The sequence below is a fragment of the Streptomyces sp. CNT360 genome (assembly GCF_000424785.1).
The window spans coordinates 57,672-114,627 of record NZ_AUKO01000026.1 but is presented as its reverse complement, the minus strand read 5'-3'; the positions used below and the strand labels follow the sequence as shown (position 1 = coordinate 114,627).

Annotated in this window: 47 protein-coding genes (1 of these 47 running past the window's edge); 21 read left to right on the top strand and 26 right to left on the bottom strand. The window is 73.2% G+C overall.

Going from position 1 to position 56,956, the window contains the following annotated elements; genetic code table 11:
* Positions 1-225: 225 nt before the first annotated feature.
* Positions 226-1,425 (bottom strand): acyl-CoA dehydrogenase family protein, encoded by a 1,200-nt coding sequence (locus tag H297_RS0120195; RefSeq protein ID WP_027738540.1) that lies wholly within the window; start codon positions 1,423-1,425, stop codon positions 226-228.
* 126 nt (positions 1,426-1,551) lie between these two features.
* On the opposite strand from H297_RS0120195, the gene H297_RS0120190 reads away from it, so the two are divergent.
* Positions 1,552-2,643 carry an acyl-CoA dehydrogenase family protein gene (locus H297_RS0120190; protein ID WP_027738539.1) on the top strand — a complete coding sequence of 364 codons (1,092 nt, stop codon included), beginning with the start codon at positions 1,552-1,554 and terminating at the stop codon, positions 2,641-2,643.
* Positions 2,644-2,828: 185 nt separating this feature from the next.
* Positions 2,829-3,995, top strand: coding sequence for a putative sulfate exporter family transporter (locus H297_RS37450; RefSeq protein ID WP_078514360.1), 1,167 nt, complete (start codon positions 2,829-2,831; stop codon positions 3,993-3,995).
* A gap of 21 nt (positions 3,996-4,016) precedes the next feature.
* On the opposite strand, the gene H297_RS0120180 is transcribed toward H297_RS37450, so the two are convergent.
* Positions 4,017-4,925, bottom strand: coding sequence for a LysR family transcriptional regulator (locus H297_RS0120180; RefSeq protein WP_027738538.1), 909 nt, complete (start codon positions 4,923-4,925; stop codon positions 4,017-4,019).
* A gap of 160 nt (positions 4,926-5,085) precedes the next feature.
* Positions 5,086-5,277, bottom strand: a complete 192-nt coding sequence (locus H297_RS0120175) for a hypothetical protein (protein ID WP_027738537.1) — start codon at positions 5,275-5,277, stop codon at positions 5,086-5,088.
* 206 nt (positions 5,278-5,483) lie between these two features.
* Here H297_RS0120175 and H297_RS0120170 point away from each other — a divergent pair, with 206 nt between their 5' ends.
* The 3 genes from H297_RS0120170 to H297_RS0120160 all read left to right on the top strand — a co-directional run bounded on the left by H297_RS0120170 (position 5,484) and on the right by H297_RS0120160 (position 9,364).
* Positions 5,484-6,245 carry a DeoR/GlpR family DNA-binding transcription regulator gene (locus H297_RS0120170; protein ID WP_027738536.1) on the top strand — a complete coding sequence of 254 codons (762 nt, stop codon included), beginning with the start codon at positions 5,484-5,486 and terminating at the stop codon, positions 6,243-6,245.
* Positions 6,242-7,189, top strand: a complete 948-nt coding sequence (pfkB, locus tag H297_RS0120165; RefSeq protein ID WP_027738535.1) for a 1-phosphofructokinase — start codon at positions 6,242-6,244, stop codon at positions 7,187-7,189. The genes H297_RS0120170 and pfkB overlap by 4 nt, the downstream gene beginning before the upstream one ends.
* A gap of 141 nt (positions 7,190-7,330) precedes the next feature.
* Complete coding sequence (locus tag H297_RS0120160) at positions 7,331-9,364, top strand: fructose-specific PTS transporter subunit EIIC (protein WP_027738534.1); 2,034 nt, start codon at positions 7,331-7,333, stop codon at positions 9,362-9,364.
* Positions 9,365-9,389: 25 nt separating this feature from the next.
* On the opposite strand, the gene H297_RS0120155 is transcribed toward H297_RS0120160, so the two are convergent.
* Complete coding sequence (locus tag H297_RS0120155) at positions 9,390-9,977, bottom strand: DinB family protein (RefSeq protein WP_027738533.1); 588 nt, start codon at positions 9,975-9,977, stop codon at positions 9,390-9,392.
* A 184-nt stretch (positions 9,978-10,161) separates the two neighbouring features.
* Between H297_RS0120155 and H297_RS0120150 the strand changes: the two genes are divergently transcribed.
* On the top strand, positions 10,162-10,695 hold the full coding sequence (locus tag H297_RS0120150; protein WP_027738532.1) for a ferritin-like domain-containing protein: 534 nt from the start codon (positions 10,162-10,164) through the stop codon (positions 10,693-10,695).
* Positions 10,696-11,391: 696 nt separating this feature from the next.
* Entirely contained in the window at positions 11,392-12,498 is a 1,107-nt protein-coding gene (locus H297_RS37445) for an SPFH domain-containing protein (RefSeq protein ID WP_078514358.1), read from the top strand.
* Between the two features lie 228 nt (positions 12,499-12,726).
* On the opposite strand, the gene H297_RS0120140 is transcribed toward H297_RS37445, so the two are convergent.
* Positions 12,727-13,551, bottom strand: coding sequence for an NAD-dependent epimerase/dehydratase family protein (locus H297_RS0120140; protein WP_027738531.1), 825 nt, complete (start codon positions 13,549-13,551; stop codon positions 12,727-12,729).
* Between the two features lie 41 nt (positions 13,552-13,592).
* Positions 13,593-14,411 (bottom strand): IclR family transcriptional regulator, encoded by an 819-nt coding sequence (locus H297_RS0120135; RefSeq protein WP_027738530.1) that lies wholly within the window; start codon positions 14,409-14,411, stop codon positions 13,593-13,595.
* A gap of 239 nt (positions 14,412-14,650) precedes the next feature.
* Between H297_RS0120135 and H297_RS0120130 the strand changes: the two genes are divergently transcribed.
* Genes H297_RS0120130 through H297_RS0120115 form a run of 4 tightly spaced genes read left to right on the top strand, consistent with a single transcriptional unit; the run spans position 14,651 to position 19,695 of the window.
* The gene (locus H297_RS0120130) at positions 14,651-16,165 is read left to right on the top strand and encodes a sodium:solute symporter family protein (RefSeq protein ID WP_027738529.1); all 1,515 of its coding nucleotides are present in this window, start codon (positions 14,651-14,653) and stop codon (positions 16,163-16,165) included.
* Positions 16,162-17,199, top strand: a complete 1,038-nt coding sequence (locus tag H297_RS0120125; protein ID WP_486589590.1) for a 5-dehydro-4-deoxyglucarate dehydratase — start codon at positions 16,162-16,164, stop codon at positions 17,197-17,199. Before H297_RS0120130 ends, H297_RS0120125 begins: the two co-directional genes overlap by 4 nt.
* Before the next feature lie 5 nt (positions 17,200-17,204).
* Positions 17,205-18,479 (top strand): enolase C-terminal domain-like protein, encoded by a 1,275-nt coding sequence (locus H297_RS0120120; protein WP_027738527.1) that lies wholly within the window; start codon positions 17,205-17,207, stop codon positions 18,477-18,479.
* 4 nt (positions 18,480-18,483) lie between these two features.
* Positions 18,484-19,695 (top strand): hypothetical protein, encoded by a 1,212-nt coding sequence (locus tag H297_RS0120115; RefSeq protein WP_486589589.1) that lies wholly within the window; start codon positions 18,484-18,486, stop codon positions 19,693-19,695.
* 259 nt (positions 19,696-19,954) lie between these two features.
* Here the strand turns inward: H297_RS0120115 and H297_RS0120110 are convergent, their stop codons facing one another.
* Positions 19,955-21,025 (bottom strand): aldo/keto reductase, encoded by a 1,071-nt coding sequence (locus H297_RS0120110; RefSeq protein WP_027738525.1) that lies wholly within the window; start codon positions 21,023-21,025, stop codon positions 19,955-19,957.
* Between the two features lie 133 nt (positions 21,026-21,158).
* On the opposite strand from H297_RS0120110, the gene H297_RS37440 reads away from it, so the two are divergent.
* Both H297_RS37440 and H297_RS0120100 read left to right on the top strand, forming a co-directional pair.
* Positions 21,159-22,064 carry an MmyB family transcriptional regulator gene (locus H297_RS37440; protein ID WP_078514356.1) on the top strand — a complete coding sequence of 302 codons (906 nt, stop codon included), beginning with the start codon at positions 21,159-21,161 and terminating at the stop codon, positions 22,062-22,064.
* 210 nt (positions 22,065-22,274) lie between these two features.
* Entirely contained in the window at positions 22,275-22,682 is a 408-nt protein-coding gene (locus tag H297_RS0120100; RefSeq protein ID WP_037794835.1) for a pyridoxamine 5'-phosphate oxidase family protein, read from the top strand.
* A gap of 14 nt (positions 22,683-22,696) precedes the next feature.
* On the opposite strand, the gene H297_RS40385 is transcribed toward H297_RS0120100, so the two are convergent.
* Entirely contained in the window at positions 22,697-23,359 is a 663-nt protein-coding gene (locus H297_RS40385) for a TetR family transcriptional regulator (protein ID WP_051352020.1), read from the bottom strand.
* 155 nt (positions 23,360-23,514) lie between these two features.
* Between H297_RS40385 and H297_RS0120090 the strand changes: the two genes are divergently transcribed.
* Positions 23,515-24,432 carry a cyclase family protein gene (locus H297_RS0120090; RefSeq protein ID WP_027738523.1) on the top strand — a complete coding sequence of 306 codons (918 nt, stop codon included), beginning with the start codon at positions 23,515-23,517 and terminating at the stop codon, positions 24,430-24,432.
* 80 nt (positions 24,433-24,512) lie between these two features.
* Here the strand turns inward: H297_RS0120090 and H297_RS0120085 are convergent, their stop codons facing one another.
* On the bottom strand, positions 24,513-25,139 hold the full coding sequence (locus H297_RS0120085; protein WP_027738522.1) for a DUF1345 domain-containing protein: 627 nt from the start codon (positions 25,137-25,139) through the stop codon (positions 24,513-24,515).
* Between the two features lie 220 nt (positions 25,140-25,359).
* Here H297_RS0120085 and H297_RS0120080 point away from each other — a divergent pair, with 220 nt between their 5' ends.
* Both H297_RS0120080 and H297_RS0120075 read left to right on the top strand, forming a co-directional pair.
* Positions 25,360-26,379, top strand: coding sequence for a cation diffusion facilitator family transporter (locus H297_RS0120080; protein ID WP_078514353.1), 1,020 nt, complete (start codon positions 25,360-25,362; stop codon positions 26,377-26,379).
* A gap of 74 nt (positions 26,380-26,453) precedes the next feature.
* Positions 26,454-27,383, top strand: coding sequence for an aminoglycoside phosphotransferase family protein (locus H297_RS0120075; protein WP_027738520.1), 930 nt, complete (start codon positions 26,454-26,456; stop codon positions 27,381-27,383).
* 28 nt (positions 27,384-27,411) lie between these two features.
* On the opposite strand, the gene H297_RS37430 is transcribed toward H297_RS0120075, so the two are convergent.
* From H297_RS37430 to H297_RS0120035, 7 genes are all read right to left on the bottom strand, one after another.
* Positions 27,412-28,728 carry an FAD-dependent monooxygenase gene (locus H297_RS37430; protein WP_078514351.1) on the bottom strand — a complete coding sequence of 439 codons (1,317 nt, stop codon included), beginning with the start codon at positions 28,726-28,728 and terminating at the stop codon, positions 27,412-27,414.
* Between the two features lie 145 nt (positions 28,729-28,873).
* Positions 28,874-29,680 carry a thioesterase family protein gene (locus tag H297_RS0120060; RefSeq protein ID WP_037794829.1) on the bottom strand — a complete coding sequence of 269 codons (807 nt, stop codon included), beginning with the start codon at positions 29,678-29,680 and terminating at the stop codon, positions 28,874-28,876.
* 197 nt (positions 29,681-29,877) lie between these two features.
* Complete coding sequence (locus tag H297_RS0120055) at positions 29,878-30,486, bottom strand: MBL fold metallo-hydrolase (RefSeq protein WP_027738518.1); 609 nt, start codon at positions 30,484-30,486, stop codon at positions 29,878-29,880.
* Positions 30,487-30,574: 88 nt separating this feature from the next.
* On the bottom strand, positions 30,575-31,909 hold the full coding sequence (locus H297_RS37425; RefSeq protein WP_064744850.1) for a PP2C family protein-serine/threonine phosphatase: 1,335 nt from the start codon (positions 31,907-31,909) through the stop codon (positions 30,575-30,577).
* A 379-nt stretch (positions 31,910-32,288) separates the two neighbouring features.
* Positions 32,289-33,035 (bottom strand): LysR substrate-binding domain-containing protein, encoded by a 747-nt coding sequence (locus tag H297_RS0120045; protein WP_027738517.1) that lies wholly within the window; start codon positions 33,033-33,035, stop codon positions 32,289-32,291.
* Positions 33,036-33,155: 120 nt separating this feature from the next.
* Complete coding sequence (locus tag H297_RS37420) at positions 33,156-33,596, bottom strand: DUF5997 family protein (RefSeq protein ID WP_037794827.1); 441 nt, start codon at positions 33,594-33,596, stop codon at positions 33,156-33,158.
* A gap of 56 nt (positions 33,597-33,652) precedes the next feature.
* Positions 33,653-36,187, bottom strand: coding sequence for an FtsX-like permease family protein (locus H297_RS0120035; RefSeq protein ID WP_027738516.1), 2,535 nt, complete (start codon positions 36,185-36,187; stop codon positions 33,653-33,655).
* Between the two features lie 192 nt (positions 36,188-36,379).
* On the opposite strand from H297_RS0120035, the gene H297_RS37415 reads away from it, so the two are divergent.
* Complete coding sequence (locus H297_RS37415) at positions 36,380-37,669, top strand: histidine kinase (RefSeq protein WP_051352019.1); 1,290 nt, start codon at positions 36,380-36,382, stop codon at positions 37,667-37,669.
* A complete protein-coding gene (locus H297_RS0120025; protein ID WP_027738515.1) occupies positions 37,666-38,379 on the top strand; it encodes a response regulator transcription factor in 714 nt (237 codons plus the stop codon). The genes H297_RS37415 and H297_RS0120025 overlap by 4 nt, the downstream gene beginning before the upstream one ends.
* Positions 38,380-38,418: 39 nt before the next feature.
* On the opposite strand, the gene H297_RS0120020 is transcribed toward H297_RS0120025, so the two are convergent.
* The 7 genes from H297_RS0120020 to H297_RS0119990 are packed head-to-tail and all read right to left on the bottom strand — an operon-like array spanning position 38,419 to position 50,384.
* Complete coding sequence (locus H297_RS0120020) at positions 38,419-39,462, bottom strand: HAD-IIIC family phosphatase (RefSeq protein WP_037794825.1); 1,044 nt, start codon at positions 39,460-39,462, stop codon at positions 38,419-38,421.
* Positions 39,452-40,711 (bottom strand): acyl-CoA dehydrogenase family protein, encoded by a 1,260-nt coding sequence (locus tag H297_RS37410; RefSeq protein ID WP_078514349.1) that lies wholly within the window; start codon positions 40,709-40,711, stop codon positions 39,452-39,454. The genes H297_RS0120020 and H297_RS37410 overlap by 11 nt, the downstream gene beginning before the upstream one ends.
* Complete coding sequence (locus H297_RS0120010) at positions 40,708-41,037, bottom strand: acyl carrier protein (protein ID WP_486589588.1); 330 nt, start codon at positions 41,035-41,037, stop codon at positions 40,708-40,710. Before H297_RS0120010 ends, H297_RS37410 begins: the two co-directional genes overlap by 4 nt.
* 43 nt (positions 41,038-41,080) lie before the next feature.
* Positions 41,081-41,959 (bottom strand): 3-hydroxyacyl-CoA dehydrogenase NAD-binding domain-containing protein, encoded by an 879-nt coding sequence (locus H297_RS0120005; RefSeq protein WP_027738512.1) that lies wholly within the window; start codon positions 41,957-41,959, stop codon positions 41,081-41,083.
* Positions 41,956-48,357 (bottom strand): type I polyketide synthase, encoded by a 6,402-nt coding sequence (locus H297_RS40380; protein ID WP_051352018.1) that lies wholly within the window; start codon positions 48,355-48,357, stop codon positions 41,956-41,958. Before H297_RS40380 ends, H297_RS0120005 begins: the two co-directional genes overlap by 4 nt.
* A gap of 45 nt (positions 48,358-48,402) precedes the next feature.
* Entirely contained in the window at positions 48,403-50,133 is a 1,731-nt protein-coding gene (locus tag H297_RS37400; protein ID WP_051352017.1) for a (2,3-dihydroxybenzoyl)adenylate synthase, read from the bottom strand.
* Positions 50,130-50,384: an acyl carrier protein gene (locus H297_RS0119990; RefSeq protein WP_027738511.1), complete on the bottom strand. Its 255-nt coding sequence runs from the start codon at positions 50,382-50,384 to the stop codon at positions 50,130-50,132. Before H297_RS0119990 ends, H297_RS37400 begins: the two co-directional genes overlap by 4 nt.
* Positions 50,385-50,790: 406 nt before the next feature.
* Here H297_RS0119990 and H297_RS0119985 point away from each other — a divergent pair, with 406 nt between their 5' ends.
* Both H297_RS0119985 and H297_RS0119980 read left to right on the top strand, forming a co-directional pair.
* Positions 50,791-51,999, top strand: a complete 1,209-nt coding sequence (locus H297_RS0119985; RefSeq protein WP_486589587.1) for a DegT/DnrJ/EryC1/StrS aminotransferase family protein — start codon at positions 50,791-50,793, stop codon at positions 51,997-51,999.
* Positions 52,000-52,116: 117 nt separating this feature from the next.
* The gene (locus H297_RS0119980) at positions 52,117-53,316 is read left to right on the top strand and encodes an FAD-dependent oxidoreductase (RefSeq protein WP_027738509.1); all 1,200 of its coding nucleotides are present in this window, start codon (positions 52,117-52,119) and stop codon (positions 53,314-53,316) included.
* A 19-nt stretch (positions 53,317-53,335) separates the two neighbouring features.
* On the opposite strand, the gene H297_RS0119975 is transcribed toward H297_RS0119980, so the two are convergent.
* Entirely contained in the window at positions 53,336-53,857 is a 522-nt protein-coding gene (locus H297_RS0119975) for a YbaK/EbsC family protein (protein ID WP_051352016.1), read from the bottom strand.
* Between the two features lie 10 nt (positions 53,858-53,867).
* Positions 53,868-55,022, bottom strand: coding sequence for a DMT family transporter (locus tag H297_RS37395; RefSeq protein ID WP_486589586.1), 1,155 nt, complete (start codon positions 55,020-55,022; stop codon positions 53,868-53,870).
* Between the two features lie 318 nt (positions 55,023-55,340).
* On the opposite strand from H297_RS37395, the gene H297_RS0119965 reads away from it, so the two are divergent.
* Complete coding sequence (locus H297_RS0119965; protein WP_027738507.1) at positions 55,341-56,516, top strand: glutamate--cysteine ligase; 1,176 nt, start codon at positions 55,341-55,343, stop codon at positions 56,514-56,516.
* Between the two features lie 7 nt (positions 56,517-56,523).
* On the opposite strand, the gene H297_RS0119960 is transcribed toward H297_RS0119965, so the two are convergent.
* A protein-coding gene (locus H297_RS0119960) for a TetR/AcrR family transcriptional regulator (RefSeq protein ID WP_027738506.1) crosses the window boundary here: on the bottom strand, positions 56,524-56,956 show its 3' portion. It continues 158 nt past the right edge of the window; only the last 433 of its 591 coding nucleotides appear in the window; its start codon lies off the right edge, out of view — the gene reads right to left on this strand; it ends in the stop codon at positions 56,524-56,526.

The following is a 56,956-nucleotide window of genomic DNA, read 5'->3' as shown; positions in this document are numbered from 1 at the left end:
TGAGCCGGGAGTACGCAGGTGAACAGGCCGCCTTCGCGAGGACGCCACGGCGAGTGCCTGCAGTGACGCGTGTCCTCATCTGCGGCCCAGCGGCATGCTGCCGGGGGCGGGGCACAGCGTGAAGCCCCGGCCGCGTTCCTGCCGGACGGCACCCGGGTCCCGCGCCCCGGGCCGGACCCCGTCCTGCTGCCGCGAACGCCGGTCACCGTCAGGGCCCGGGGTGCGTCAGGCCCGCGCCTCCCGTGGCAGCCGCAGCACCCGCTCGGCGATGATGTTGCGCTGGATCTCGTTGGAGCCGGCGTAGAGGGTGTCGGCTCGCGAGAAGAGGAACAGCCGCTGCCAGTCGTCCAGATCGTAGGGTTCACCGACACACATCCCGTCGGCACCGAGGACGTCCATGGCGAGCTCGCCGAGCTGCCGGTGCCACGTGGCCCAGAAGATCTTGCCGATCGAGGCCTCCGGCCCGGGCGCTCCCGCCGCCACCCCGTCGAGCATCCGCAGGGCGTTGAACCGTATGGTCTCCAGCCCGATCCAGGCCTGGGCGATCCTGTCGCGGATCAGCGGGTCCTCGACGGCTCCGTTGCGGCGGGCCAGCGCGATCAGCGCCTCCAACTCGCGGCGGAAGCCCACCTGCTGGCCCAGCGTGGAGACGCCGCGCTCGAAGCCGAGGGTGGCCATGGCCACCCGCCAGCCGTCGCCGGGGGCTCCCACCAGGTGGCCCGAGGCGGTGCGCGCCCCGTCGAAGAAGACCTCGTTGAACTCGGACGTGCCGGTCAACTGGGTGATCGGGCGGATCTCCACCCCCGGCTGGTGCAGCGGGACGAGCAGGTACGACAGCCCTCGGTGACGTGTCGAGCCGGGATCGGTACGGGCGACGACGAAGCACCAGTGCGACGCGTGGGCGAGCGAGGTCCAGATCTTCTGCCCGGTGACGGCCCACTCTCCCCCGCCGTCACCTCCGCCCGGGCCGGAGGCGGGCCCCTCGACCCACTCGGCCCGGGTCCGGATGCCCGCCAGGTCGGACCCGGCCCCCGGCTCGCTGTAGCCCTGGCACCACAGCTCCTCCACCGCGACGATCCGGGGGAGGAAGCGGGTGCGCTGCTCGGGTGTGCCGAAAGCGATCAGGGTGGGACCGAGCAGTTGTTCGCCGATGTGCCCGACCCGGGCGGGCGCGTCGGCGAGGGCGTACTCCTCGTGGAAGGCGATCTGCTGCTCCAGGGTGGCCCCCCGGCCGCCGTACTCCGTCGGCCAGCCGACACAGGTCCAGCCCTCGGCCGCCATGTGCCGTTCCCAGGCGAGACGTTCGGCGAAGGCCTCGTGCTCCCGCCCGGGCCCGCCGCGGCCGCGGAGCGCGGCGAACTCCCCGGTGAGATGCGCCCGCAGCCAGCGGCGCGCCTCTGCTCGGAACTCCTCGACGCTCCTCATACCGGTACGCTAATCTACCAAACACTTGTTAGGGAACTGCCCGCCGGGAACCGCGCCGGAGTCGCACGCCGCTCGCGCAGTCCACACCGCCCGCATGCCCGTACGCCCCGGAGAGGAGCAGAACGAGTGAGGCCGACGGAGGAACAGGAAGCGCTGCGGTCCGCCGTACGCTCGCTGCTGGCCCGGCACGAAGGGGCGAGGGCCTGGCGCCCGCTGACCGGACAGATCGGCGCGGCCGGCCTCCTGGTGCCGGAGCAGTACGGAGGGGCCGGGTACGGGATGCGGGAGGTCTGCACGGTGCTGGAGGAGCTCGGCCGCGTACTGAGCCCCCTGCCCTACCTCGGCTCCGCGGTGGTGGCGGTGCAGGCACTGCTGGCGAGCGGCGATCAGGCCGCGTGCGCACGGCTGCTGCCCGGCATCGTCGGGGGCGCCACCGTGGCCGCGCTGGCCTGGGCCGAAGAGGGCTCCTGGGACCCCGCAGCGCTCCGCGGGAGGGCGACGCACCAGGGCGGCGGAAGCTGGCGGATCACCGCCGTGAAGGAGCACGTCCTGCACGGAGCGGACGCCGACGCCGTCCTCGTGGCCGCCCGCACGGACGCGGGGCTCTCCCTCTTCGAAGTGCCCGCCCAGGACGACCGGCTGCACCGCAGGGGCACCGCCGCCATGGACCGGAGCCGGTCACTGGCGCGGCTCGCCTTCGACCGGGTGGAGGGCCGGCTCCTCGGGACGGACGGGGCCGGGACCGCCACGCTCTCCCGGGTACTGGACCTCGCCTGCACGGCTCTGGCCGCCGAGCAGGTCGGTGCGGCCGCGTACTGTCTGGAACGGACCGTCGCCTACGTCCGCGAGCGTGTCCAGTTCGGCCGCGCCATCGGCTCCTTCCAGGCCGTCAAGCACCGGCTGGCGGACGCCTACGTGCTGGTCGAGTCGGCGCGGTCGGCGGCGCTGGGTGCCGCCCATGCGGCAACAGCGGACGGACCGGACCTTTCCCGGTACGCGGCAGCCGCCAAGTCCGCCTGCTCGGAGGCCTTCTGCGCGGTCGCAGGGGAGATGGTCCAGTTGCACGGCGGGATCGGCATCACCTGGGAGCACGACGCCCACCGCTACTTCAAGCGCGCTCACGGATCGTCCCAGCTCTTCGGCCCGGCGGCCTGGCACCGGCAACGGCTCTTCTCCACCCTGCCCGACACCCCGCAGGCCCAGCCGGTCGCGGACTGACCGCGCTGGCAAAGGAGACTTCCCAGTGCCTCAGCCCGCGCACAAGAGTCGCTCCAGCTCGGCCGCGATCGCCTGACGCAGCGGCTGGGGGCTCGGACACGGCTTCCCTGCCATAGAGGTTCCCTATGACCTTCTCATGATCGGGCAGCTACTGCGGCAGGCCGTCGCGGACCAGAGTCGCAAGCATGAGCAATGACGCCGATCTCCGCCATGTACCGGATCCGAACGGAGAGGACCCCGCGCCGGACGCCGGGGCAGCTTCGGCCGGGGAGGGGCCGGCTCCGGCCGGTTCCGCGCCCTGGTGGTCCGCCCTGCTGGCCCGCGGGCCCGGGCTGGCCCTCGCGGTGGTCATCGCCGGGGCGGCCACAGTGGTGGGCAAGCTGTTCCCCCTCGTCGGTGGGCCGGTCACCGGCATCGTGGTCGGCGTCGTCGTGGGGGCGGTGGTGAAGCCGGGTGACCGGCTGCGGCCCGGCATCACCACGGCGAGCAAGTTCGTGCTCCAGGTGTCCGTCGTCGTCCTGGGTTCCCAACTGTCGCTGGCCCAGATCGTGCGGGTGGGAGTGACCTCGCTGCCTGTCATGCTCGGCTCACTGGTGGTGTGTCTGGGCGCGGCCTACCTGATCGGCCGCCGGCTCGGTGTGGTCGGGGACCTGCGTACCCTCATCGGCGTCGGCACCGGCGTCTGCGGCGCCTCGGCGATCGCGGCCGTCACACCTGTCATCGGCGCGGCCGGTGTCGAGGTGGCGTACGCCGTCTCCACCATCTTCCTGTTCAACATCGCGGCCGTGCTGACCTTCCCCTTCCTCGGCCACCTGATCGGGATGAGCCAGCACTCCTTCGGCCTGTTCGCCGGTACTGCGGTGAACGACATGTCCTCCGTCGTCGCGGCCGCCTCCACCTACGGGGCGGGAGCCGCTCATCACGGCGTCGTCGTGAAGCTCACCCGCACGCTGATGATCATCCCCATCTGCATGGGCCTGGCCGCGCTCGCGGGCCGCCGCAACCGTGCGGCGGCCACGGCAGAGGCGGCATCCGGCCCGCGTACGGAAGCCGCCGACGGCCCTCCGCCGAAGCCGCGGGTACGGGTACTCAAGCTGGTGCCGTGGTTCCTGGTCGGATTCGTGCTGGTGGCCGCCGCCAACACCGCGGGGCTCATCCCGAAGGCCGTACACCCGGGGCTGAGCGAAGTGTCGGTCTTCCTCATCACCGTCGCGCTCTCCGCGATCGGCCTGTCCACCGACCTGGCAGGACTGCGCCGTACCGGGCCCCGCCCGTTGCTGCTGGGCGGCTGCCTGTGGGTCGTCGTCACTGTGACCGGCCTCGGACTGCAACTGGTCACCGGGGCGCTGTAGCCGTGCCGAAGGCCCGCCGCCTCAACGCGTCCTGCGGCGGCGGGCGGTCTCCAGCAGCCACCGGGCGGGTTCGGGGAGTTCCCGGGCGCGGGGCCAGACCGCGCGCAGCGTGCGCACCAGGTTCAAGGTCTCCTCGGTGGGAACCTCCACCAGCCGCCCCTCGCTCACGTCCTCCTGCACCGCGAGCGCCGAGAGCACCGCGGGCGCCACTCCGCTGGCGGCCGCGGTACGCAGCGGTGCGGTCGCCCCGAGCTCCAGCAGGGGCACCTCGACCCCGTCGTAGGCCCGCAGCGCGGCCTCCAGGGTTTCCCGGGTGCCCGAACCGGTTTCGCGGAGAACGAGGGGGGTCGCCGCCAGTTCCCGCCCGGTGAGCGGGGCGCGGCGGCGGGCCCACGGGTGTCCTGGGGCGACGACGACAGCGAGCCGGTCCCGGCCGACCGCCCGGGAACGCACGTCCGAGGGAACCCACGGCCCCTCGACGAAGCCGAGGTCGTATTCGTCCCGGCGAACGCCCTCGATCACCCTGCGGCTGTTGGTCACCTCCAGGCCGACATGCACCTGCGGGGCCCTCTCGCGCAGCGACATCAGCCAGTTGGGCACCAGGTGCTCGGCCACGGTGAGGCTGGCCGCGACCCGCAGCCGGTCCTCCTGGCGCGACTTGAGCGCCGCCGCGCCCTCCACCAGGGCGGCGGCCCTCTCCAGTACGGCGCGGGCCCAGTCGGTCACCAGCAGCCCGGCCGGTGTCAGCCGGGAGCCGCTGGTGGTGCGGACCAGCAGCTGTACCCCGAGGCGGCGCTCCAGCGTCATCATCCGGGCGCTGGCCGAGGGCTGGCTGATCCGGAACCGCGCCGCCGCCTGGGTCAGGCTGCCGGTCTCCGCGACGGCGACCAGCAGCTCCAGCGCGTGCAGGTCCGGCAGTGTGCGCGCCACCCCTGCTCCTCACTCCCCGCTGCCGCGGCCGGTCGGCCGACGGTGCGTGCCCGACCGCTCCGACGGGCCTCCGCACGGCTCCGACCTGGCACTCTCCGGTCGGCAAGGAGCATATCCCCTGTCCCGGTGCCGCCGGTCTCGGCCCACGGTGGCGGCAGGATCAGGGAGCGGGTTCGCCGGGTTCGCCGTGAGCCTCTTCCTCCGCCTCGCGATCGGGCCGCAGGGCGTCGCCCGCTTCACCGGTCTTCTGCCGGTCCTCGCCTTCGACGGAGGTCAGCGCCTCGCGCACCTCCTCCTCCGTCTCCTGTGCCGCGGTACGGGGCCTGGTCTCGTTCCGGTGCTCTGCGGTCACTCTCTCCTCCACGGACGTGATCGGTCGCCGTCCGCGTTACCGGTCCGGCGACGGTGAAACAGACAGCACCGGAGTCCGGCGCCACTCCGGTCGAACCGGCCCCGTTTCTGTCCGTTTCCACGCCCGAATGTGTTTACTTCTCGGAGCATCGCCCGTAACGTGCCGCACGACCCACACGTTCGGGCACGGAACGGAAGCACATCCACATGTACGCAGCGGAACGGCAGCAGGAGATCCTGCGGCTGGCCGGGGAAAACGGCAAAGTCGACGTGCCCACCCTGGCGGAGCAGTTCCAGGTCACGGCCGAGACCGTACGGCGCGACCTCAACGCTCTCGGCCGGGCGGGGTTGATCCGCCGGGTGCACGGCGGCGCCATCCCTGCCGGGCGGCTGGATTTCGAGCCCGACCTCACCGAGCGGAACACCGTGGCGGCCGACGAGAAGGACCGTATCGCCCGTGCCGCCCTGGCCGAACTGCCCGCCGAGGGCAGCGTGATCCTGGACGCCGGGAGCACGGCCGCGCGGGTGGCCGCAGCGCTCCCCGCCGACTCCGCGCTCACCGTCGTCACCCACGCCCTGCCGGTCGCCGCCCGGCTGGCGGACCACCCCGGCATCGCGCTCCACCTCGTAGGCGGGCGGGTACGGCACCGTACCCGCGCGGCGGTCGACGACTGGGCGCTGCGCGCCTACGGCGAGATCAAGGCCGACGTCGCCGTTGTGGCGACCAACGGCTTCTGCATGGAGGGCGGGCTGACCACGCCGGATCTGGCGGAGGCCGCCGTCAAACGGGCGATCCTCGCGGCGGCCCGCCGCGTCGTACTCGTCGCCCACTCCGAGAAGTTCGGCCAGGAGTACTTCGCGCGCTTCGGAGCGCTCTCCCAGGTGGACGTGGCGCTCACCGACTCCGCTCTGGACGACGAGGCGGCCGAGGCGCTCTCGGGAGCAGGCGTGCGGGTGGTGCGCGCATGATCCTGACCGTCACCCCCAACCCGAGCCTGGACCGGACGTTCGAGCTGCCGGGTTTGGCGCGCGGAGCCGTGCTGCGTGCGCATGCCGACCGGGTCGACCCGGGCGGGAAAGGGGTCAACGTCTCACGTGCGGTGGCCGCCGCCGGGCACCGCACGGTCGCCGTGCTGCCGTTGGGCGGCCCCGAGGGAGCGCTGCTGGCCCGGTTGCTCGACCGGCACGGCATCGAGGCGGTCGGCGTCCCCGTCGACGGTTCGACCCGGGTGAACGTCTCGCTCGTCGAACCGGACGGCACCCTGACGAAGGTGAACGCCACCGGACCGCACATCTCCCCCGCCACCGCTGAGGCGTTGCTGGAGAACGTGCGCAGGTGGTCGTCGGAGGCCGACTGGGTCGCCTGCTGCGGCAGTCTCCCGCGTGGCCCGTCCGCCGAGTGGTACGCCGCGTCGGTCGCCTGCGCCCACCGGGCAGGGGCGCGGATCGCACTGGACACCTCGGGCCCCGCCCTGGCGGCCGCGCTGCCCGAGCGTCCCGATGTGGTGAAGCCCAACGCCGAGGAGCTCGCCGAGGCCGTCGGCCGGCCGCTCGGCACGGTCGGCGACGCCGCCAAGGCCGCCGAGGAGCTGATCAGCCGTGGTGCGCGCGCCGTCCTGGCCAGTCTGGGGCCGGCCGGCCAGTTGCTCGTCGACGGCGGCGGGGCCTGGTACGGCAGCGGTCCGGCGGTACCGGTGCGCAGCAACGTCGGCGCCGGGGACGCGTCGCTCGCCGGTTTCCTCGCCGCGGGCGGCGAGGGCCCCGCGGCGCTGTCCGCCGCCGTCGCGCACGGCACCGCTGCCGTCCAGCTGCCCGGCAGCGTGATGCCGGCCCCCGGTGACCTCGATCCGGCGCACGTGACGGTCACGACGGACCTGCCGCTGGACCGCCCGCTGCCGGAGCCGGCGGACTGATGCCCCACGCCGCCGCCCGGTGCCCCTCGTCGCCCGCTCCCCCGCCACCTCCTTCCCTTCCCACCCCGCCCCCGACCGTCCCCGTACCCCGCCCGGACACACCGTCCCCCCGGGCGGACCGCGAGCAAGGAGCCGCGTGAGATGACGGAAATGATCACTGCGGAGCTGGTCGACCTCGACCTGACCGCGACGACCAAAGAGGCGGCCACCCGCGCCCTCGCCGGACGGATGGTGACCGCGGGCCGTGTCACGGACCTCGACGGCTTCCTCACGGACGTGGCCTCCCGCGAGGAGCAGATGCCGACCGGCATGGAGGGGGGCATAGGCATCCCCCACTGCCGCAGCACGCATGTCACCGTCCCCACGCTGGCCTTCGGCCGCAGCGCCCCAGGCATCGACTTCGGCGGCCCGGACGGGCCGGCCGACCTCATCTTCCTCATCGCCGCGCCCGCCGGTGCGGACAGCGACCACCTGTCGATCCTCTCCGCACTGGCCCGCAAGCTCCTGGCCGAGGAGTTCACCGCAGCCCTGCGCACGGAGACGGACGCGGCGCGCGCCGCGGCGCTGCTCCGCGGCGACCGGTCCCCGAGCCGACCGGCCCGCGCCGCTGAGGAGAGGGCCCAGGACAGCGTTGAGGAGCCCGCGGAGGACTCCGCCGAGGCGCCGGTGCGAACGACCGCGCCGTTCCGCATCGTGGCCGTCACTTCCTGCCCCACCGGCATCGCGCACACCTACATGGCGGCCGAGTCCCTGGAGCGCGCCGGCCGGGAGGAGGGCGTCGAGGTGACGGTGGAGACACAGGGCTCGGCCGGCTTCACCCGGCTCGACCCGGCCGTGATCGCCGCGGCCGACGCCGTGATCCTCGCCCACGACGTCCCGGTCCGGGAGAGCGGACGGTTCGCCGGCAGACCGACCGTGGACGTGGGCGTCAAGGCAGCCGTCTCGCGGGCCGGAGAACTGATCGCCGAGGCACGGAGCAGGGCCGAACGCGGCGAGGTCTCCGCCGCCGCCCCCGCGGCCGAGGCGGTACCGGACTCCGAGGCGGGGAACTCCGCGGACGGTTTCGGGAACCGCCTGCGCACGTGGTTGATGACCGGCGTGAGCTACATGGTGCCCTTCGTGGCGGCCGGCGGCCTGCTGATGGCACTGGCCTTCGCGCTCGGAGGGTACGAGATCAGTGAAGCGCCCTCCGTCGCCGACCACTTCAGCTGGACGCAGTCCGCGAGCTGGGCGGCGCTGATGTACCAGATCGGCAGCACCGCCTTCGACTTCCTCGTGCCTGTCCTTGCCGGATACATCGCGTACGGGATGGTCGACCGGCCCGGCCTGGTGCCCGGTGTCGTCGGCGGAGCCGTCGCGGTCACCATCGAGGCGGGGTTCCTCGGCGGGCTCGTCGCGGGGCTGCTCGCGGGCGCGGTCGTCATGGCGATCCAGCAGGTGTCCGTACCGCCGACGCTGCGCGGGATCATGCCGGTGGTCGTGATCCCACTGCTGTCCACCGCCGTCGTCGGCTTCCTGATGTTCGTGGTGCTCGGCAAGCCGATCGCCGCTCTCCAGCACGCCCTGACCGGCTGGCTGAGCGGGCTCTCCGGTGCGAACGCAGCGCTGCTCGGCGTCCTCCTGGGGCTGATGATGTGTGTCGACCTGGGCGGTCCGGTCAACAAGGTCGCCTACGCCTTCGCCGTGGGCGGCCTCTCCGAGCCGACCGACGGCAGCCTGAAGACCATGGCTGCGGTGATGGCCGCCGGCATGGTGCCGCCGCTTGCCATGGCACTGGCGACGGCCGTGCGCGGCACCCTTTTCACCAGGGCCGAGCGGGAGAACGGCAAGGCCGCCTGGGTGCTCGGGGCCTCTTTCGTCAGTGAGGGCGCCATCCCCTTCGCGGCGGCGGACCCGTTGCGGGTGATCCCCTCCGCGATGGCCGGCGGCGCGGTCACCGGGGCGCTGTCCATGGTCTTCGGCAACACGCTGCGGGCGCCGCACGGCGGTGTCTTCGTCGTGCCGCTGATCGGCCGGCCCCTCCTGTACCTGGTCGCGGTGGCCGCGGGAACAGCCGTCGCGGCGGCCCTGGTGCTCGCCCTCAAGAGCGCCCGCGCGCGGCGTACCCGGCTTGCAACCGACTCTGCCGCCAGCGCTCCCGCCAGTACGGAAGCGGCCCCCGTCGCCGCGGTGTGAGCCTGCGCTCTCCGGCTTGGCGGGCTCAGCCCTTCTCGGCCTGTGCGGCCGCGCGCTCCAGCCTGTTGCGGTGGTCCTCCCAGCGCGCCGCGTCGGCCGGCGGCAGATTCTCGTTGCCGAGCCGCAACCCGGCGGCCCCGTCGACGAGTTCCCGGACGATGTCCGCGTGCCCGGCGTGCCGCTGGGTCTCGGCGAGCATGTGCGTCAGCACCAGGTGCAGCGTCACCTCGGACCGTTCGGCCGACCAGTGCGGCACCCGGCCCGGGGTGTCCGACGCCGACGCCTCGATCGTCGCGTCGGCATGGGCGCACACCTGCTGGTACCGGCCGACGACGTCCTCCCGGGACTCCTGCGGGGTCGCCCACATGTCCGCATGGGGGTCGTCGTCCGGGAGCGCGGGCAGCAGGTGGTCGGCGGGCCGACCGAAGGTCGCGCCGAAATATCCCAGCTCGCAGTAGGAGAGGTGCTTGATCAGACCCAGCAGGTTGGTGCCGGTCGGCGTCAGCGGGCGGCGGATGTCGTACTCCGACAGGCCCTCCAGTTTCCACACCATCACCTCGCGGGCGAGCCGCAAGTAACCGTGCAGGTCCTCTTTGGGGTCCGATGCAGTCATGCGGCACAGCCAACCATTCCGCGCGGGCACGCACCATTCCGTTACGGGCCCCGGGATCTCGGACACGCGCCTCCGCTGGGGTGACGCAGCAGGCGTGCCGGAGCGCGTTGGCCGACCGTCACCGCTCGGTCCGCTTTTACTGGCGTCCGCATCCCAGCACACCCAGCGACCGGAGGACCGACCGATGGCAGACGATTTCGTGGTCGATGTGACCCGCATCCGCGCCGACGCCCGCGCGAAGATGGAAGCCGGGCCGGTCACGGAGACCTACGGGGCGGACCGGGACAGAGTCGTGGCCATCCTCAACGACGTCGTCGCCACGGAGGTCGTGTGCTGGATGCGCTATACGCGGCACGCCATCTCCGCCACCGGTATCGACCGGGCGCAGGTGTCGGCGGAGTTCCACGAGCACGCGAAAGAGGAATGGGACCACGCCGTACGCGCCGCCGAGCGCATCTCCCAGCTGGGCGGCGACCCCGACTTCGACCCGGCGACGCTGGCGCAGCGCGCGCACACCGACTACACCGCCACTCCCGACCACGAGCTGAAGCAGATGCTCCGGGACAACCTGGAGGCGGAGCGCATCGTCATCGGCGTCTACCAGGAGATCATCCGCTGGCTCGGCGACAAGGACCCGACGACGCGGCGCGTGATGGAGAGCATCCTCGAAGAGGAGGAGGACCACGCCGACGACCTGCTCGACCTCCTGGGCGGCTGACCCCTGCGGCGTACAGCACGAGCCCCGCACGCTGCCGGGGATGATCCGGCACATTCCTCTCCCGGCGTGAAGGCCGACGAAGTCCTTCGCGGAGAGGGCGAGTTCGTCGCAGCCGCCGCCGTCCCGGCCCCGGTCCCGGCCCCGGAAAGAGGCGAGGTGTTCTCACGCTCGTCCGCCGTGGTGTCGAGCCGGGTTCCCGGTCGGTGATCGAGTCCTGCCGCCCCTCTGGTGCCGCCGCGGGCCGGGGCGGCACCAGAGGGGCGGCAGGGCACGGTCGAAGACCGCCGACGACCGCCGGGGTTCCTGTCCTGGCACGGCCAGGTGGAGCCCGTGGTGGCCGTCGTCGTCGAAGTCGTCGCGGTCGGGCCGCCGTGGCCGCTTCGCGAGCGCGGCAGCGGTCGCGTGCCGGGCGTGCCGGGCGTGCCGACAGGCACACAGGGAGCCCGGCTCCCGGACGGCCGGGGGACTTCCCGGGTGCGGGAGACGGTGAGCAACGCGACGGCACGGGTCAGTGACGGGACGGTGCGCGCCCGGCGGCTCCCGGAAGGGCCCGTGCATGCCATCCGCGCGCAGCGGGACCGCGACGGCTCACGGAGGGGTGACCGTCCCGTCACGCGGGCCGGGGCTGCGCGGGCTCGACCACACCTACAGCCCGATTTATCCTGGTATCAGCAGCTTGGGACGGTAGGTGTCGTCATGCCGGAAGTGCTGATCACAGTCATCGTCGTGGTGGCCGCGCTGGCAGCGTTGACAGCGCTGTCCGCGATCCGGGTCATCAAGCAGTACGAGCGCGGTGTCGTCCTGCGCCTCGGACGTCTGCACCGGGACATCCGACGTCCCGGACTGACGCTGATCCTCCCCTTCGCCGACCGACTGCGCAAAGTGAACATGCAGATCGTCACCATGCCCGTGCCCGCGCAGGAGGGCATCACGCGGGACAACGTGACGGTCCGCGTGGACGCGGTCGTCTACTTCAAGGTGGTGGAGCCGGCCGATGCGGTCATCCGCGTCGAGAACTATCAGTTCGCCGTCTCGCAGATGGCTCAGACATCGCTGCGGTCCATCATCGGGAAGAGCGAACTGGACGACCTGCTCTCCAACCGCGAGAAGCTCAACCAGGGGCTGGAGCTGATGATCGACAGCCCCGCCGTCGACTGGGGCGTGCAGATCGACCGGGTCGAGATCAAGGACGTCTCGTTGCCGGACACCATGAAACGCTCCATGGCCCGCCAGGCCGAGGCGCACCGGGAGCGCCGGGCCCGCGTCATCAACGCCGACGCGGAACTTCAGGCCTCCAAGCGGCTGGCGGAAGCGGCCCAGCAGATGTCGGCGCAGCCGTCCGCGCTCCAGCTGCGGCTGCTGCAGACCATCACGGCCGTGGCCGCCGAGAAGAACTCGACCCTCGTCCTGCCCTTCCCCGTCGAGCTTCTGCGCTTCCTCGAACGCGCCCAGCCGCCCGGCGAGGAGGAGACCGGCACCGCCGACGGCAAGAGCGCCGACGGGGCTCCGGACACGGAGCCGGTGACCGAAAGCGCGCCGGAGTCCGCTGCGCCGTCGGGCGACTCGCTTCCCCCCGACCTGGCCGCAGCGCTCCGGGATCCGGCCCTGGTGCTGCCGGAGTTGCAGGTGACCGGCCTGCCCAGCGCCGCGGGACACGCCGCCGAGCGGGAGGAGGACGAACCACCGGCCACCGAAGCACCGGGCGAGCGCGCCGCTGGTTCGCAACGCCGCTCCGCGGAACGGCCGAAGGAGCCCGCTACCGGCGATCGCGGCCGCCGCCTTCACCACAGGAGAAATACCTGACACGCGAGTCCCTTCCCTCTGGTCCGGGGCCAGGGGGAGGCCCGTGATACGGCGAGTGGTTGGTCGGCACAGTGCGGGCGGCAGCACTTCGTCTTCCAAGAGACGTGTGGCGTCCTCGGCGCTGTACGCCGTTGTCCGCACGGGGGCGGGCCATGCCGGCGGGGGCCGCCGAACTGGAGGCGCACCCGGGCGACCGCGGATGAGCAGCCGTGGCGAACGCCGTGACGGCTACAGGGGGTTGGGCTCGCCCAGCGGTGCCGTGCAGAAGGCACCGCCGACGTTCTCCGGAGCGGGCTCGGCGGGCGCGGGCGGGGCCGCCATCTGGGCGGCGTAGCTCTCGGCGTCGTCCTGGGCCCGGTATCCGAGCGCCTCCGCCTCGGTCAGCGAGAACACCCGCCGCGTGTTGGCCGAGACGCCCCATACGACGCGGTACCCGGGCGCGGGTGCGGCGAGGCAGGCCTCCAGAAGGCGGGCGCAGTCGTCGGGCGACAGCCAGGTGGACAGGCCCCGTGGTCCCATCGGGAGGGGTGTGGGGAAGCAGGAGCCGATGCGCAGGGCGATCACGTCCATGCCGAAGCGGAAGTGGTAGAGGCTGCCGAGCGCCTCGATGGCGGCCTTGCTGACGCCGTAATAGGTGTCGGGCCGCGGCGAGGAGTCCGCCGGCAGTCCGCCGCTGCCGCCCTCGTCGGTGGTGCGGAAGCCGACGGCGTGGTTGCTCGAAGCGAGGATCACCCGGCTCACTCCGGCTTCCCGTGCCGCGTCCAGCACGGTGCGGGTGCCGTTGATGTTGACGTCCAGGGTGGCTTCCCAGGAGGCCTCCCGGCTGAGGCCGCCCAGGTGGATGACGGCGTCGGTGTCACGGCAGGCGTTTTTCATGGCCGCGGAGTCGGTCACCGAGCCGGTGAGCAGTTCCACCGCCTCGTCCGGTCCGGCGGGTTGCTGCGGGGCGAGGTCCAGCAGGCGCAGCACCCGTCCGGGGCGGCGCAGCCGGGGGCGCATCAGGGTTCCGACGGTACCCGCGGCTCCCGTGATCAGAATGCGCTGGTTGGTCATCTCGGTCTCTCCTCGACTGCTCGACGGGCGGTGGGGGCGGGTCAGCGGATGCCTTCGCGGCGCAGGCGGCGGGCGAGCTCCGCGGTGGCCTCGACCAGTACGTCGCCGACCTTGCGTGCCTCCTCGTCTCCGGCCCGGCCGACGGGCATGGAGCAGCTCATGGCGTCGGTCCCGGGGATGCGGTACGGGATCACGGCGGCGACGCAGCGGATGCCGGGCGTGCCTTCCTCGTTCTCCGCGGCATAGCCGAGATCGCGGACCTGCGCGCATGCGGCGTGGAGTGCGTCGCGTGAGGTGAGGGTGTGCGGGGTGAGAGCGGGCAGCTTCTCGGGCAGGAGCGCGTCGACCTCGTCGCGGGTCAGTTCCGCCAGGAGTGCCTTGCCCAGCGCCGTGGCGTGCACGGGCAGCGAGCGGCCCACCCGGGAGACCAGGTGGGTGGAGCGCTGCGCCTCGCGGGTTTCGAGGTAGACGACCTCGTCACCGTTGCGGCGGGCGAAGTGGGCGGTGAAGCCGGTGCGTTCGCGGATCTGTTCCAGCACCTCGGTGGCGTGCGGGACGACGGCGTCCCGGTCCAGGTAGGCGGTGCCGCATTTGAGGGCGCGGATGCCGAGCCGGTAGCGCGTGCTGCCGCTGTCCTGTTCGAGCCACCCGGCGTCGAGCAGCGTGCGCAGCAGGCCGTGCAGGCTGGAGCGGGGGAAGCCCGTGCCGGCATGCAGGTCCGAGAGGGAGAGCCAGGCGTCCTTGGAGGCGAACTCCTCCAGGAGCCGGACCGTGCGCCAGGCGGACTTCACCCCGCCCGGCTCGGCCTTGCCCCCGGCCGCGCCCCCGCCGGCTGCTGACGCCTCCTCATGTCGCGGCATCCCTGCCCCCTCCTTCGTCACCACTGCCGCGCGGAGGGCCGGTGTCCGTCCGGTCGTCCGCGCCGGCCGCTCGTTCCGCGGTGCGCGTCAGAACCGTTGACGCGCCGTCACGCCCATATTACGTTCCCACGAACGCATTCACAGCAATGAACTCTGTCGGTATGACTGATCGCGTTCGCATACATGAAATACGTGTGACGGTGCGCGTCCCGAAGGTGAGCACGGAGGGAGCCAGGTAGGTGCACACGTTTGACTGGACAGTGATGTGTGCGTACTTCGGCCTGATGGTCCTCATCGGCTGGTGGTCGCACAGACGGGTCGGCGACGTGAAGGACTTCTTCACGGCAGGCGGCCGCATGCCGTGGTGGCTGGCCGGCATCTCCCACCACATGTCCGGCTACAGCGCGGTCCTCTTCGTCGCGTACGCGGGGGTCGCCTACAGCACCGGCGTCACGGTCTACTTCTGGGGCTTCGCCAGCATCGGTGTGGGCGTCGGCATCGGGAGCTGGCTCTTCGCCGCCCGCTGGAACCGCCTCCGCTCCAGGCTGGGCGTGGCCTCCCCGCTGGAGTACCTGGCTCTGCGGTACAACGTGACGACCCAGCAGGCGCTGGCCTGGAGCGGCAGCCTGCTGAAGATCTTCGACATCGCCGCGAAGTGGTTCGCGGTCGCGACCTTGCTGCACGTCTTCGCGGGGATCGACTACAACGTCGGCATCCTCGTCACCGGCGTGATCACGCTGTTCTACTGCACGGTCGGCGGCCTGTGGGCGGACGCCCTGACGGAGCTGGGCCAGTTCGTCATCCAGGCCGTCGCAGCGATCGTGATGATCGTGGTCGTGCTCGGCAAACTCGGCGGCATATCGGCGCTGTGGACGATGTGGGGCCGCCTCCCGGCGGGACATGTCGACCCCACCACACCGCAGTACACGGGGCTCTTCCTGCTGGTCTACGTCCTGGTGAAGACACTTGAGTACAACGGCGGCATGTGGAACCTCGCCCAGCGGTACATGGCGGCACCGGACACCCATGCGGCACGGCGCAGCGCCCGGCTCTCGGCCGCCCTGTACCTGCTGTGGCCGCTGGTGCTGATGTTCCCGATGTTCGCCGCTCCGCTGCTCCTTCCGCACGTGGACAACCCGGACAACTCCTATGCGGTCATGACGACCACGTTCCTGCCGCCCGGCCTCATCGGCCTCGTACTGGCCGGCATCTTCTCGCACACCATGGCGATGGTCTCCTCCGACGCCAACGCCATCTCCGCCGTCATCACCCGGGACATGATTCCGGTGATGTACCGGAAGGCCCGCGAGTGGAACCCGACCCAGGGGCTGCTGGCCGCGCGCGTCACCACGGTCACCTTCGTCCTGCTGACGATGGCCGTCGCCACGCAGGCCCAGCACCTGGGCGGTGTACTCCAGCTCGTGGTCAACTGGGTGGCGGCGCTGATGGGGCCGATATCCATCCCCCTGCTGCTCGGCATGCTGCCCTGGTTCCGGCGCTGCGGTCCGCGTGCCGCCCTCACCTCCTGGGCGGGCGGGCTGGTCGGATACGGACTCGTCTACTACGTCTTCGACACCTCCCAGACCTGGCTCGTCGCCACCCCCGTCCTGGTCTCCCTCGTGCTGTACGCGGGGCTGGGCGCGCTCGCACCCGAACGGGACCGCAGGAGCGAGGAGATCATCGACGTCCTCGCCCAGGACGACACCCTCAGCACACCGGAGCCCGGCACGGAGGACGCCGGCGTCACCGCATGACCCGCGACGCCCAGGAGCCGGAGCTGCTGTTGCCGGCGCGCCCCGGCAGCACGCGCGTCGCCCGCACAGAGAAGAGAGCAGAAACGATGGCACTCTCCCCCAGCCCCTACTCCCCCGCCCCGTTCGAGGGACTGCTGGCCTTCCCTCTCACCCCGTTCACCGCAGACCTCTGTCTGGATCTGCACGCCTTCTCGCAGAATGTCGAACGGCACATCGAGGCAGGGGCCGGCGCGCTGTTCGTGGCCTGCGGAACCGGCGAGCTCAGTTCGCTCTCGCCCGCCGAGCACGCTGCCGTACTGGCACGGGCCCGCGAGGTGGCGCGGGGCCGCGTCCCGGTGTGGGTGGGGGCGGGCGGCGGCGCCGCAGGGGCCCGCGCCGCGGTGGCCGCCGCAGCCGAGGGCGGTGCCGACGGCGTGCTGCTCCTGCCCCCCTATCTGGTGGCCGGGCCGCCTTCAGGGCTGGTCGACTTCGCCCGGTACGCCGTGGGCGACACCTCGGTGCCCGTGATCGTCTACCACCGCTCGCCCGGGGTGTTCACCCCGAAGGCCGCGGTCTCGCTGCTCGACGTCCCCTCGGTGGTCGGGCTGAAGGACGGTTACGGCGACGTCGAGCTCATGCACCGCATCGTCGCGGCCGTACGGGGGGTCGGGACCGAGCGGGCCGAGCGGTTCCTGTTCTTCAACGGGCTGCCCACGGCCGAGGTGTCCGCGCACGCCTACCAGGCCATCGGCGTGGCCCGTTACTCCTCCGCCGTGCACTGCTTCGCCCCCGAGATCGCCCACCGCTTCCACCGAGCCCTGGCCGAGGGCGACCAGCGGGTCACCCAGGCGCTGCTGCACGGTTTCTACCTGCCGTTCGTGGCGCTCCGGGACGAGACACCGGGCTTCGCCGTGTCCTTGGTCAAGGCAGCCGCCCGGCTCCGCGGGGACGTGACCGGGCCGGTACGGCCACCGCTCGTCGGTCCCGGCCCGGAGCAGATCGAACGGCTGCGGCACATCGTCGAGGACGGCCACCGCGTCCTCAAGGAGCTCTGATCGCCGTGCGGATACTCGACGCGGCCGTGACCCCGGTCGCCTTCGCCGATCCGCCGCTGCTCAACGTGATGGGGGTGCACGAGCCGTTCGCCCTGCGCAGCGTCGTGCAACTCCGCTGCGAGGACGGGGTGACCGGGCTCGGTGAGTCCTACGGTGACGCGGCGTTCCTGGGCGAGGTGCGCAAAGTGCTGCCCCATCTCGCCGGGCACGACGTCTTCGACCTGCCGGGGCTGCGCCGTACCGTCGCCGCCGCCCTCGCCGACACCGTGCTCACCGACGAACACGGCCTCATCGGTGGATTCTCCCTGCGCAAGACGCTCTCCAGCGTCTTCTCCCTCTTCGAGGTGGCGTGCCTGGACGCCCAGGGCCACTACCTGGACCGCCCGGTCGTCGACCTGTTGGGCGGGCCGGCGCGCACGAGTGTCGACTTCTCGGCCTATCTCTTCTACAAGTACGGGGCGCACCGCGAGTCCGACGGACGCCCCGGGGCCGGCGAGGACTCCTGGGGAGAGATCCTCGACCCTGAGGCCCTGGTCGGCTCCGCCCGCCGCATGGTCGCGGAGTTCGGCTTCGGCTCGCTCAAGCTGAAGGGCGGTGTCTTCCCGCCCCGGCAGGAGGTGGAGGCCGTCCGGGCACTGGCCGGGGCCTTCCCCGGAACCCCGCTGCGGCTCGACCCCAACGCGGCCTGGACGGCCTCGACCGCCGTGCAGGTGGCCGCCGAACTCGACGGTGTCCTGGAGTACTTGGAGGACCCCACGCCGGGCATCGAGGGCATGGCCCGCGTCGCCGGGACCGCCGCCATGCCGCTGGCCACCAACATGTGCCTGGTCAGCCAGGACGACATCGAACCCGCCTTCCGCGCCCGCGCGGTGGGGGTGCTGCTGTCCGACCATCATTTCTGGGGCGGGCTGCGGGCCACCCAGGCGCTCTCCACCACGTGCGAGAGCTTCGGTGTCGGGCTGTCCATGCACTCCAACAGCCACCTGGGCATCAGCCTCGCGGCGATGGTGCACGTCGCCGCCGCCACGCCGCATCTGACGTACGCCTGCGACACCCACTGGCCGTGGAAGACGGAGGACGTGATCGCTCCCGGCGCACTGGAGTTCCAGGACGGCGCGGTGCAGGTGCCGCGAGGCCCCGGGCTCGGTGTCGTGCTCGACCCGGACGCGCTGGCGCGGGCCCACGAGAACTACCTGCGGTGCGGGCTGACCAGACGTGACGACGCCCGCTACATGCGCCGCTACGTACCCGGCTTCGAACCGAACACCGCCCGGTGGTGACAGCGTGACCGGCAGAGAGGTGACCGTGACCGGAATGAAGGTGACCGGGTACGCCTACCCCTGGGACGTCCTCGGCGACCGGGAGTTCGGGACACGGGCGGGCGCACTCGGTGTCGACGAGGTCGCGGTGGCGCTGTCGTACCACAGTGTCCGTGCGGCAACCCCCTGGTCGCCGCACGGCACCTCCGTGGTCGCCGGGCACGCGGCCCTCTACCGTCCGATCCGCCCGCAGGCGTGGCAAGGGGCCGCACTGGTGCCCTCGGCGCCGGAGTGGCCGCACTGGGCCGACGCCGGCACGAGGGCGGACAGCGGCGGTGCGGCGGTACGCGCACTGACCGAGGCCGGCATCCCGGCGGCGGGGTGGCTCGTGCTCACCCACAACTCGCGGACGGGGGCGTCCCACCCCTCTGCCGCCGTGCACAACTGCTTCGGTGAAATCTACCCGTGGGCGCTGTGTCCGGCCCGACCGTCGGTGCGGGCCTTCGCGGCCTCGCTGACGGCCGAGGCGGTCCGGGACCTGGAGCTGTCCTCGGTGATTCTGGAAGCGTGCGGTCCGCTCGGCGTGGTGCACCAGCACCAGCACGAGAAGACGGACGGCGTCTGGTCGCCCGCTGCCGCGCGGCTGCTGTCGGTCTGCTGCTGCACCGCCTGCGCCGCGGGCTGGACCGCGCACGGGTACGAGCCGGAGACCGTGCGCTCCCTGCTGTGTGCCCGCGTCCGGGACCTGGTCGGGGCGGGCGATCTCGACCTCTCCGACGACGGACTGCCCACCGACTGCAAGGAGATGCTGCTGGCCACCCGGCAGTCGGCGACGGACGCGCTGCGCCGGGCCGTGCTCTCGTCCGTGCCGCCTGGTGTCCGCACCGTCCTGCACGGCTCCCTCGACCCCTGGGCCACCGGCGCCCTGCCGGGTATCACCCCCGCGGCCCCGGGCGAGATCGATGCCGTCGTCCTGCAGAACTGGGCGCCCACCCCGGCGAGCTGCCGGGCCGTCGCCGCGGCCCGGTCCACGCTGCCCGAGCGGGTGACCGTCGGCAGCTACGTCACCGTGGCGGCAGCCGAGCCGGTGCCGGATCCGACCTCCTACGTCTCCTCCCTGGCCGAGGCCGGCGCCGCCGAACTGCACCTCTACCACCTGGGCCTGGCCGGCCCCGCCCGCCTCGACGACCTCCGGGCGGCCTGCGACGCCGCCCATCGGCCCGTCCCCCCGCGGTAACCCCGCAGACGCCTTCCCGCCGGAAGATCCACCTCCGGACCACCGGCCGCCCCGGAAGGCACCGGCCGCCCGATGGCCGTGGAGACGCGAATGAGAGGTCCGACCACCGTCTGGTGTGGCAGGGCGTCCGGCCGTTCACGGGCGGCCGGACAGCCTGGGCACACGGTACGAAACCCAGACACCCACTCACCGCCCCACGTCGCAGCCACCCTCGTCCGGGCAGCCGGACCATCCGAGGGGACGCCCTGGTGCGCGGACCCTAGCGGCCGTGCGTGGTGTCGAGCTTCAGGTCGCCGAGCGTCACCTGACGGATGTGGTCGCTGCCGAGGAGGGCGTGCGGGGAGCCGAGGCCGGGTGCGCTCACCTCGTCGAGGCGGGCCAGTTGGCCGTCGGTGAGCTCGACGTCCAGGGCCCCGAGGTTGCCCTCCAGCTGCGCGGGCGTACGGGCGCCGACGAGGGGCGCGGTCACCCCCGGGTTCCGCAGCGTCCACGCGAGCCCGACCTGGGCGGGAGTGTGCCCCAGCTCGGCGGCGACCTCCTTGACGGCGTCGGCGACGGCGAGGTTCCGCTCGGTGAGGGTGCCCAGGGCCAGGTTGAAGCTCTTCCGCGTCCCGTCCCCCGGCGCACCGGCGGAGTCCGTCAGGTCGGCCCGGCTGTACTTGCCGGTGAGCAGCCCGCCCGCCAGCGGCGAGTACGGCACGACGCCGAGGCCCATCTCGCGGGCCATGGGGATCAGGTCACGCTCGGCCGTACGCTCGATCAGGTTGTACTCGGTCTGGAGCGCGACCAGCGGCGACCAGCCGCGCAGATCGGCGATGGTCTGCATGCGTGACACCTGCCAGGCCGGGGCGTTCGAGATCGCCACGTAGAGGAGCTTGCCCTGGCGCACCAGGTCGTCCATGCCGCGCAGGATCTCCTCGACGGGCGTCGTGAAGTCCCAGACGTGGAGGTGGAGCATGTCGAGGTAGTCGGTTCCGAGGCGGCGCAGGCTCGACTCCACCGAGGCGACGAGGCTCTTGCGGTGGCTGCCGCCGGAGTTCGGGTCGCCGGGGCGGCGCAGTGTCGTGTACTTGGTGGCCAGCACCAGGCTCTCGCGCCGGCCTTGGGCGAACTCGCCCAGGAGGCGCTCGGAGCTGCCGTCGGTGTAGGTGTTGGCGGTGTCGATGAAGTTGCCCCCGCGCTCGACGTAGAGGTCGAACAGCTTGCGGGCCTCGTCCTTCTCCGCGCCCCATCCCCACTCGGTGCCGAAGGTCGCCGCGCCCAGCGCCAGCGGGGAGACCCGCAGCCCGGAGCGGCCGAGGAGACGGTAGGTGTCGAGGGTGAGCGGCATGGTGATCGTCCTCCTGGACTGCTCGTGTTCTGTTGCATCCGTTGCCGCTCACAAGGCTCCGGCGGACGACCGGCCGGAGTAAGGGAGAACGGTTCCTGGGAACGTCCGTCCCACCCTCGGTGTTGGGAGGGTCATGACGACGCACCCCCTGGACGCAGCGCACCCCGCACGCGAGCTGGCCGCCTTCCTGCGGACCCGGCGCGAGCGGCTCGACCCGGGCGCGCTCGGCCTTCCGCCCCGCCGGGGGAACCGGCGCACCCCGGGGCTGCGCCGCGAGGAGGTCGCCGAACTGGCGGGCGTCAGCGTCGACTACGTCGTCCGGCTGGAACAGGCCCGCGGGCTGCGCCCGTCCACCGACGTGCTGGAGGCCCTCGCCCGCGCCCTGCGCCTGGGCCCCGCCGAACACGCCTACCTCTTCGACCTCGCCCAGCAGCGCCCCCGCGCCGCCACCGCCGAACCCGCCACCACCGCAACGCCGCCGCTGGCCGGACTGGTCGCCGACCTCTCGCCGCTGCCCGCACTGCTGCTGAACCACCGCTTCGACATCCTGGCCTGGAACCCCGAGGCGTCCCGGCTGCTGCTCGACCCCGGCACCCTGCCCCCGCCGCGGCGCAACGTGGTGTGGCTGTGCCTGGCGCACCCGGAGATCCGCGCGCGCTACGCCGACCGCGAGCGCGGCCTGCGCGACGGGGTGTCCCATCTGCGCGCCGCGTGGGCCGCGCATCCGGACGACCGTGTGCTGTCGGACCTCATCGCGGAACTGCGCGCACGCGACCGGGAGTTCTCCCGCCTGTGGGAAGCGCGTGACCTCGCAGTGAACGGGCGCGGGCGCAAAGTGATGCGGCATCCGGAGGCGGGGACGCTGGCACTGCACGTCGAGGTGCTCGTGCCGCTTCAGGATCAAGCCCGGCGCCTGATGGTCTTCCGCCCGGCGGACGCGGAGAGCCGCGCGGCGTGGGAGCGGCGCGGCGCTGAAGCCGGTGCGCACACCGGTGCGGACACCGGGGCCGGTGCGGGTGGCGGGGTGGCGGCTGTGTAGAAGTCGTCCGTCAGCGCGGCGGCCAGTGGGTCCAGGCGCTCACCTCCTGCGCCGCCGAGAGCACGCTCGCGGCGGCTTGCGGAAGCCGGTGCAGCAGGCCCGGGCGGGCCGGGGGGGCACCTTCGCGGCGCAGCCCGAACGGACGGTGGCGCGTCGGCCTTAGGTCGTCCGCCCGATGCGCGGGCCCGCGGGCGGTGGTCGGATGTGCGGATGGATACGCGAACGAGTGGCGAGGTGCCGGGTCCTGCCGTCCGGAGGCGCCTGGCACAGGAGCGGCACGCGTGGCTGTGCACCGTGCGTCCGGACGGTTCCGCACATGTGACGCCGGTGTGGTTCGTCTTCAGCAGGTCCGTGTGGTGGGTCGGCACGGACGGCCACGCCGTCAAGGTGCGCAACGTCCGGCACGAGCCGCGGGTCTCACTGACCTTGGAGGACGGCCGGTTCCCGGTCGTCGCCGAAGGCGACGCCGGACTCGAAACCACCTTCCCTCCCGAGATCGTCGCCGCCTTCGCGGAGAAGTACGAGTGGGACGTCACGGAGCCCACCCGGCCGGGCGGCTCCCGTGTGCTGCTGAAGATCCGCGTGCGCCGCTGGCTGCTGGCCGGCTCCGCCCCCTGACCCCGGCGCGGGGCTCAATCGGTGGCGGAGGGCTGCGGTGACGGCTGGACGGTCAGGAAGCCGTGGTCCAGTACCCGGCAGGTCTCCTCCAGCAGCCGGTCACGCTCGGCCTCGTCGGCGGCCGCGGAGTCCATCGTGACGGTGAGCGCGGCGACCGCGGTGACGGCCCCGAGGCGCACCGTGTGGGAGTGGCTGGGCAGACCGAGCCGCTCGGCGATGCCCGCTTCGACGGCGCGGACGACCTTGCGGGTGAGCTGCGTGGCCTGCGCGGCCGCTCCGGGGTGGTGGGCCATGACCTCGCGGACGACGGCCGTGCGGCTGCCGGGCTCGGAGGCGAAGGCGGTCGTCGTCATGGCCCACACCGCTGCCCGCACGGGGCTCTCGGAGCGGGGCCGGTCCACGATGAGGCCCGCGAGGTAGGCGTCGTCGGAGGCGTCCCAGGCCAGGAAGACCTCGTCCTTGGTGGCGAAGTGGTTGAAGAAGGTGCGGCGGGAGACCCCGGCGTCCGCGCAGATGTCGTCGATGGTGATCTGGTCCGCGCCGCGCTGACCGGCCAGCCTGGTCGCCGAGTCGCGCAGCCGCGCGGTGGTCGCCCGCTTCCGGTACTCGCGTTGGCCGGGCTCCCGACGTCCCTGTCCTCCCGGTCGCCCCTGTCCCGCTCGCCGCTCTTCACTCACGCTGTTGTCCTGTCGACGTACCCCCGCAGGGCCTTTGCACTCATTGCACTGTGAGCGTACCCTCTGCGCACGGAGTGCAACGAGTGCAACCAGAGGGGTGTAACCAGTGCACCGGACGTGCACCGGCCGCTGCGGTCCGGGGAGAGAGGCAGGACATGACCGAGTACACGTTCAAGAAGACCGGCCGGGAGCTGTCCAACTGGGGACGCTGGGGCGACGAGGACGAGAAGGGCACTCTCAACTTCGTGACGCCCGAGACGGTGAAGCAGGCCCTCACGGCCGTCCGGACCGGGCACCGGTACGAGCTGAGCATCCCGGTGGGCTCCAGCGGCCCGCAGACCGGCTGGATGCGCCGGATCAACCCGGTACACACCATGACGGTCACCCCGCAGGACTTCACGGCCCCCGAAGGCCTCGTCATCAGCGACGACCTCATCACCATGCCGCTCCAGTCCGGCACCCAGCTCGACGGCCTCACCCACGTCGGGTACGACGGCGCCTTCTACAACGGCGTACCGGCCGACGCGGTCGCCCCCGCGAGCGGAGCGAAGCGCAACGCCATCGACGCCACCCTCCCCGGCTTCGCGGGTCGCGGCGTCCTCCTCGACCTGGCCTCGCTCGACGGCGGGGAGTGGCTGGAAGCCGGCCGTGCCGTCACCGTGGCCGACCTGGAGCGCGCCGAGGAAACCGGCGGAACGCGGCTGCGGAGCGGCGATGCCCTGCTCGTCCGCACCGGCTGGTTGCGCAAGGGGCTCACCGAGGGCTGGGACAACTGGCTGGACCAGGAGCCCGGTCTCGCCCCGGAGTGCGCCGCCTGGATCCACGACCGCGAGCTGGCCATGGTGGCCTGCGACAACTGGGGCGTCGAGGTCCAGCCCGCCGACGACGGCCTGATTCCGCTGCACGCCGTCCTCATCCGGGACATGGGCATGATGCTCGGCGAGATCTGGAATCTCGAGGAGCTCGCCGCCGCCTGCCGCGCCGACGGTACCTACGACTTCTTCCTGACGGTCACGGCCCTGCGGATCACCGGCGGTGTCGGCTCCCCCGTCAGCCCGGTCGCCATCCGCTGAACCGTCTCGGGGATGCGCGGCCCGCAGGACGGGGGCGACCGTAGCCGGTGGCGGTCGGCCGGGTGCCACCGGGCGCGGGCTCAGCCGGTGACGATGCCGACGACCAGGTTGATGGCGGTGGCAAGGATGCTGGTGCCGAAGACGTACGACAGCAGCGTGTGCCGCAGCACCATCGCGCGGATCGCCGAACTCGACACGTCCGTGTCGGACACCTGATAGGTCATACCGAGGTTGTAGCTGAAGTAGAAGAAGTCCCGGTAGGCAGGCGGTTGCGGGGAGTTGAAGTCGATGCCGCCACCGGGACCCCGGTAGAAGAGGTAGGCGTAGCGGGTGGCGTACATCAGGTGCAGCGCCGCCCACGCCATGAACACGCCGCCGAGCGCGGTCGCGGCGTGCCGGGAGTCGGAGTTGCCGAGCGGGACCACGACGATGCCGAGCAGCCCGCACGCGGCGGCCGCGACCACGACGAGTTCCTCCACGACGGGCCGGAGGTCCTCGCGTCGGACGTTGCGGTGGGTGGCGTCGGCATCCATCGGCCACAGCACGATCCAGCCCGCCACGACGAAGACCGTCTGCGTCGTGGCGACAGCCGCGAGCAGCCCGAGCGGCGGATCGCTCACCGCCCCGACCAGGCCACCTGCTACGGCTCCGACGATCGCGGCGCCGGTCAGTCTGGGGACCGCGGACAGCGGCAACCGGGGACTCATGGGGCGCAACGGTAACGTCGCGCCGACGGCCGGACAGCGCACCGGCGCGCCGCGCCGCGGCGTGACGCGGGCTGCCGCCGCTCGTCCGGCGCACGGAGCCGCACGGGCTGCGACCCGGCGCGTGGGTCGCCCACAGCCGACCGGGGGCCGCGGCGGCGCGTCGGCCGGGTCGCGGGTCGTTTCGGCCCGGAGACGGCCGGGGCGGGCATACTGCCGCACCATGGACGAGCAGGGCGAGCAGGAGCCGGAGCGCCGGCCGACGGGGTCCGGTCCGGTCGTGGACCCGCGCCCGGACTCCGCGAGCTCTCCGGCCGGTTCCGACGGGGGCGGTTCCACCTTCACCGTCGTCGTCGCGGCCGCCGCCAACTTCGGGGTCGCCCTCGCCAAGGGCGTCGCGGGGGTCGTCAGCGGCTCCAGCGCCATGCTCTCCGAGGCCGGGCACTCGCTCGCCGACACCGTCACCGAACTGCTCCTGCTGACGGCGCTGAAGCGCAGCGCGAAACCCGCCGACGAGGATCACCCTCTCGGCTACGGGCCCGAGCGGTACATCTGGGCGCTGCTGGCCTCGGTGGCCACGTTCGTGGGCGGCGGGGTCTTCGCCCTGTACGACGGCATCCACGCCCTGACCCACGCCGAGACCCCCGGCGATCCGCTGGTCTCCTACCTCGTGCTCGCGGTCGCCTTCGTGCTGGAGGGCTTCTCCCTGCGTACGGGGGCCAAGCAGGCCGGCGGCGAGGCGAAGCACTCCCGGACACCCGTCCTGCGCTACCTCCGCCACACCCCCGACACCGCTTTGAAAGCGGTCGTCATGGAGGACTCCGCGGCGCTCGTCGGTCTGGTGCTGGCCGCGCTCGGGCTGCTGGGGGCGCAGCTGACCGGATCCGGTGTATGGGACGGCATCGCCTCCGTCCTCATCGGCCTGCTGCTCGTCCTCGTCGCCTGGGTGCTGGGGCGCTCCAACGCCGAACTCCTCATCGGCCGCGCCCTGCCCCGGCCGGTCCGGGAGGACGTGCGCCGGGAGTTGATGGCCGTCCCGCACATCGAGGACGTACTGGCGCTGACGACGCTGGTACAGGGACCGCAGCAGGTCCTCGTCGCCGCGAAGGTCGACTTTCGGGACGTCTCCACGGCCGGCGAGATCGAGACGGCCTGCGAGGAGGCCGACAGGCGTCTGCGCGTCCTGCTCCCCGCCGTCGAACGGGTCTACCTGGATCCGACCCCCGGCCGCCACCGGAACTGACGGCACCCGACGACACCTGACGCCGCAGCAGATCAGTTGACCTCCACCGGTGCCGGGCGGTCGGATGGCCCGTCATGAGCAGAGGGCGCACACATACCGGCACGGGACGTACCGGCGGCCTTCTCGGCGCCCTTCCCGACGACGGGCTCGTACGGGACCTGGTCGCCGGGCAGTTCCCGCAGTGGGCGGGCCTTGCGGTGCGGCGCCTGCCGTCCGGAGGCACCGTCAACGCCATGTTCCGGCTGGGCGACGACATGGTCGTACGGCTGCCGCTGACCGAGGGCGGGGCCGGTGACGTGGTGCTGGAGCAGGAGTGGCTGCCCCGCCTCGGGCCGTTGCTGCCCACGGCCGTGCCCGAGGTGCTCGGCGCGGGCGTACCCGCCGCGGGGTACCCCTGGCCGTGGTCGGTCCACCGGTGGCTGCCCGGCGAGAACCCGGGCGACACAGGCGCGACGCACGCAGCACCGGCGCTGGCGCAGGACCTGGCCGGCTTCGTGGCAGCGATGCGGAGCATTCCCCTCGCGGGAGCGCCGCAGGCCCACCGAGGCGGCCCGGTGGCGTTGCTGGACGCGGAGACGCGAGCGGCGATCGAAGCGTTGCGGGGCATCCCCGAGGAGGGCGTCGACTGCGCCGCCGCGACCGCGGTGTGGGAGGACGCGCTGCGGGCTCCGGCCTGGGACGGGGCGCCGGTGTGGCTGCACGCCGATCTGATGCCGGGCAACCTCCTGGTCGACGGTGGCCGGCTGGCCTCGGTGATCGATTTCGGGTGCATGGGCCGGGGCGATCCGGCCTGCGATCTGTTCCCGGCCTGGAACCTGCTCCCCGCCGCGGCGCGAGAGGTCTTCCGTACGGCACTGGAGGTGGACGAGGCGACGTGGCGCAGAGGGCGGGGACGGACACTCTCCCAGGCGCTGATCGCCCTGCCGTACTACCGCAAGGCGAACCGGGCGATGGCACGCAACGCCCGGCACGTCATCAAAACCGTGCTGGAGGAGGTCTCCTGACGCCCTTGTGCGTGGCCGCCGGGCAGGGTCAGTAGTCGCAGAGGGAGAAGGCGTCGACGACGGCGTAGAAGCCGTCGTCCGGAGTGGTCGGCGCTCCGGCCACGGTACCGTCGCCCTCCTTCGTGGCACGTTCGCCGGCGACGAACTGGCGCTGGGCCAGGGCCTGGTTCCCGGTGACCCATTCCCTCAGCTCCCGCTCGTAGGCGGGGAAGGCCGCACGGTGGTCGCCGTCCGCGGCCTTCAGCCGACCCGCCAGGACGTAGGCGCCGACCAGCGCCATGCTGCTGCCCTGACCCGACGCGGGTGAACCGCAGTGTGCCGCGTCGCCGAGCAGCACCACCCTGCCCTTCGACCAGGAATCCATGTGGATCTGCGCCCCGGCGTCGAAGTGGAAGTCGGGCGCCTCCCACATGTAGGAGAGCAGCCGCGGAAGTTCCCACCCGGCGTCCGCGTACCGGGTGGCGATCAGCCGCTTCTGCGCCTCCGGGCCGCGGACCGCCACCGCCCGGTCGTCGAGGCCCCGCACCCCCGCGTAGACCCGCAGTTCGGTGTTGTTGCGCACACTCATCACCAAGGCGCCCCACGCCTCGTCGTCCCCCGTGCTGTAGGCGATCTGCCAGCGGTCGAGGCCCAGCACGTTCGGTGCCGTCCACACGCCCAGACACCCGCCCAGGGGGTGCAGGAAGTGCTCCTCGGGACCGAAGGCGAGGGCGCGGGTGCGGGAGTGGACGCCGTCGGCTCCCACGACGACGTCGAAGGTGCGCTCGCGTCCGCTGACGAAGCCGACCCGGATGTCGTCGGCACGCTCGTCCAGGCGGGCTATGGAGTCGCCGAAGAGGTACTCGATCTCCTCGCCGCCGGCGCCGCCCGTGCCTGCTTCGACCAGGATCCGGGACAGGTCGTCGCGGAGGATCTCGATGTCCCCGCGGTCCAGCCGCCCGCCGGACGCGGTCACGTCGGTACTGCGGAACGTCTCGTTGCCGTCCTCGTCCAGCAGGGACATGCCGCGCAGGTCGGTCGCACGGGCCCGCAAACCGTCCAGCACGCCCATGCGTCGGGCGACCTCGATGGCAGGGCCGCGCAGATCGATCGCCTGCCCTCCCTGCCGCAGCGCCGGGGCCCGCTCCACAACGGTGACCTGGAACCCGTAACGGCGCAGCCAGTAGGCGAGGGCGGGGCCCGCCACGCTCGCGCCCGAGATGAGGACCCGCCGCTTGGCGGGACCGCGCCCGCCCGGCCCGGTCGTGGGGCCGAGTGGTTCCTTCGCGGCGGTGTCCGTCGGAGTCTCCGCCCGGCGGCTGGGGGCCTCGGACGCGGTACGGGCAGCAGGGGTCCGGGGGGTCATGGTGCTCCTTCCGTTCGCCGCCCGGCACGCTGGTCGGTCCCGGCGCGGCACGCTCACCGAGGCTCCCGCCGGCTGCCGACACCCTGCCTACAGATCCTCTACAAGCGACTGCATGCCGCCGACGGGCTCCGGCGCCCGCCCGACGTCACCCCGCGTCCCCGGCGCCGGGCTGCGGGCGGACGGTCAGCATCTGCTGCGCGTGCCCGACCGGGCCGCGCACGTCGTGCAGCACGGTGCTGGTGATGCCCTGGCCCGTCGGTCCGAAGGTGACGGTGGTGTCCAGCCCGGTCCACCTGCCCTCTGGCTGACGGTGGAGATGGATGGTGAGGTCGATGTTGGGGAACATCCAGTCGGTGGGCGACTCGCGCACGGCGATGCCGTTGGCGGTGTCGACGAGGGCGACGTAGGAGGCCAGCGCGCTCGCGGTCTCCCCGGCGACGAGGTCGAGCGGGGTGGTGACCCAGGTGGTCGTGCGGCCGGGCCGGGGCGGGGCGAGCGGGCGCACGTCGAGGGAGGCGATGTAGCCGCCCGGCCACACGGAGGCCATCGGCCAGGAAGCGAGCGCCTCGGGCGGGGTGAGCGGGTCGGCGCCGCCGCCTGCGACGGCCCCCGTGTCCCCCGCCGCCAGCAGCCACGCACGGGCCCGGACCACGGGACGGCCGGCGATGCGGACGACGGCTTCGAGCAGCTCGATGGTGCGGCCGGGGCGGAGCGTCTCCACCTGTATCTCGCACTCGTCGAGGGCGAGACGGCCCAGGATGTCGAAGCTGATCCGCCCCAGGACCAGCCCCGCGCGGGGCTGCGCGGCCACGTGCCGGTCGATGGCGTGCACGATGAGGCCGCCCAGCGGACTGAAGTGCTGCTCGTCGACGCTCCACGCGCCGCTCACGTGCGGGGTGGGCTTGTAGCGGTGGGCGTCGATGGGCTCGTAGTAGCTGCCGGGGTGCGACATGGGCGGGGTACCGGTGGTCAACGAGGGTTCTCCTCAGTACGAGTCGGCGTCGGTCCGGGGGCGGTGCCTGCCGGCCCGGAAGCGGTCCCGGAGCACGTGGGGAGCACCCCGCGGAGGTGCCGACGGCTCCGCCGAGGATCGTACGGCGGCCGAGGAGCGGGGCCGCGGCCGCCACCTGTGCGGCCGCCCCGCGGGTGTCAGAGCGACTCGCCAGGCGCCAGCCGCCGGTAGCCGTTTCCGGTCTCCTGGGCGAGCCAGCCGTGGGCGCTGCTCAGACCGCGGTCGTTGAGCTGCCCGTCATGGATCCCGAACGACCGTTGGGGGCGGACGGCCTTGACGAACTCGACGGCTTCCGTCGTCTTCATCCAGGAACCGTGGACGGGCACCAGGAGCGTCTCGACGGGCTGCTCGGGCACGTGCAGGCTGTCGCCGGGGTGGTAGAGCACCTCGTCGACGACGTAGCCCAGGTGCGCGCACTCCGGACGGTCGTCGTGGACGGCCGCGTGCCGGCCGCCGACCGGCCGGATACGGAACCCGGCAGCGGTGAAGGCCCTCCCGGGGGTCGCCTCGTGCACCGGCCCGGTGCCCGCCAGTACCCGCAGGTCGGCACCGGCGGGCGCGTGGACCGGCACACCGAGCCCGGCCAGCCGCAACTCGTCGACGTGGTCGGCGTGTTCGTGCGTCACCAGCACGGCGCCCGCACCCGCCAGAGCCGCCGGCTCGCTCCAGATCCCGGGGTCGAGGACCAGGACGCGACCCTCGTGTTCGAGCCGCACACACGCGTGGGTGTACTTCGTGATGCGCATGGCCCCGCAACCTACTGCTTCCGCGTGGCCCCTGCCGTCGGCACAGGGCGTCGCCACCGGCCGTGCGCCACCTCGTCGCCGGTCACGGTCACCTGTCACGCTCGACGGGGCGGTGGGCTTCGGGGATGTCGGGGATACCGGCGCGGTCCTTGTTCTCGCCGGTCCCCAGGCCGGTCGGTCCGTGCCACTCCGCCAGCAGGACGGTGGCGTCGTCGTTCAGCCGTCCCTGGTGGTAGTCGAGGTGGTGGCGGATGAGGCGGCGCAGGGTCTCGGGTACGGGCAGTTCGTCCGCCTGGTGGCGGAGGAGGAAGTCGATGAAGCGGCTCAGGCCGAATTCCTCGCCGCTCGGGCTGCGGGCCTCGGTGACGCCGTCGCTGTAGAGCAGGAGGCGGTCGCCGGGTTCGAGTGTGGTGCGGCAGCAGTCCTGCGGCGCACCGAAACCGGCTCCCATCGGCGGGGCAGGCGAGCAGTCCAGAGGGAAAGTGGTCCGGCCGCGGACGACGACGGGCGGAGGGTGGCCGCAGCAGACCCAGCGCAGGACGCCGTTGCCGACGTCCAACTCGGCCAGGATGCCGGTGACGAAGTGGTCTCCGGAGAACTGTTGCAGCAGCACCTTCTCGACGGCCGCCGCGGTCTGCGGGAGGTCCGCTCCCTCCCGGCGGGCGTTGCGGGCGGTGGAGAGGGCGAGGTTGCCGGTCAGGCCCGCGGCGGTGTCGTGCCCCATCGCATCGAAGAGGGCCAGCTGCGCGACGCGTCCGTCGTAGGCGTAGTCGTAGACGTCGCCGCTGACCTCGTAGGCGGGCTCCATCAGCGCGCTGATCATCAGGCTGTCCGTCGCGAAGGTCCTCGACGGCATCAGCCGCCATTCCATCTCGGTTGCCACATCCATGCGCCGCCGCCGTACCAGCCGGCTGTAGGAGTCGCTCAGTCCCCGCTTGCTGACCACCATCAGCGCCACCAGGCCGGCCAGTCGGCGCATGTCGAGCTGTGCGGCCTCGTCGGCGTCGGGCGCGGTGATACGGAGGACGCCCAGCCGGTCGGTCCCGTCCACCAGCGGAACCCACCAGTGGTCCCGGTCGGCGGGCGAGGCGGGAAGCACCTCGCCGTGCTGGAAGGCCCGTCCCGGCACGGTTCCCTCGACGCTGATCTCCTCCGGGCGCAGCCCTTCCCCGCCGGCGGGCGGCGGGTGGGGACTGAGCGGGCTCAGCAGTTCCTGCTGGAGGTCGACGAGGTAGATCACCACGTCGGTCAGTCCGACCCGGGCACCTTGCTCGCACAGCAGCCGCGGCAGCATCTCCAGCGTGGACAGGTGACTCGCGCTGATGAGGGCGCCGAGCATCGCGGACCGCTCGGTCGCGCTCTCCGGGAAGCGCTGCTCCGGCTCGACCCCGTCCTCGCGGTCCGAGGCGTCGTCGAAGCTCATACGGCCTCCCGGGGAGAGGAGCGGGCATCACGACGGTGGAGGTTCCGCGCGCGGCTGCCCGTCCGGCATCCGGCGTCCGGGCGGCGCGCCCGCCCGCGGATCACGTGCACCACGCGGTGCCCCCGGCGGCAGCGCGCTAAACGCCAGCCGGTGCAGGTGCGGCGGGGGGTGACCGTCCGGAGCGGCGCCCGTGAGTACCGCTGTCGTCCCCTCGTGCCGGCGCCGCCCAGCCGTGCCCCGTCTTCGGCGGGGTCGCGGGGTCCTCCTCCGGCCGCTCGCCGTGGGCACGGTCGCGGTACCGGAGGTGGCTGGCACGGGGATCTCGCGCGCGCCGGGACCTGGAGGTGAGTGGCGCCCGGCGGCGAGGGCCGCGGTGTCGTCAGGAGCGGCGGCGGGGTCTACCGCGTCTGCCGCCCTTGGGGGCGGTGCCGCCGCCCCGTCCGGCCTGGCCGGCCGGCTTGCGGCGGGGGGCGGGTTTCTCGGGGCGCTTCGGCTTCGCCTGCGGTTCGGGGGGCTTGCGACCGCGGGTGCTGTTGACGGTGCGGCCGCGGACGATGCCGATGAAGTCCTCCACCATCTCGGTGGTGCGCTCCTGTGGCCACGCCAGCGCCATCTGCGACTCCGGGGCGTCCACGACCCGGCGGTAGGTGAGGTCCCTGCGGTGGTGGAGGCGGGCGAGGGACTGCGGGACGAGTACCACTCCCACCCCGGCGGCCACCAGCTCGATGGCGTCGCCCGTGGTGGCCGGGCGCTCTTTGGCGGGCTGCCCGGGCAGGCGCTCCCAGCCGAGGACGTCGTCGTGGGGGTGCAGCACGACATCGTCCGCCAGATCCTCGGCGGTGACCTCGTCCGCCGCGGTCACCAGGTGGTCCTTGGGGACGACGGCCACCGTCGTCTCGGTGTACAGGGGGATCGCGCTGAAGTACGTGCGGTCCACCGGCAACCGCACGAGTCCCGCGTCCGCTCCGCCGTCCCGCAGGAGACCGGGGGCCTCGGCGGCGGTCACGGAGACGAGGTGCAGCGGGATGTCCGGCTGCCGCTCCCCCCAGATGCGTACCCACTTGGCGGGCGTCGCCCCGGGGACGTACGCGAGCCGGAACGAGGGGGAGCTTTCCGTGCCTGTCACGGCGCCAGACTATCGGGCCCCGTACCGGGCGCCGCACGCGCGCGGGACGGGCGCACGCGGTACGGGGGCGGGCGCGGTGACGGGTGCCGGACGGCGGTGGGTGCCGGTGGAGGGGCCGGGTCACCGGCGCGGCGCGTCGGTCCGGCCGTCGCGCTGGGCCTGCCCGGCCTTGCTGTGTGCCGCCTCCTTGGCCCGTGCGGCTTCCTTGATCCGCGCCGTCTCCTTGCGGACCTCCGCCTGGGTGGCCCGCTCCTGCTGGAGCCATTGCGGGTTCTCGGACCTGAGCGCGTCGATCTGTTCCGTGGTGAGCGCCTCGGTGACCCCGCCGCGGGCCAGGCCCGAGATGGAGATCCCCAGCTTCGCGGCGACCACGGGCCGGGGGTGGGGGCCGTCGCGGCGCAGCTCGGCCAGCCACTGGGGCGGCTCGGACTGGAGCGCGTTCAACTCGTCCCGCGAGACCGTGCCCTCCTGGAAGGCGGCGGGAGTGGCGGGGAGGTACACGCCGAGCTTCTTCGCCGCCGTGGCGGGCTTCATGGTCTGAGCGGTCTTGCGGGAGGTCATGGGGCCCAAGCGTATCCGGGCGGACGGGAGCCGGATACGGCGGAACCCGGGAGGGCCTACTCGGTGTCGGTCTGCACGGCGCGCAGGACGGGGACACGGGCCGCCCGACGTCCCGGCCACGCGGCGGCGAGGACACCGACCGCGGCTGCGACGGCGAGGAAGAGGCCGAGCCGGGCCCACGGCAGGGTGAAGGAGACGTCCGCCTGCCCGGCCACGGCTGCCGCTCCGACCGCCGTACCCACGACCACTCCGAGTGCGGCTCCGAGGACGGACAGAAGCAGCGACTCCAGGCGCAGGACGGCGGCCACCCCGGCGCGGTCGAGACCGAGGGCGCGCAGTACCCCGATCTCCCGTACGCGTTCGGACACGGCCATGGCCATGGTGTTGACCACGCCGAGGGCGCCGATCAGCACGGCCAGGCTGAGCATGGCGTAGACGATGTCGAGGAACGGTCCCAGTGGGCGGACGGCCTCCCGTCCGATGTCCGTGCGGTCCTGCACGAGGAGCGCGGGGTTGTCCAGGGTCCGGCGGATCTCCTTCTTCAGCGCAGTCGTCCGCCCGGGGTCCGCCGTGACGAGCACCGAGTCGAGGTGCGGGCCCTGTGCCGTCGGCCCGGCGCCCGGGGGGAGGGCGCCGAGGGGCAGCAGGGCCGGTTCGAGGGACTCGGGGCCCTCGTAGACCGCGACGACCGGCAGCGCCATGCGGGAGCCGGTGCCGTCGAAGGTGCCGCTGACGTGTGAGCCGAGGTGCCAGCCGTGCTCCCGGGCCTCCTGCCTGGTGACGGCGACGCCGCGCTCCAGTTGAGCCAGGGAGCCCTCGACGACGGTGAGCCCTGCGATCCGGGCGATGCTTCGGGGGTCGACGGCCGTCGCGGAGAGGTGGTCGCCGTCGCGGAGCGCCACGGAGACGCCTGCGGTGGCGGTGGTGGCGGCCGCGTCAGGGAGCCGGCCGACGCGGGCGGCGGTGTCGTCGGCGAGCTCGCCGTAGTCGACAGGCGTGATGTGCACGTCCCCGACCACGGCCCGCTCGGCCCGCGCCCGGATGCCCTGGCTGACGGAGCCCACGGCGACGGTCGCCGCGCTGATCAGCGCCAGGCCGATCATGAGGGGTGCCGCGGTGGCCGCCGCGCGCCGTGGGTTGCGGCGGGCGTTCTCCACGGCCAGCTTCCCGCGTATCCCGGCGAGGCGGACGAGGGGCCTGCGCAGCAGCGCGGTGGCACCGAGGGTCAGCCATGGCAGGAGGACGACCAGTCCGGCCATCAGGACCGCGGCGGAGAAGGTGAGCGTGCTCAGGTCGTCCTCCCCTGCCGTGAGCGCGACGAGCAGCGCCCCGAAGGCGCTGACGCACAGGCCCGTGAGGGTGCGGCGCCGCAGTGAGGCGGGCGCCGGGGGCTCGTGGACGCGCAGCGCCGCGACGGGCGGTACGGCCGCCGCCCGGCGGGCGGGTACGTACGCGGAGACGACGGTGATCACGATGCCCACCCCGAACGCGGCGGCGAGCGGCAGCGGGGTGTCGTAGCACAGCGGAGGGACGGGCCCCTGGGTGGTGTCGAAGAAGTGGCCGAGCGCGGCCGCCACCCCCACGCCGAGGAGGTAGCCGAGGGCGGAGGCGACGGTGCCGATGAGCGCCGCCTCGGTCAGGACCAGGCGCAGCACGTACCGGCGGGAGGCGCCGACCGCCCGCAGGAGGGCGTGTTCGCGGGCGCGGGCCGCGCTGAGCATGGTGAAGGTGTTGGCGATGAGGAAGGTGCCGACGAGCAGCGCCACCGCTGCGAAGCTCAGCAGCAGGGAGCCGAGTTTGTCGCTGTCGGCGCCGCGCGAGTGCAGCGTCTCCTCGTCCAGGCTGTGCCGGGTGACGGCCTCCAGGCCCCGGGGCAGTCGGGCGGCGGCCTGCCGGGCGAGCCGGTCGTCGGGGACGCCGTGCCGCGCGGTGAGGGTGACGGCCGTGTACGCGTCCGGCGCCGGGGCGAGGTACCGCCGCGCCGTGGCGGTGTCGAACAGGGCCAGCGTGCCGCCCGACACCAGCCGCGGGTCGTGCGCGGTGACGAGGCCGACGAGCCGCAGGGTCCGTGCCTCGCCGCGGGCGACGACCCGTACCCGGTCACCGACCCGGTAGCCTCCACGCCGGGCGGTACCGGCATCGAGGGCGACCTCTTCCGCCGTCCGGGGGCCGCGGCCTTCGGTGACCGGGTAGCGCGGGTCGGCGCCGTCGGGGCCGGGGACGAAGTTGCTGCCCGCCGCAGCGCCGCGCGGCCCGATCAGCGCGCCGTCCCGCCCGGCGACGAACGCAGCGCCCTCGGCGGTTCCCCGGACGGCGGCCGCTCCGGGCAGGGAGCGGAGGCGTTCCAGGAGGGTTCCGTCGAGTGGCGGCGGTGCCCCGGTGCGCGGGGTGCCGGTGGCGTCCGGGTCGGGCCGGACGGCGACCGAGGTGTCGGGCTGGGAGGCGGTCTGTGCCCGCGCGGCGGCGGCACGGACGGAGTCGGTGTACAAGAGGGCGCCGGACACGAAGGCCACGCCGAGGGTGACGGCCACCGCGGACAGCAGGAAGCGGCGTGAGTGGGCGCGGAGGGAGCGCAGAGCGCGGCGCAGCATGACGGCTCCGACAGGACGGGATCGGACGGGACGGGCAGGATCGGGCCGAGCCGGAAGGAGGGCGGCGGCCGTGTCCGATCGTGCGCCGCGACACCGGCTCGGCGGATCGACCGAACTGCCGAACGGGGCCGGGGCCGAGGTCGGCCGAACGGCTGAGGCGGGCGGACCGTGGGCGCCGTAACGTGAAGCGGCGTGAAGCCTCTTTCGCGCATCCGCCCGCGCGCCCGGCACCTGTGGCTCTGGCCGGCCGCCGTGCCGGTCCTCGCCCTGTACTTCGCCGAGGGCACGGTCACCGGCTACCCGCCCACCGCGGTCGCCACCTTCGCGACCGGGGTGCTCGCAGCAGCGGCGACGGTCGTACCCCGGCACCGCTTCACCGTCACCGCACTGGCCGCCGCGGCGGCCTCGTTCGCCCTGACCGTGGTCACCATGCAGCTCACCCACCGGCCGGAGACCACCTTCGGGGTGGGCGAGGTGTGCACCCTGCTGCTGGTGACCACCCGTGCCGTGCGGCAGCTACCGCCCCTGCGCGCCGCGGCGGTTGCCGCGCCGGTGCTGATCGCGGCCGGTCTCGCACCGCTGCGGCTGCCCGAGGCGGAGTACGGGGCGGGCGTCCAACTGGCCGCGCCGGCCATCGTGCTGGCAGCGGTGCCGGCGGTCGTGCTCGGGCTGTACCTGCGTCTGCTGGACCGGGTGCGGGAGCGGGAGCGGCGCGCCATGCTCCAGGACCAGCGCCTGGAGTACGCGCGCGAACTGCACGACTTCGTGGCCCACCACGTGACGGCGATCGTCGCGCAGACCAAGGCCGTGCGGTTCGCCACCACGGCCGGGCACGCCCCGCCGCCCGCCGAGCTGGACACGATGCTCGCCCGGATCGAGGAGGCCGGTTCCGAGGCGATGGAGTCGATGCGCAGCACCGTCTCCGTACTGCGCGACCCCGCGGAGGTGGCCGAGGCCCACACCGCCGACGCCGCCGGACGGCCGGACGGCGGTGCCGAGGGGTCCGCCGCGGACGACGGCGCAGGGCCCGTCGGCGGCCTGGCCGAGCTGCGTCCGCTCGTCGCGGCGTTCGCGAAGGCCGGGCCGCCCGTCGAGCTGACGCTCGATCCGCGGCTGAGCGGCCGGGCAGCCCTGCCCCCGCACGTCGCCATCGCCGTGCACCGCCTGGTGCGGGAGGCTCTGACCAACGTCCGCAAGCACGCGGCCGAGGCGCGCCGCGTCACCGTCACCGTGCGCCGGGCCGCGGACGCCGTCGGCGAGGTGGAGGTCACGGTGGCCGACGACGGGCGGCCCCGCGACACCGCGCGCCGCCAGCGGTCCCGCGGCGGTTACGGCCTGCTCGGGCTGACCGAGCGCATCGAGAAGCTGGGCGGGACGCTGACCGCCGGGCCGGCCCCCGCCGGTGGCTGGCAGGTCGCCGCGCGTCTTCCGCTGGCTCCGGCCGCGAGCGGCGGAACCCGCCCTGCGATCATGGGCACATGACCATCCGGGTGCTCATCGCGGACGACCAGGAGATGATCCGCTCCGCCTTCCGCATGATCCTCGCCTCGCAGCCCGACATCGAGGTGGTGGCCGAGGCCGCCGACGGGGCCGCCGCCGTCCGGCTCGCCAGGGAGCACCGCCCGGACGTGTGCGTCCTCGACATCCGCATGCCGGAGCTGGACGGGCTGGAGGCGACGCGCCTGCTGGCCGGCCCGGAGGCCGCGGATCCGCTCAAGGTGCTGATCGCCACCACCTTCGACCTCGACACGTACGTGTACCGGGCGCTGCGCGACGGAGCCTGCGGTTTCCTCCTCAAGGACGGTTCCCCGGCGCTGCTCGTCGAGGCGGTACGGGCCGCTGCCGCGGGCAACTCGCTGATCTCGCCCGCTGTCACGGTGCGCCTGCTGCGGCACATGACGTCGACGGCTCCGGACGCGGACGGTGCGGCGGACGGGGCTCCGCAGCCCGCCGCCGTCCGGTCCGACCGGCCCGCGCAGCCGGGTAGGGACGAGCTGCTCACCGAGCGGGAGCGCGACGTGGTCCGACTGGTCGCCCGGGGGCGCACCAACGAGGAGGTGGCGGCCGAGCTGTACGTGACGCTCTCCACGGTGAAGACCCATCTGGGCAACGCACAAAGGAAGCTGGCCACCCGCAACCGGGTCGAGGTCGCCGCCTGGGCCTGGGAGCACGGGCTGTGCGCCGAGGCGTGAGAGTCCGCGCCGGGTCCCGCCGGGCCGGGTCCGGTCGGCTCAGGCGTCGTCGGCCACCAGCCGCAGGTAGTCGGGCAGCGGAGGGATGGTGTCGTCGGCGGCCCGCAGACGGGTCACACCCCCTTCCGCCCCCTCGCCGTCGACCTCGGTGAAGCCGCCCAGCCGGTAGGCGATGTACATCATGCGGTTCCGGTCGGTGCGCACGAAGTCCGCGTACAGCTCGCACCCGGCCGCACGGGAGCGGCGGCGCAGGTGGTTGACGACGATCGCGCCGATGCCGCGGGAGAGGACCCGGCAGGACATCAGGAGCAGCCGCACCGTCCACGCCGTCCCGCCGGTCTCTACGAGGGCCAGGCCGATCACCCCGTACGGGCCGAAACGGTCGGTCAGCTCCGCCACGAGGAGCTGGTGGGTCGCGGAGGTACGCAGGGCGTCGAGCTCCGCGTAGGAGTAGGTCCGGCCGGTGGCGTTGAGCTGGTGGGTGCGTACCGTCAGCTCCTCCGCGCGGCGCAGGTCGTCCTCGCGGGCGGGGCGGATGTGCAGGCACATCTCCAGCGACGCCAGGAAGCTCTCCTGCGGTCCCTCGTGGTGGTCCTCCGCCTCCTTCCGGCGCGCCGCCGCCCGGTACATCCGCCGCCGGTCGCGGGCCTCGGCGGTGACGAAGGCAGGCGTCAGCTCGGCCCGGTCCGCCAGCCGCGGGACGTCGGCGGCGTCCAGGCACAGCACCTCGGGGAGGGCGTGGCCGACCTCGGCGCGCTCGTAGGCGTCGTCGTCGACGAAGACGAGGGCGCCGACGGAGATGCCGAGTTCGGCGGCGATCTCCCGCAGCGACTGCGACTTGGTGCCCCAGCCGATCCGGGGCGCCAGGAAGTACTCGGCGAGCCCCAGCCGCTCCAGCTTTGCGGCGGCGGCCTCCGGGTCGTTGCGGCTGGCTATCGAGTGGAGGAGGCCGCGCTCGTCCAGGGTGTGCAGCGCATCGCGGACACCGGGGCGTACCGTGACGCGGTCGCCTTCCAGCAGGACCCCGTTCCACAGCGTGTTGTCCAGGTCCCAGACCACGCACTTCTTCGTCTCACCCGTCATCGTTCCGCCCTTCCGTCGCGCGTGGCGGGGGCTGCGCCGCGAGTGGTCCGGCCTGCTCACGGACCACGGCCTCGGCGATCACGGTCTGCTGGATCTCGGTGGTGCCTTCGATGATCTCCATGACCTTCGCGTCCCGCAGCAGCCGTTGGACACGTGAGCCGGGACCGCAGCCCTGGGCGCCGTGCACCTGGACGGCGTCCGCAGCCGCCCGGAAGGCGCTCCGGGCGGCGAAGTACTTCGCCGCCCACACGGCCTCGACCGCCTGCGGGGCGCGCCGGTCCAGAAGGCGGCCCGCGCGCAGGCACAGCAGCCGGGCAGCCCCCGTGTTGACGTCCATCTCCGTGATCAGGCGCTGGACAAGCTGGTGCCGTGCGAGGGGCTGTCCGAACTGGTGGCGGACGGCCGCATGACGGGCCGCCGCCTCGACGCAGGCGCGGCCGAGTCCTGCGCAGCCCCAGGCGACGCTGTAGCGGCCGATCTCCAGGGCGTCGGCCGCCACGGCGCTCAGCCCGAACCCGGCCCGCCCGACCAGCGCCTCGGACGGCACAGGGCAGCCCTCCAGCCGCAGTTGCGCCGTCAGCGCGGCGCGCGTGCCGAGCATGCCCGTCACCGGTTCGACGGTGCTGCCCGGGGCGTCCCGTTCGACGAGGAACGCGGCAGGACCGCCGGTGCAGCGGGCGAAGACCAGGAACACGTCGGCGGCCTGTCCGTAGGTGATCCAGCGTTTGCTGCCGGTCAGCCGGTACCCGTCGGCGGTCTCCTCCGCGGTGGTGCGCAGGGCGGCCACGTCGGAGCCCGCCTCGGGTTCGGTGAGGGCGAAGGCGCCCACTGCGGTGCCGCCTGCCAGCGCGGGCAGCCACCGGGCGCGCTGCCGCGGGCTGCCCCAGCGGGCGACCGCGCGGGACACCATGCTGTGCACGGTCAGCACGCTGCGTACGGACGAACAGGCGTGCCCCAGCGCCTCGTTGAGCAGTCCGAACATCACCGGTTCCCACCCGGAGCCGCCCTGTTCGGGGGGTATCAGGGCACCTAGGTGGCCGCTGTCCGCCAGCGCTCCGACCACCTCGGGCGGCAACCGCTCGTCGCGGTCCCAGCGGTCCGCGTGGGGCAGAATCCGGGTGCGGGCGAACTCCGCGAAACCGGTCTGCGCGAGGCGCTGCGCGTCGGACAGCTCCAAGCCGTCGGTCCAGGGCGGAGCGCCGTCCGGCCGTGCGGGGTCCTCCTCGGGCTGCGGCCCGGGGGCGGTCACGGTTCCTGCGGCGTCCCGGCCGCCGCCTGCTTGCCCTCCACGAAGCCGGTGAGGGCGTCGACGGAGCAGAAGTTCTCCCTTCGCAGGTCCTCGTCCTCGACGTCGAGACCGAAGGCCTCCTCGACGAAGACGACGAGTTGCAGCAGGAAGAGCGAGTTGACGTAGCCCGTCTCGAAGAGGTTCTCCCCGTCACCGATGCGGTAGCCGCTCAGATGGCGGCCCAGGAACCGCCGGATCTGTTCCCGCACGTCCGTCGTCGGAGTGTCCGTCACCGACTCACCGTCCTTCGCCGTCCCCGTGATGTCCTCGTACATGGCCGTGTGCATGGTGCGTTCATGGGTGTGTCGACGTTCGCGTGCATGAGCGTGGTCAGGTCCGGGAGTAGGAGTGGAAGCCCTGTCCGGTCTTGCGGCCCAGCAGGCCGGCGTCGACCATGCGGCGCAGCAGCGGGCAGGGCCGGTACTTGGAGTCGGCGAACTCGGCGTGCAGTCCGTCGAGGGACAGCAGTACGGTGTCGAGTCCGATGAGGTCGGCGGTCTCCAGCGGCCCCATGGGGTGCCCGAAACAGCCCTTGAACAGCCGGTCGACGTCCTCCGCGGTGGAGACGTTCTCGAAGACCGTGAAGGCGGCCTCGTTGACGGTCAGCATGAGCACCCGGTTCGACACGAACCCCGCGGCGTCCGCCACGACGACCGCCTCCTTGCCGATCCCCGCCAGCAACTCCTCGGCGTGGGCGAGCGTCCCGGCCGAGGTGTGGTGGCCCCGGATCACCTCGACCATCGGCTTGAGCGGTACGGGGTTCATGAAGTGCATGCCCAGTACCCGGTCCGGACGGCCGGTCAGGGCCGCGACCCGGGTGATGGGGATGACGGAGGTGTTGACGGCGAAGACGCACTCGGGAGGGCAGAGCGGGTCGATCGCCTCGTAGACCTGCCGTTTGGCGGCCCAGTCCTCCACCACGTTCTCCACCACGGTTCCCGCCTCGGCCAGGGGTGCCAGGTCCTGGGTGAAGGTGATCCGGTCCAGGACGGCCGTCCGGCTCTCCCCCGGTGGTCCGGGGGTGTTGCCCTCGCCGCTCAGCAGGCGGTGGAAGCGCAGGGCGCGGGCGATGTCCTTCCGCGCCCGTTCCAGCGCCGTACCGCTGACGTCGACGAGAACGACGTGGTGCCCCGTCTGGGCGAACGTCTGGGCCACCTGGCTGCCGATGACGCCCGCACCGACGACCCCGATCACGGACCGGTTGTTCACTGTGTCCCTCCCTGACTGCCGGTGTCCTGCGTCCGGGCAGCGGCTTGTGCGGCGGTACCGCGGGGCTCCGCTTCCCCCGCACCGCAGGGCTCGCCGTCCCGCGGCTCGTCCAGCTGCCGCGCCAGCTCGGCCACGGTCAGCGACTGGAAGAAGGTGTTCATGCTCAGCCGGGCGCCGAGGTCCTCGCGCAGCCGCGCGAGGAGCTGCAGCGCGAGCAGCGAGTGGCCGCCCAGGTCGAAGAACCCGTCGTGCGCTCCGGCCCGTTCGATGCCCAGCAGCCCCGCGACCAGTGCGGCGACGCGCTCCTCCGTGCGGTTACGGGGCGCCACGTACGGGGTGCTCAGCGCGGGCCGCGGGTGCAGGGCCGGCCCGGTGCCCGGTTCCGCCCCGGTGCCGGGCGCGGCGCCGCTGCCGGAGCCGGTACCGGATGCCGGGGCGGGCGGCCCCTGCTGAGGGTGCTGTCGGTGACCGGCCTCCCCCTCACGTCCGGGGCGTCGGGGCGGTGTGCCGGGGACCCCTCTCGGGGAGACGATCACCTGCGACAGGCGCGGTGCGGCGAGTATCCGCAGGAACGCGTCGGCGCCGCTGTCCGGGTCGATGCCGTGCGCGAGATGGTCGCCGAACAGCTCAGCCGTGGCAGTACGGGACGCCACCGGGCGGCCCGGCGGTGTCCCGGCGGGTCCGTCGGAGGTTCCCGGTCCGTCGAAGGGGAGCAGATCGGCCGCTGTCCCGTCCCGCACGGAGCGCAGCCGGTCGGCCAGCACCCCGGGGTGCTTGAGCACGAAGCCCTCGACGCGGGCGAGGAGTCGGCCGTCGCCGTCGAGCAGCGTGATCGCCGAGGCGCGGGTCTGCGGGCCCTGGCGTGCCGTGTCGTCCCCGGTGAACCGGTGGTGGCTGAAGAACCGCGCAGGGAGCGGGGCGTACAGCCGGAGCCGCCCGTAGGCGAGGGGGATGCGGAAGTCCTCGGCCAGGTGGATGCCCGGGTAGGCAGCGGCGAGGTCCATCAAAGCGGGGTGCAGCGCCAGTTGGTCCAGGTCCTCGGTGAAGCACTCGGGCAGCCGCAGCTCGGCCAGACACTCCCTCTCCCCCGTCCACATCCGCAGCAGACAGCGCGAGCGCGGCCCGAAACCCATGGGGCCGGTGTCACCGGGTGGCGGGGCGGGACGCATCCGGGCGATGAGTGCTGCCGGGTCCCGCTCCTCGGCAGGGCCCGCCTCAGGGGGCTTTGCAGGCGGCAACGCGCGGATGCGGCCCGTGGAATGGCGCAGCCACCGGCCCGCAGGTCCGGTGGAGCTGAGGACGTGGAAGGTGGCGCCCGCGCCGGTGGCGGACGCCGTTGCCCGGCCGCCGTCCCACTCCAGGACCGTCCGCACGCGACGGGTCTCGTCCTCTCCGAGAACGATGGGGGCGTGGAAGGTGACGTCGGTCAGTTCCACGGCTGCCGGACGGGCGGCCGTCGGCGTCCCCGCGGCCCCGCCGTCGATGTGACGCCCACGGCTGAAGGCGGCGCGGGCGAGCTCCAGATGACCGGTCCCCGGGACCACCGGGTGGCCGAGCATCCGGTGTTCGTCCACCAGCCAGGTCCGCTCCGCGCTGTAAGAGGCCTCGTAGACGTCGCAGTCGGGTGAGGAGGGGAGGCGGTCACCGAGCAGGGGGTGGGCGGGTGGGCGCGGGGCGTCCGCCTCACCGCCGGGCGGTTCCTGGCCGGGTGCGCTCCCTTTGCCGCCCGTCGCCTCCCGTGCGGCCATGCCGGTTCCCGTCCACGCGTCCCAGGCGAGGGAGAGGACCGTGCCGGGGCCGTTCTCCTCCTCGTCGGCGGCCAGCGCGTCCAGGAAGGCGTTGGCCGCGCAGTAGTCCGCCTGCCCGGGGGCGCCGGTGAGACCGAGGGTGGACGAACACAGGGCGAGGAAGGAGGGGTCGAGCGGCCTGAGTGCCGTCAGAAGGTTGCGGGCACCGGCGAGCTTGGGCGCGGCGACCGAGGCGGCGGTCGCCGGGTCCCTGAACTGGATGACCCCTCCCCCGGGCACCCCGGCGGCGTGCACGGCGCCGTCCACCGTGCCGAACCGGGCCCGCGCCTGCTCGACGGCGGCGGCCAGTTGACCGCTGTCGGTCACGTCTGCCGCGACGACCAGTACCTGGGCGCCGGCCCGTTCGAGGCCGAGTACCGCACGGATGCGGGCGACGGTGTCCTGCCGAGACGCCGACTGCGCCCCACCCGGGCTCCGCTCGCGCGTTCCCTCCCCTGCCGCGGCGTCGGCCAGCAGTGCCTGCCAGCGGGACCGCGGGGGCAGCCCGGACCGGGACACCAGGACCAGACGGGCCCGCACCTCCCGCGCCAGGCGGGCGGCGAGGGCGAGACCGATCCCGCCGAGTCCGCCGGTGACGAGGTAGACGCCCTTCTCGCGCAGCGGCGGCACGGATCCTCGTGGCTGCCGGGCCTCTTCCGGCGGGGGCAGGGCGAGGGGCAGGACCGTCGGCCCGTACCGCTGGGAGCCCCGCAGGACAACGGCGGGTGCGTCGGCCGCGTCCGGGGCGAGGCATTCGGCCAGCACGCGCCGGGCCAGCGTCTCCCACGCGCCCCCTCCCGCCCGCTGGCCCCGCCGCCCCCGTGTCTCGCCGTCCGCCCCTCGTTCCGTCGTCGCCTGGCCGTTCGTCCGCCGCGCTCCCGCCCCGCGGCCGTTGCGGCCGCCCGTCCCGGCCTCGTCCGCGGCACGGGCCGGCGGCAGGGTGACGTCCACGCTGCGGCAGTCGACTGCCGGGTTCTCCAGGGGCCAGACGCGGCACATGCCCAGCGCGACCGCCTTCTCCGGGCAGGACTGCCGTCCGGCCTGGAACGCCCGCATGCCGGAGGAGACCACGGTGACCCGCAGGGCGCCCGCGTCGTGGGCGACCTCTCCCCACGCCTGTGCGAGGTGCAGAAGGCTGGTGAAGCCGCGGTGCCACATCTCCTCGGCCGCGCTCCCGGCCCCGGGCGACGGCCGGGCCGGGGTGACGGTCCACAGGTGGACGATGTGCCGGGGCAGCCCGCCCCGGGCGGCGGCGTCGCGCAACAGCCGTACCCATCCGGCGCGGTCGCCCGGGGCGAGTACGTGGTCGGCGCCGTCCGTCGCAGGATCGGAAGCAGTATCGGGGTCGGAAGTGGTGCCGGAGGCGCTCGGCGCGGTAGCCGCGTACGCGACGGTGGTGACGGGTACCTCGTGCCGGGCCAGCACAGCGGCGAGGTGCCGGCCCAGGCCGCAGTCGTCGGTCAGCAGCAGCCACGGTTCGTGCGGCGCGGACGGGGACGCGTCGGCCGGCGGAGGCAGCGCGGTCCACCCGGGGACCTGGAACCACTGGTCGGTACGGTCGCCGCCGTCCGGCCGCTGCTCGTCGTCCCGAGGAGGCGCGGGCCGGGCGCCCGGAAACGCCGCAGGCCGGGTCTCCTGAGCAGGGGAACGGACCCCGGCCGTCGCACGGCCCCTGTCCGCCGCCCGCTCCGGCGCGCTCACCGTCGCGCTGGGCCAGTGCCGTCGGCGCTCGAACGGGTAGACCGGCAGGGGCACTCGGACGGGCCGTTCATGGCTGTGCACGGCCTGCCAGTCCACCGGTACCCCGGCCGTCCACAGGTCGCCCAGCGTGGTCATCAGGAACCGGTCCTCGGGCTCGCCCGCGTGGCGGCCGGGCAGCGACGCCAGGACCCGTACGTCCTCCGCGGCGTCCCGCGGCCGGGCCTGCAGCGCGAGGCTTCCCAGGGTGCGGCCGGGGCCCACTTCGAGGAGCACCCGCCCGGCCTGCCCCCACAGGCGGGCCGCACCCTCCGCGAAGCGGACGGGCTCGCACAGGTGGCGGGACCAGTGGGCGGGGTCGCACGCCTGCTCGGCGGTGATCCAGTCCCCGGTGACGGTGGAGACGTAGGGGATCCGGGGCTCGCGCAACGTCAGGGAGGCCACCAGGTCGGCGAACTCCCGTGCCACCGGCTCCATCATCGGTGTGTGGAAGGCGTGGGTGGTGGTGACGGGACGGCTGACGACGCCCGTCTCGCGGAGCTGTCCGGCGAAGGCCGCCACGGCGGGCGGCGGCCCGCCGACCACGCTCAGGCCCGGGCCGTTGAGGGCGGCCAGGGACAGTTCGGGCGCGTCGGAGAGTCGGCGGGCCAGCTCCGCCACCGCCAGCGGCACGGCCAGCATGGCGCCCGGGGGCAGGGTCGCGATCAGCCGGGCCCGCTCCGCCACCAGGTGCAGGGCGTCCTCCAGGGTGAGGACGCCGGCGAGTGTGGCCGCGGCGAACTCCCCGATGCTGTAGCCGATGAGGGCGTCCGGCTCGACGCCCCAGTGCACCCACAGGCGCGCCAGCGCGTACTCCACGGCGAAGACGGCGGGCTGGGCGAAGCGCGTGTCGGGAAGATCGTCTGCAGCGTCGTGGCGGCCCCGTCCGAGCATCCGCAGCAGGTCCGGTTCGGCGGCCCGCGTGGGCCGTGCGGGCGCTTCCGCGCCTTCCCCCGGCGCCGCGCCGGGCTGCTCAGGTGTCGCCTCCGTGGACGGTGCCGAGGCCGACGCGTCGGTGCGGGCACCGGGGCCCGCACCGCGTGGCCGCCGGTCCGGATAGAGGCCGGCCAGCAGGTCCTTGCCGGGCCGTGCACCGAGTAGTTCCGCGCACCGGTCCAGCTCCCTGCGGAAGACCGGCTCGGTGGCGTACAGGCGCGCGGCCATGCCGACGTGCTGGTCGCCGAGGCCGGGCAGCAGGAACGCGACGGACGCGGCGGAGGGGGCACGGCCCCCGGCGGTCGCCGCATGCCCGGTGGCGCACTGCGCGTCGTCGCCCAGGGCCGCGCGCGCCCCGGCCCGGGTGTCGGCCACGACGACGGCGCGGTGTGCGAAGTGGTTCCGGCCCAGGTGCAGCGTGTGCGCGGTCTCGGCCACCGGGGGCGCGTCCTCGCGGCCCAGATGGTCCGCGAGACGCGCACGGACGGCCCGCAGCGCGGTGGGGGTACGGGCCGAGAGGGTGAGCGCATGCCAGCGGCGCGCCGCGGTGCCGTCCCGGGAGAGTGGCTCGTCCGACGCGGGTCGTGCGTCCGGCACGCCCCGCGCGGGGGTGCGCGGGGGCGCCTCCTCCAGTACGACGTGAGCTCCGGTGCCGCCCAGCCCGAAGGAGCTGACGGCGGCCCGGCGCGGTGCGCCCTGGACGCCCGAGGGCCAGGGCTCCGCCGTCACGGCGACCCGGACGGGCGAGGCGTCGAAGTCGATGCGGGGGTGCGGCGTGTGGAAGTGGGCGGCAGGCGGGACGGTGCGCTTCCGCAGAGCCAGCACGGTCTTGATCAGCCCCGCGATACCGGCCGCCGCGTGGGCGTGGCCCATGGTGGCCTTCACCGAACCGATCGGCCGCCTGTTGCCGGACCAGTCCTGGGCGCGGTAGGCGCGGGTGAGGGCGTCGATCTCGATGCGGTCCCCCATGGGAGTGGCGCTGCCGTGCGCCTCCACGTAGCCGATCGTGTCGGGGTGGACCCCGGCCGCCGTGAGCGCCGCACCGATGACGGCGGCCTGCCCTGCGGTGCTGGGCGCGGTGAAGCCGACGCGGCCCGACCCGTCGTTGCCGACCGCCGACCCCTTGATGACGGCCCGCACGGTGTCGCCGTCCCGCAGCGCGTCGGTCAGCCGTTTGAGCAGGACCAGTCCGACGCCCTCGGCGACGACCGTGCCCTGCGCCTGGGCGTCGAAGGAGCGGCAGTGCCCGTCCGGTGCGTAGATGCCGCCCTCGGGGGCGAGGTAGCCGGGTCCTTCGCCGGCGCGCACGGTGACCCCGCCGGCCAGTGCGGCGGCACACTCGCCGGCCCGTAGGGCCTGTGCGGCCAGGTGGACGGCGACCAGTGAAGTGGAGCAGGCGGTCTGCACGCTGACGGCGGGCCCCGTCAGGTCGAGGAGGTAGGCGAGCCGGGTGGCCAGGTAGTCCGGCTCGTTGCCGATGTCCCGCTGGAAGAGGGTGTGCGGGTCGCCCCCCGCGGGTGCGCCCGCGAGGTCGTAGTAGGCGTTGCGGTAGCCGCCGACGTACACGCCGACGGGGCCGGGGGCACGCGCGCCCGGCGGATGCCCGGCGTCCTCGCACGTCTCCCAGGCGCACTCCAGCAACTGGCGCTGCTGCGGGTCGAGCAGGTCCGCTTCCTTGGGGTTGATGCCGAAGAACGCCGCGTCGAACAGGTCCGCACCGGGCAGCACACCCTGCGCGGCCACGTACCGGGGATCGCCCAGCAGGTGTTCGGGAGCACCGGCCGCACGTGCCTCCTCGGCGGTGAAGGAGGTGACGGTCTCCTCGCCGCCGGCGACCTTGCGCCAGAACGCGTCGGGACCGGTGGCGCCCGGGAAGCGGCAGCCGATGCCGACGATCGCGATGTCCCGGTCGGTCGGCGCTGCGGTGGGCGACGTCATGGGCGTCTCCAGGGGTAAGGGGCGGCCGGCTCGGTGGCGGGCCGCTCATCTGCCGCGCGGTACGGCGTCGGCGGCCATGCGCTCGGCGACCAGGGCGCGCAGCGTGACCCGGTCGACCTTTCCGACGCCGATCAGGGGCAACTGCTCCAGGAGTTCGAGACGTTCGGGCAGCTTGTAGGGGGCCAGTCCGCTGCGGCCCAGGTGGCGACGGAGGTCGAGCAGGGTGGGGCCGCTCGCGGCGCCCTCGCTCCGGGTGGCGGGCACGACGCACAGGCAGACGGCCTGGCCCCACACCGGGTGCGGCATGGCGACCGCGGCCGCTGCTTCGACCGCGGGGTGCCGCAGGGCCAGGTCCTCCAGTTCGCCGCCGCTGATCTTCTCGCCGCCCCGGTTGATGACGTCGTCGAGCCGCCCCTCCACCACGACGCTCCCGGAGGGGTGGAGCCGGGCCACGTCGCCCGTCCGGTAGAAGCCGTCCTCCGTGAAGGCCCGTGCGTCGGCCTCGGGGTCGCCGTAGTACCCGGAGACGGTGTACGGGCCGCGCGTGAGCAGGCTCCCCGGGGTGCCCTGCGGGACGAGCTCGTCGTTCTCGTCCACGATGCGGATCTCGTCGCCGGGCGAGAGGGGCCGGCCCTGGGTGGCGGCGATCAGCTCGGGAGGGTCGTCGAGGGAGGTGAGGCAGAGCAGGCCCTCGCTCATCCCGTACACCTGCTGGACGGTGCAGCCCAGCAGGCGGGTGGCGCGCTCGGCGGGTTCCGGGTCCAGGCGCGAGCCGCCGACCTGGAGGACACGCAGCGAACGGGGCCCACGGCCGCGCCGTTCCGCCGCGGTCAGCCACTGGCCGACCAGCGCGGGAACCAGCGCGCAGTGCGTCACCGCTTCCCTGTCGACCAGTTCCAGGACGGCACCGGCGTCCTGCGGGGAGGCGAGCACGACCCGGCCGCCCGCCGCCAACGTGCCCAGTACGCCCGGACAGTTGAAGACGAAGCCGTGCGTGGCCGACATGACGGCCAGCAGCACCGTGGAGGGCGACAGTCCCGCGCACCGGGATGCGGCGCGGATCATGTAGCCGTAGCCCTCGTGGTCCCGTGCTATCGGCTTGGGCGGCCCCGTCGTCCCGCTGGAGAGCAGGAAGACGGCCGGCTCCCCCACTGCCGGCGGCCCCAGGTGCGCGGGCGGCCCGGCGTCCTCGGGTGCGGGCCGGCACAGCGCGGCCAAATCGACCACGCCCTGGCCCTTGTGCGCGGCGGATGCCGGTTCGGGGTCCGCCACCAGCAGGTGGCGCAGACCGGGCCAGTCGGACCTCAGCTCCTGGGCGAGGGCGTAGTGGTCGAAGCGGTCCAGGCGACGGGGCAGCGCCATGGCGACCGGATGGACGCGGCGCACCACGTGGGCCAGTTCCCGGCGGCGCAGACCCGGCAGCGTCATCACCGGGTGGGCGCCCAGGCGCATGAGGGCGAGCGGCAGGACGACCAGCTCCGGGATGTTGGGGAGCTGCACCATGACGGCGTCGCCGCGGGTGATGCCCAGCCGGGTCAGCCGTGCGGCGGCCCCCTCGACGGCCGCGGTCAACTCCCCGTACGTCAGCTCACGCCCGGGGGCGGTGACGGCGATGCGTTCGGGGTACGCGGCGGCCGGCTCCAGCACCATGGCGTCGACACGGCGGCCGGTCCACCAGCCCCGGGCCCGGTACGCGGCAGCCCGTGCCGCGGGAGGGCGCGGCAGCTCCGGCGCCGTCGTCGCCTGCTGCGGGCCGTCGGTCTGCGGGTCGGTCACCGCTCGCCCCCGTCGGCGGTGGCGGCCCGCACGCTCTCGTCCACCGCCGCGGCGAGTTCGGCGAGCGTGTAGTCGTGGGCGTCCCACAGGTCGACCTGGGTGTGGAAGCGCCGCTCCACCTCCAGGCCCAGTTCGGTGGTCTCCGCCGAAGAGAGGGCCAGGTCACCTCTCAGCCGGCGTCCGGGCGTGAGGAGTTCCTCCTCGAAACCCAGCTCGGTGAGTATGTCCCGCAACTCCTGGAGCACAGCCATGGGCGCCACTCTTTCCTTCGCGCGTCACGAAAGCGGGTCCGGTGGTCGCACTGATCCGATGGCCGGCCGGCGGAGATCGGCATGGAAACGTGATCCACGATTACCGACCGGAACATCGGCTTGGGATTCCACCAAGAGGACCAGGAACCGTCAAGGGCAACAGGAGCGATTTCCCGCCATCGGCTTCCCCGAACGGAGAACGACCATGGCCGAAACTGGGTTTTGGAGCGCCGTTGACGGGCCGCACGGAACGGCCCTACCGTGAAGCTCGCTGTTCATTCTTTCTGCATGCCCGAAGGGCGGAACACCGTGAACTGCGCGACACGACGGATCCTTCCCGTTCCTCGCCGGCACTCCGGCACTCCACTCCCCCGATTCCGGCGCAGTAATTACTGAGATGACACGCATGAATTCCTACGTGGTACCGGCCACGCGCACAGGAAGCGTTCTGGGCGACAGCGAAATAGCCGCCCTGCAAGAACTCCTGCATTCCGGTGACACCCTCTCCCAAGGGAACCGGCGAGCCGAGTTCGAGAAGCGATTACGGACCCATGTCGGCACGCGCCACGCGTTGACCGTCACCAGCGGCACCGTGGCACTCGACCTGGCCGTGCACCTGCTCGGCCTGCGGCCCGGTGACGAGGTGATCGCCAGCCCGCAGTCCTTCAAGGCCATGACCGATCCGCTGCTGGCGTACGACGTGCGGGTCCGGTTCTGCGACGTGCGGGAGGACACCCTCAACCTGGACCCGCGGGTGCTGGAGACCCTGGTCAACGATCGCACCCGCGCGCTGGTGCTGGTGCACTTCGGGGGCCACCCCGCGGACATGCGCGAGATCATGCGGATCGCCCGGCGCCACGACCTGCTCGTCGTCGAGGACTGCGCCCACGCGCTGGGCGCCCGCTACCACGGTGCACGCCCCGGCGCGCTGGCGGACATCGGCTGCTTCAGCTTCCACGCGAGCAAGAACATCACCTCGCTCGGCGAGGGCGGCCTGCTCACCTTCGACCGGGACGACTGGGCCGAGCGCCTCGACCGGCTGCGCTCCAACGCCGCCGACGGCGTCTACCGCGCCCAGCCGCAGCGGTTCGGCCATCCCGACCGGGCCCGCCCCTGGATGATGTGGGTGGACGACTCCTACGAACGGATCTGCCTGGACGTACGCCGCCCCGGCGGCAACGCCACGATGAGCGAGGCCCAGGCCGCGGTGGGGCTGACCCAGCTCCCCCGGCTGCCGGAACTGGTCGCAAGACGCCGCTGGATCGCGGACCGGATCACCGCCACGCTGCGCGACGTCCCGCAGGTCCGGGTGGTGGAGCCGAGAGACGGGGTCGAGCACGCCTACCACCTGTACACCTTCTTCGTCCGTCCCGGGGCCGGCGTCGGCCGGGACGAGGTGGTCGCCGCTCTGGACCGGACCGGCGTGGAGGTCCAGTTGCGCTACTTCCCGCTGCATCTGCGGCCCGAGTGGCGCGGGCGCGGCCACGGGCCTGGCGAGTGTCCGGTCGCCGAACGCGTCTGGTTCCACGAGCAGGTGAATCTGCCCTGCCATCCGTCGCTCACCGACGAACAGGTCGAGCACATGCTCGGCTCGCTCAAGGCTGCCTTCTGCTGACGACGGTCCGCGCACCGCTTCTTCCGGGACTGCTTCCCGAGATTTCCCGAAGCTTTCCCGCGAAGGCTGCACACCCGAGGGGACCACAGGGCACGAACGAGGCGAGGAGGGCCTGCGATGCCCGACAAGAACGATCGCTACGACATCGTCGTGGTGGGAGGCGGTCCCGTCGGACTGGCAAGCGCCTGGGAGGCCACCCGGCGGGGCCACCGGGTCCTCCTGCTCGAAGCGAGGGGGTTCCTCCACGAGGACGGCGGGAGCACCGGCGCGGAGCGGCACTGGAGGCTCCAGTACACCCAGGAGGACATCTTCCGGCTCACCCTGGAGGCGCTGCCGCTGTGGCGCAGGCTGGAGAGCCGGTGCGAACGCCGGCTGCTGCACGAGATCGGCAGCCTGTGGTTCGGCGACACGGACGTCCGCACCAACGAGGGGCAGATCCGCGAGACGGCGGCGATCATGGACCGTCTCGACGTGCCGTACGAATGGCTCACCGCGGCCGACGTGGAACGGCGCTTCGGCTTCCGTGGCATCCCGCCGGAGTACGAGGGCTTCCTGCAGCCCGACGGCGGCACGATCGACGTGCGGGGCACGACAGCAGCGCTGTTCGCCCTGGCCCAGGCGGGCGGCTGCGCCGTACGCGCCCACGAACCCGTGCTTGAGGTGCTGCCCACCGGTGAAGGGGTGACGGTCCGCACCGAGCAGGCCACCTACCGGGCGGGAAAGGCCGTCCTGGCGTGCGGCCCGTACGTGAACGACCTGATCGCGCCGCTCGGACTCCGGCTGGACTACCAGGTCTTCGAGATGGCGGTGGCGACCTTCCGGGAGCGACGGTCCGGCACGGCCGCCGCCGGCGAGCGGTCCCCGTTCTGGTTCCTCTTCCAGCAGCCGGCCGAGGAGGACACCAACCTCTTCTACGGCTTCGGGCACAACCCCTGGGCACCGGGTGACCTGGTGCGGTGCGGCGTCGACTTCGAGATGAGCCCGCTCTCGCACCCCTCGAAGGCCACCGGGCGCCCCGACCCGTACCAGATGCGGCGGTTGTCCGGCTGGATCGAGCAGCACCTGCCGACGCTCGACCCCTCGCCCGTACGCCAGGGCACGTGTCCCGCGGTACTGCCTGCCGACCCGGAGCGCCAGTTCTTCCTGGACACGGCGGCCGGACGGGTCCCGCACGGGGAGCACCTGGTGGTGTACGGCTCCGGCTGGGCCTTCAAATTCATCCCGCTCTTCGGGCAGATCTGTGTGGACCTGGCCGAACGCGGGCGGTCCCGCCACGACATCGCCGCACTGTCGCTGGGACCGGCCCCCGCGGCCTGACGCCTGGCGGCGAGTGCGGTCAGGTGTCGAGTGTCAGTCCCTCCACGACCTGTGCCCGGGGAAGCTTGGCCAGCAGCGCCTCGGCGGACACGAACAGTTTCGCCGCCCTGTCGCCGCTGCCCAGGATGATCTCGTCCAGGGCGGCCACGGGGGCGTCGACGAACACCGGGAGGTCCGCGGGCAGCGCGACCGGGGTCACCCCGCCAGGTGTCATTCCGGTCAGCTCCACCGTGTCGGCGGCGGATGCGAAGGAGACCTTCCGCGCCTCCAGCAGCCCGCGGACGGTGTGGTTGACGTCGAGGCGGCGCACGGCCTGCACCAGGCAGGCGGCGTAGCGGCGCGGCTGCGTCTTCCCCACGACCAGGATGCAGTTCACCGAGTTCTCCAGCGCATGGCCGTACTTCTCGCAGAAGGCGGCGGTGTCCGCGAAATTCGGATCGATTTCCATGATCCGGTGCGGGATCTGCCATTCCTGGAGTCGGGCACGCACGCGCTCAGCGATATCGGTGGGTCCTGACTCTGCTGTCGTCTCCTCGTCCATACGCAGCAACCTACACCTTTTCGGCGCCGTCTTCCCGGGGCACGTCGCGGCGCAGACTGAGAACGACACCGAGCACGACCACGGCTCCGCCCAGCAGTTGAATTACCGTCACGGATTCTCCGGCCACCAAGACGGCCGACACCAGACCGAAAACCGGAATGGTGTTGAGAATGGTGACTGCCGTGCTGGAGGAGATACTGCGGAGGCCGATGTTGTAGCAGAGGAATCCGGCGATGGAACACACCCCGGCCAGATACGCCATCAGCCCGATGTCGACGGGCGCGAGTCCGCCCCAGTGGCGGAATTCCGTCGCCGCGAGCAGGGCGAACGCGGCAGCGCCGCCGAAGGTTTGGTAATACGTGGCGCTCAGCGGTGACATACGCGGCCGCCGCGCCGCGATGAGCAGGTTGAAGGCGGCCCAGGCCAGGCCGCCGAGCGCGAGCAGCAGATCGCCGAGGAGCCGCTGGCTCCCGCCCGCGTCGGCGTTGTCGTGGACGATGAGCGCCACGCCTCCCACGGCCAGCGCCATGCCCAGCAGCGCCAGCGGCGCGGGCCGCTGCCGGAAGAGGGCGAACTCCAGCGCGAAGGTCAGGGCAGGGTAGGCGGCGACGATGAGCGTGGCGTCGGACGCGGTGGCCAGGTCGACGCCGAAGTTCTCCAGCGTGAAGTAGAGGGTGATGCCCAGCAGCCCCGCCACCGCCATCTCCAGCCGCTCCCGCAGGGGTGGCGGCCGCCAGCCCCGCTGGAGGCGCACCGCTGCGGCCAGCAGGACGGCCGCCAGGCCGAAGCGCAGGGCGCCCACGGTCAGCGGAGGGGTCCGTTCGAGCGCGAGCTTGGTCACGGAGAACGACGTGCTCCACGCCAGGGCCGCCGCGCCGACGGCCGCCGAGCCCAGCCAGACCCGCCGCGCTCCCCTACCGGCATCGGCCCGCCCCCGATCAGCACCCTGCCGTCCCTCTCCCGCCTCTCCTGCCTCGGGCCGCCCCTCACCGGCATCGGAGCCCTTGTGGCCTTCGGGGACCGCCTGCGCGCCCGCCGGTTGCGGGTCGGGCGCACCGTCCTCCCGGCCCGGACCGCCGGCGCCCGCCTCGACGGCGGTGCCCTGCCGGCCGGCCCGCCGACGGCCCAGCGGCGCGCTGCCGCCGCTGCGTTGTTCGTCCCCCACCTGCATCGCCCCTTCTCTGGCACTTGCGGGCGCCGACCCCCCGGCCGCCGTCCTTGGCCCTCCCCGGCCCCCTCTCCGCCCCCACTTCGTCCGCCGGAGAGGCGCGACACGGGACGGTCCGGAGGAGAACCGACGCCGCCGAAACTACCATGTGTGACCATTTGGTAGCCGAGAGTTCCCCTGCTCGGGTGGGCAGCCGCCCCCGGTCGCCCACCGTGTGGCACCTTGCCCGCTCGGGTACATGCTGGAGGAAGTGCTGGCCCTCTGCCCTCGCAACCGGGAAATGTCCGGGGACACGTGACGCACGGGAGGGACACCGTGACAGGCAAGCAGTCCGTATCCAGCACCACCACGACGTCCGGAACCACTCCCCTGACGCTCGGCGTGGAGGAGGAGTTCATCCTGGCTCACCCGGACGAGGTCGCAGCCGTCGGCCGCGGCACCGAGGTCGTCAGCGACGATCCCGAGCAGGGCCGGGACCCGGCGGGCGGCGCGGGCACCCTCCATGGCGAGATGCTGACCTCCATGGCAGAGACGGCCACGGGTGTGTGCGGGAGCCTCGGCCAGGTACGCGACGAACTGACCGCCGCCCGCGCCCGCCTGACCGAAGCGGCACGGGCGGCCGGGCTGCACCCGCTGGCTCTCGGCACCCCGCGCGTGCCCAGCCCGCCGCGCTCGGCCGCCCCCACCGTGCACTACCAGGAGATGCGGCACCTGTACGGGTATCTCGTCACCGAGTCCGAGACGTGCGGCTGCCATGTGCACATCGGCAGTCTCGACCGGGAGGCGGCGGTCCGGGCGGCCGGACATCTGCGCCCCTGGCTGCCCACGCTGCTGGCGCTGTCGGCGAACTCGCCCTTCTACAAGGGTGTGGACACCGGCTACGCGAGTTGGCGGACCGTCCTGCTGCGCCGCTGGCCGACCCTGGAGATCCCGCCCCGCTTCTCCTCCGCCGCGCACTACGACGAGGCCGTGGCCGCCCTCCAGAAGGGCGGAGTGCTGCCCGAAGGAGCCAACGCCTATTGGCTGGTACGCCCCTCCGACCACCTGCCCACCGTGGAGATCCGGGTCGCCGACACCACTGCCACGGTCGACGAGGCTGTCCTGCAGGCGGGGCTGACCCGCGCCCTCGTCCTCACGGCTCTGGCCGCGGGGGCGGAGCGGGACACCGGTCCCGGCATGCCCGACCACATGGCCTCCGCCGCGCTGTGGACGGCCGCCCGGTACGGCGTGCGCGGCCCCGCCCTCCACCCGGTGACCGGCCGGCGGCTTCCGCAGGCCGACCTGGTCCGGGAGATGGTGGCCCTGCTGCGTCCCGCCCTGCGCGAGACCGGCGACCTGGAGGAGGTCGAGCACCTGCTGGCCCGCGTGCTGCGCGACGGCACCGGGGCCGACCGTCAGCGCCTGGCCGCACGCAACGGTGCGGGCCACGCGAACGTGGCCGAAGACGGTCACCGTACGGCCCGTACCGGTCCCGTCACGCCGACAAGCTGAGGGCCCGTCAGCCCGCGGCGGTGCCCGGGGCTCCGGCGCGCAGCCCGTCCATCACCAGGTCCAGCAGGCGACCGGCGCGAGCCTGCCAGTCTCCGCGCGGATCGATCTGCCACAGGCCCGCGATCGCCAGGAGGAAGTCCTCCGGGGTCACGCCCGGGCGGATGGTCCCCGCCCGCTCGTTCGCCTCCAGCAGGCCGGCGACCGCCTGCGTCAGCGATCCGCGGCTGAGCTGTCCCAGTTTGCCGCGCACACTGGTGGCGGTGCGCAGTGCGTCGGCGAGGCCCGCCTTGGCCATGGCGTACTGGGCGAGCCGGTCCATCCACTCGCGCAGCGCCCGGTCGGGTTCCCGGGTGCACAGCAACTGCTCCGCCGCGTCGGCGACCTGCTGCACCTCGTAGCGGTAGACCTCCAGCACCAGGGCCTCGCGGCTGGGGAAGTTG

Bases quoted from the DNA above. Each gene is read 5' to 3' on its own strand.
- H297_RS0120090 (WP_027738523.1), top strand. From the start codon at position 23,515: ATGACCGAGTACACGTTCAAGAAGACCGGCCGGGAGCTGTCCAACTGG.
- H297_RS37430 (WP_078514351.1), bottom strand. From the start codon at position 28,728: ATGACCCCCCGGACCCCTGCTGCCCGTACCGCGTCCGAGGCCCCCAGC.
- pfkB (WP_027738535.1), top strand. From the start codon at position 6,242: ATGATCCTGACCGTCACCCCCAACCCGAGCCTGGACCGGACGTTCGAG.
- H297_RS0120020 (WP_037794825.1), bottom strand. From the start codon at position 39,462: ATGACGGGTGAGACGAAGAAGTGCGTGGTCTGGGACCTGGACAACACG.
- H297_RS0120195 (WP_027738540.1), bottom strand. From the start codon at position 1,425: ATGAGGAGCGTCGAGGAGTTCCGAGCAGAGGCGCGCCGCTGGCTGCGG.
- H297_RS0120125 (WP_486589590.1), top strand. From the start codon at position 16,162: ATGACCCGCGACGCCCAGGAGCCGGAGCTGCTGTTGCCGGCGCGCCCC.
- H297_RS0120035 (WP_027738516.1), bottom strand. From the start codon at position 36,187: ATGCTGCGCCGCGCTCTGCGCTCCCTCCGCGCCCACTCACGCCGCTTC.
- H297_RS0120025 (WP_027738515.1), top strand. From the start codon at position 37,666: ATGACCATCCGGGTGCTCATCGCGGACGACCAGGAGATGATCCGCTCC.
- H297_RS0120160 (WP_027738534.1), top strand. From the start codon at position 7,331: ATGACGGAAATGATCACTGCGGAGCTGGTCGACCTCGACCTGACCGCG.
- H297_RS37420 (WP_037794827.1), bottom strand. From the start codon at position 33,596: ATGACCTCCCGCAAGACCGCTCAGACCATGAAGCCCGCCACGGCGGCG.
- H297_RS0119990 (WP_027738511.1), bottom strand. From the start codon at position 50,384: ATGGCTGTGCTCCAGGAGTTGCGGGACATACTCACCGAGCTGGGTTTC.
- H297_RS0119980 (WP_027738509.1), top strand. From the start codon at position 52,117: ATGCCCGACAAGAACGATCGCTACGACATCGTCGTGGTGGGAGGCGGT.
- H297_RS0120100 (WP_037794835.1), top strand. From the start codon at position 22,275: ATGGATACGCGAACGAGTGGCGAGGTGCCGGGTCCTGCCGTCCGGAGG.
- H297_RS0119985 (WP_486589587.1), top strand. From the start codon at position 50,791: ATGAATTCCTACGTGGTACCGGCCACGCGCACAGGAAGCGTTCTGGGC.
- H297_RS37445 (WP_078514358.1), top strand. From the start codon at position 11,392: ATGCCGGAAGTGCTGATCACAGTCATCGTCGTGGTGGCCGCGCTGGCA.
- H297_RS37450 (WP_078514360.1), top strand. From the start codon at position 2,829: ATGAGCAATGACGCCGATCTCCGCCATGTACCGGATCCGAACGGAGAG.
- H297_RS0120150 (WP_027738532.1), top strand. From the start codon at position 10,162: ATGGCAGACGATTTCGTGGTCGATGTGACCCGCATCCGCGCCGACGCC.
- H297_RS0120085 (WP_027738522.1), bottom strand. From the start codon at position 25,139: ATGAGTCCCCGGTTGCCGCTGTCCGCGGTCCCCAGACTGACCGGCGCC.
- H297_RS0120055 (WP_027738518.1), bottom strand. From the start codon at position 30,486: ATGCGCATCACGAAGTACACCCACGCGTGTGTGCGGCTCGAACACGAG.
- H297_RS40380 (WP_051352018.1), bottom strand. From the start codon at position 48,357: ATGACGTCGCCCACCGCAGCGCCGACCGACCGGGACATCGCGATCGTC.
- H297_RS0120060 (WP_037794829.1), bottom strand. From the start codon at position 29,680: ATGTCGCACCCCGGCAGCTACTACGAGCCCATCGACGCCCACCGCTAC.
- H297_RS0120170 (WP_027738536.1), top strand. From the start codon at position 5,484: ATGTACGCAGCGGAACGGCAGCAGGAGATCCTGCGGCTGGCCGGGGAA.
- H297_RS0120080 (WP_078514353.1), top strand. From the start codon at position 25,360: ATGGACGAGCAGGGCGAGCAGGAGCCGGAGCGCCGGCCGACGGGGTCC.
- H297_RS0120155 (WP_027738533.1), bottom strand. From the start codon at position 9,977: ATGACTGCATCGGACCCCAAAGAGGACCTGCACGGTTACTTGCGGCTC.
- H297_RS0120110 (WP_027738525.1), bottom strand. From the start codon at position 21,025: ATGCCGCTCACCCTCGACACCTACCGTCTCCTCGGCCGCTCCGGGCTG.
- H297_RS0120135 (WP_027738530.1), bottom strand. From the start codon at position 14,411: ATGCCGCGACATGAGGAGGCGTCAGCAGCCGGCGGGGGCGCGGCCGGG.
- H297_RS0120140 (WP_027738531.1), bottom strand. From the start codon at position 13,551: ATGACCAACCAGCGCATTCTGATCACGGGAGCCGCGGGTACCGTCGGA.
- H297_RS0119975 (WP_051352016.1), bottom strand. From the start codon at position 53,857: ATGGACGAGGAGACGACAGCAGAGTCAGGACCCACCGATATCGCTGAG.
- H297_RS0120075 (WP_027738520.1), top strand. From the start codon at position 26,454: ATGAGCAGAGGGCGCACACATACCGGCACGGGACGTACCGGCGGCCTT.
- H297_RS0120010 (WP_486589588.1), bottom strand. From the start codon at position 41,037: ATGCACACGGCCATGTACGAGGACATCACGGGGACGGCGAAGGACGGT.
- H297_RS37440 (WP_078514356.1), top strand. From the start codon at position 21,159: ATGACGACGCACCCCCTGGACGCAGCGCACCCCGCACGCGAGCTGGCC.
- H297_RS37425 (WP_064744850.1), bottom strand. From the start codon at position 31,909: ATGAGCTTCGACGACGCCTCGGACCGCGAGGACGGGGTCGAGCCGGAG.